The organism is Achromobacter sp. 1011811831, from assembly GCF_059760905.1.
Genome location: NZ_JCBANG010000052.1, coordinates 1 through 42,706 on the forward strand (window position 1 = coordinate 1; position 42,706 = coordinate 42,706).

35 protein-coding genes and 1 tRNA gene are annotated in these 42,706 nt (G+C 66.9%); 31 read left to right on the top strand and 5 right to left on the bottom strand.

The features are described from left to right. Nucleotides 1-52 precede the first annotated feature (52 nt). Nucleotides 53-370, bottom strand: a complete 318-nt coding sequence (sugE, locus tag AC6LJ9_RS18940; RefSeq protein WP_498148762.1) for a quaternary ammonium compound efflux SMR transporter SugE — start codon at nucleotides 368-370, stop codon at nucleotides 53-55. A 286-nt stretch (nucleotides 371-656) separates the two neighbouring features. Between sugE and panD the strand changes: the two genes are divergently transcribed. From panD to trmD, 10 genes are all read left to right on the top strand, one after another. Next, nucleotides 657-1,025, top strand: coding sequence for an aspartate 1-decarboxylase (gene panD / locus AC6LJ9_RS18945; protein WP_212312472.1), 369 nt, complete (start codon nucleotides 657-659; stop codon nucleotides 1,023-1,025). Between the two features lie 61 nt (nucleotides 1,026-1,086). Further along, nucleotides 1,087-2,133, top strand: a complete 1,047-nt coding sequence (locus AC6LJ9_RS18950; RefSeq protein ID WP_212312473.1) for a CDP-6-deoxy-delta-3,4-glucoseen reductase — start codon at nucleotides 1,087-1,089, stop codon at nucleotides 2,131-2,133. A gap of 202 nt (nucleotides 2,134-2,335) precedes the next feature. Next, nucleotides 2,336-3,592, top strand: a complete 1,257-nt coding sequence (locus AC6LJ9_RS18955; RefSeq protein WP_212312474.1) for a D-amino acid dehydrogenase — start codon at nucleotides 2,336-2,338, stop codon at nucleotides 3,590-3,592. A 4-nt stretch (nucleotides 3,593-3,596) separates the two neighbouring features. Next, complete coding sequence (locus tag AC6LJ9_RS18960; protein ID WP_498148763.1) at nucleotides 3,597-4,937, top strand: extracellular solute-binding protein; 1,341 nt, start codon at nucleotides 3,597-3,599, stop codon at nucleotides 4,935-4,937. A gap of 254 nt (nucleotides 4,938-5,191) precedes the next feature. Then, on the top strand, nucleotides 5,192-5,602 hold the full coding sequence (locus AC6LJ9_RS18965) for a TrbG/VirB9 family P-type conjugative transfer protein (protein ID WP_498148764.1): 411 nt from the start codon (nucleotides 5,192-5,194) through the stop codon (nucleotides 5,600-5,602). 33 nt (nucleotides 5,603-5,635) lie between these two features. Continuing rightward, complete coding sequence (gene alaS / locus AC6LJ9_RS18970) at nucleotides 5,636-8,257, top strand: alanine--tRNA ligase (protein ID WP_498148765.1); 2,622 nt, start codon at nucleotides 5,636-5,638, stop codon at nucleotides 8,255-8,257. After that, nucleotides 8,257-8,526 carry a sulfurtransferase TusA family protein gene (locus AC6LJ9_RS18975; RefSeq protein ID WP_498148766.1) on the top strand — a complete coding sequence of 90 codons (270 nt, stop codon included), beginning with the start codon at nucleotides 8,257-8,259 and terminating at the stop codon, nucleotides 8,524-8,526. The genes alaS and AC6LJ9_RS18975 overlap by 1 nt, the downstream gene beginning before the upstream one ends. A 171-nt stretch (nucleotides 8,527-8,697) precedes the next feature. Further along, nucleotides 8,698-8,958, top strand: coding sequence for a 30S ribosomal protein S16 (gene rpsP, locus AC6LJ9_RS18980; protein WP_103275338.1), 261 nt, complete (start codon nucleotides 8,698-8,700; stop codon nucleotides 8,956-8,958). Nucleotides 8,959-9,038: 80 nt separating this feature from the next. Further along, on the top strand, nucleotides 9,039-9,656 hold the full coding sequence (gene rimM / locus AC6LJ9_RS18985) for a ribosome maturation factor RimM (protein WP_498148767.1): 618 nt from the start codon (nucleotides 9,039-9,041) through the stop codon (nucleotides 9,654-9,656). Continuing rightward, nucleotides 9,656-10,480 carry a tRNA (guanosine(37)-N1)-methyltransferase TrmD gene (gene trmD, locus AC6LJ9_RS18990; protein WP_498148768.1) on the top strand — a complete coding sequence of 275 codons (825 nt, stop codon included), beginning with the start codon at nucleotides 9,656-9,658 and terminating at the stop codon, nucleotides 10,478-10,480. The genes rimM and trmD overlap by 1 nt, the downstream gene beginning before the upstream one ends. 186 nt (nucleotides 10,481-10,666) lie before the next feature. Here the strand turns inward: trmD and AC6LJ9_RS18995 are convergent, their stop codons facing one another. After that, the gene (locus AC6LJ9_RS18995; protein WP_498148769.1) at nucleotides 10,667-13,564 is read right to left on the bottom strand and encodes a valine--tRNA ligase; all 2,898 of its coding nucleotides are present in this window, start codon (nucleotides 13,562-13,564) and stop codon (nucleotides 10,667-10,669) included. Nucleotides 13,565-14,073: 509 nt separating this feature from the next. On the opposite strand from AC6LJ9_RS18995, the gene ndk reads away from it, so the two are divergent. The 15 genes from ndk to AC6LJ9_RS19070 all read left to right on the top strand — a co-directional run bounded on the left by ndk (nucleotide 14,074) and on the right by AC6LJ9_RS19070 (nucleotide 29,729). After that, nucleotides 14,074-14,499 (top strand): nucleoside-diphosphate kinase, encoded by a 426-nt coding sequence (ndk, locus tag AC6LJ9_RS19000; RefSeq protein ID WP_212312486.1) that lies wholly within the window; start codon nucleotides 14,074-14,076, stop codon nucleotides 14,497-14,499. Between the two features lie 43 nt (nucleotides 14,500-14,542). After that, nucleotides 14,543-15,697, top strand: a complete 1,155-nt coding sequence (gene rlmN, locus AC6LJ9_RS19005; RefSeq protein ID WP_498148770.1) for a dual-specificity RNA methyltransferase RlmN — start codon at nucleotides 14,543-14,545, stop codon at nucleotides 15,695-15,697. Continuing rightward, on the top strand, nucleotides 15,694-16,191 hold the full coding sequence (locus AC6LJ9_RS19010; protein ID WP_498148771.1) for a helix-turn-helix domain-containing protein: 498 nt from the start codon (nucleotides 15,694-15,696) through the stop codon (nucleotides 16,189-16,191). The genes rlmN and AC6LJ9_RS19010 overlap by 4 nt, the downstream gene beginning before the upstream one ends. Nucleotides 16,192-16,205: 14 nt before the next feature. Further along, a complete protein-coding gene (gene ispG, locus AC6LJ9_RS19015; RefSeq protein WP_212312490.1) occupies nucleotides 16,206-17,492 on the top strand; it encodes a flavodoxin-dependent (E)-4-hydroxy-3-methylbut-2-enyl-diphosphate synthase in 1,287 nt (428 codons plus the stop codon). A 56-nt stretch (nucleotides 17,493-17,548) separates the two neighbouring features. Beyond that, a complete protein-coding gene (gene hisS, locus AC6LJ9_RS19020) occupies nucleotides 17,549-18,835 on the top strand; it encodes a histidine--tRNA ligase (protein ID WP_498148772.1) in 1,287 nt (428 codons plus the stop codon). 3 nt (nucleotides 18,836-18,838) lie between these two features. Next, nucleotides 18,839-19,477, top strand: a complete 639-nt coding sequence (locus AC6LJ9_RS19025) for a YfgM family protein (RefSeq protein ID WP_212312492.1) — start codon at nucleotides 18,839-18,841, stop codon at nucleotides 19,475-19,477. Nucleotides 19,478-19,482: 5 nt separating this feature from the next. Beyond that, nucleotides 19,483-20,643 (top strand): outer membrane protein assembly factor BamB, encoded by a 1,161-nt coding sequence (bamB, locus tag AC6LJ9_RS19030; RefSeq protein WP_498148773.1) that lies wholly within the window; start codon nucleotides 19,483-19,485, stop codon nucleotides 20,641-20,643. A 25-nt stretch (nucleotides 20,644-20,668) separates the two neighbouring features. Further along, entirely contained in the window at nucleotides 20,669-22,018 is a 1,350-nt protein-coding gene (gene der / locus AC6LJ9_RS19035; RefSeq protein ID WP_212312494.1) for a ribosome biogenesis GTPase Der, read from the top strand. A gap of 4 nt (nucleotides 22,019-22,022) precedes the next feature. After that, a complete protein-coding gene (gene hisC / locus AC6LJ9_RS19040) occupies nucleotides 22,023-23,099 on the top strand; it encodes a histidinol-phosphate transaminase (protein ID WP_498148774.1) in 1,077 nt (358 codons plus the stop codon). 165 nt (nucleotides 23,100-23,264) lie between these two features. Beyond that, nucleotides 23,265-23,501 (top strand): RNA chaperone Hfq, encoded by a 237-nt coding sequence (gene hfq, locus AC6LJ9_RS19045; protein ID WP_006218585.1) that lies wholly within the window; start codon nucleotides 23,265-23,267, stop codon nucleotides 23,499-23,501. A gap of 150 nt (nucleotides 23,502-23,651) precedes the next feature. Then, nucleotides 23,652-24,758, top strand: coding sequence for a GTPase HflX (gene hflX, locus AC6LJ9_RS19050; protein ID WP_498148775.1), 1,107 nt, complete (start codon nucleotides 23,652-23,654; stop codon nucleotides 24,756-24,758). Then, nucleotides 24,724-26,025: an FtsH protease activity modulator HflK gene (hflK, locus tag AC6LJ9_RS19055; protein WP_498148776.1), complete on the top strand. Its 1,302-nt coding sequence runs from the start codon at nucleotides 24,724-24,726 to the stop codon at nucleotides 26,023-26,025. The genes hflX and hflK overlap by 35 nt, the downstream gene beginning before the upstream one ends. A gap of 18 nt (nucleotides 26,026-26,043) precedes the next feature. Further along, on the top strand, nucleotides 26,044-26,943 hold the full coding sequence (gene hflC, locus AC6LJ9_RS19060; protein ID WP_498148777.1) for a protease modulator HflC: 900 nt from the start codon (nucleotides 26,044-26,046) through the stop codon (nucleotides 26,941-26,943). Nucleotides 26,944-27,199: 256 nt separating this feature from the next. After that, complete coding sequence (locus AC6LJ9_RS19065) at nucleotides 27,200-28,357, top strand: ATP phosphoribosyltransferase regulatory subunit (protein ID WP_498148778.1); 1,158 nt, start codon at nucleotides 27,200-27,202, stop codon at nucleotides 28,355-28,357. 76 nt (nucleotides 28,358-28,433) lie between these two features. After that, nucleotides 28,434-29,729, top strand: coding sequence for an adenylosuccinate synthase (locus AC6LJ9_RS19070; protein WP_199770891.1), 1,296 nt, complete (start codon nucleotides 28,434-28,436; stop codon nucleotides 29,727-29,729). A gap of 133 nt (nucleotides 29,730-29,862) precedes the next feature. Here AC6LJ9_RS19070 and AC6LJ9_RS19075 read toward each other — a convergent pair whose 3' ends face one another. Genes AC6LJ9_RS19075 through ptsP form a run of 3 tightly spaced genes read right to left on the bottom strand, consistent with a single transcriptional unit; the run spans nucleotide 29,863 to nucleotide 35,038 of the window. Then, complete coding sequence (locus AC6LJ9_RS19075; protein ID WP_498148779.1) at nucleotides 29,863-31,578, bottom strand: PTS fructose transporter subunit IIC; 1,716 nt, start codon at nucleotides 31,576-31,578, stop codon at nucleotides 29,863-29,865. Beyond that, nucleotides 31,575-32,528 carry a 1-phosphofructokinase gene (pfkB, locus tag AC6LJ9_RS19080; protein WP_498148780.1) on the bottom strand — a complete coding sequence of 318 codons (954 nt, stop codon included), beginning with the start codon at nucleotides 32,526-32,528 and terminating at the stop codon, nucleotides 31,575-31,577. Before pfkB ends, AC6LJ9_RS19075 begins: the two co-directional genes overlap by 4 nt. After that, the gene (gene ptsP / locus AC6LJ9_RS19085; protein WP_498148781.1) at nucleotides 32,525-35,038 is read right to left on the bottom strand and encodes a phosphoenolpyruvate--protein phosphotransferase; all 2,514 of its coding nucleotides are present in this window, start codon (nucleotides 35,036-35,038) and stop codon (nucleotides 32,525-32,527) included. The genes pfkB and ptsP overlap by 4 nt, the downstream gene beginning before the upstream one ends. A gap of 140 nt (nucleotides 35,039-35,178) precedes the next feature. Between ptsP and AC6LJ9_RS19090 the strand changes: the two genes are divergently transcribed. The 6 genes from AC6LJ9_RS19090 (at nucleotide 35,179) to AC6LJ9_RS19115 (ending at nucleotide 42,685) form a co-directional block, all read left to right on the top strand. After that, entirely contained in the window at nucleotides 35,179-36,168 is a 990-nt protein-coding gene (locus AC6LJ9_RS19090; protein ID WP_498148782.1) for a LacI family DNA-binding transcriptional regulator, read from the top strand. A 102-nt stretch (nucleotides 36,169-36,270) separates the two neighbouring features. After that, nucleotides 36,271-36,813 carry a phosphoribosyltransferase gene (locus AC6LJ9_RS19095; protein WP_103275317.1) on the top strand — a complete coding sequence of 181 codons (543 nt, stop codon included), beginning with the start codon at nucleotides 36,271-36,273 and terminating at the stop codon, nucleotides 36,811-36,813. A gap of 398 nt (nucleotides 36,814-37,211) precedes the next feature. Beyond that, on the top strand, nucleotides 37,212-37,424 hold the full coding sequence (gene rpsU / locus AC6LJ9_RS19100; RefSeq protein ID WP_006218592.1) for a 30S ribosomal protein S21: 213 nt from the start codon (nucleotides 37,212-37,214) through the stop codon (nucleotides 37,422-37,424). Between the two features lie 19 nt (nucleotides 37,425-37,443). Next, on the top strand, nucleotides 37,444-39,489 hold the full coding sequence (dnaG, locus tag AC6LJ9_RS19105; RefSeq protein ID WP_498148783.1) for a DNA primase: 2,046 nt from the start codon (nucleotides 37,444-37,446) through the stop codon (nucleotides 39,487-39,489). Between the two features lie 845 nt (nucleotides 39,490-40,334). Beyond that, nucleotides 40,335-42,599 carry an RNA polymerase sigma factor RpoD gene (gene rpoD, locus AC6LJ9_RS19110; RefSeq protein WP_212312510.1) on the top strand — a complete coding sequence of 755 codons (2,265 nt, stop codon included), beginning with the start codon at nucleotides 40,335-40,337 and terminating at the stop codon, nucleotides 42,597-42,599. Between the two features lie 7 nt (nucleotides 42,600-42,606). Then, nucleotides 42,607-42,685, top strand: a tRNA-Ile gene (locus tag AC6LJ9_RS19115). The last annotated feature ends 21 nt before the right edge of the window (nucleotides 42,686-42,706 follow it).

Sequence of the window (42,706 nt, forward strand, 5' to 3'; positions counted from 1 at the left end):
GCCCGGCGGACATGGCCGCCGGGCGCGCCCCGGGATCAGGGCCGGATGGGCATCAGGCCGACGACAGCTTCAGGCCGACCAGCCCCAGCACGATCAGTCCCACGCTGACGATGCGCATCCAGCTGGTGGATTCCCCGAACAGGACGATGCCGGCGATGAAGGCGCCGATGGTGCCGATGCCTACCCAGATGGCGTAGGCGGTGCCCAGCGGCAGCGTCTTCATGGCCAGGGCCAGCAGCCAGAAGCTGATGGCCATGCCGGCCACGGTGACGAGCGAGGGGACGAGGCGGGTGAATCCGTGCGTGTATTTCAGGCCCACGGCCCAGACGATTTCAAACAGGCCCGCGAGTACCAGGATGATCCAAGTCATGACGACTCCTACAAAAGCCGCGCCGGCATGACCGATGCGCCGATTGCCGGCGCGCCGCCGGCGCGATGGGGTCGTCCCCGGGACAGGATGCGCGGCGTGTTTGATCGCGCGCAGCCGCGGGCCGTCCCGCAGCGGCAAAAATTATAGAATACCGGCTTTCGACGGCAAAACCGGGCGCCGTCGTCCTTCCGTCCCGTTCCGGGCGTCGCTGGCCGAGGCTGGCCGCCAGGACGGGATCCTTGCATCACTTCGCGCTCCGGGCCGCGAAACCAGGATATTTTCTACCATGCAACGCATCATGCTGCGGGCCAAGCTGCACCGCGTCACCGTCACCGAAGCCGACCTGCATTACGAGGGGTCTTGCGGCATCGACGAGGACCTGCTGGACGCTGCCGGCATGCGCGAGTTCGAGCGCATCGAGCTCTACAACGTCAACAACGGCGAGCGCTTCGACACCTACATCATCAAGGCCGCCCGCGGCAGCGGCGCGATCTCGCTGAACGGCGCCGCCGCCCGCCGCGCCCAGGTGGGCGACCTGATGATCATCTGCACCTACGGCCCCATGTCCGAGGAAGACTCCGCGACGCACAAGCCGAAGGTCGTGCTGGTGGACGACGCCAACCGCGTCAAGGAAATCCGCAAGTTCCCGGCCTGAGGCCGGGCCGGGCGGGACGCGCGCGATGGCGCGCCCCGTCAACCCCATACTGTTTCATGCCATGAGCTTCCAGGTCATCATCCAACCCAGCAAGCACCAGTTCCCGGTCGAGCCCGGCCAGACCGTGCTCGACGCGGCCCTGGCCGCGGGCATCGTGCTGCCTTACAGCTGCCGCAACGGCGCCTGCTCCACCTGCAAGGGCAAGGTGGTGTCCGGGGAGTTCGACGCCGGCCAGTACCCCGCGCAGATCCTGTCGCCCGAAGAACTGGCCGACGGCTATACGCTGTTCTGCCAGGCGCGGCCCGAGTCTGACCTGGTGGTGGAATCCACCGAGGTTCGCCTCGCCAGCGACATCCAGATCCGCAAGCTGCCATCGCGCGTGCAGACGATGGAACGCGCCGCGCCCGACGTCACCGTGCTCAAGCTGCAACTGCCGGCCTCCGAGCAGTTCCGCTACTACGCGGGCCAGTACGTCGAGGTCATCCTGAAGGACGGCCGCCGCCGCAGCTATTCCATGGCCGGCGCGCCGCACACCGGCAGCCCGCTGGAGCTGCACATCCGCCACATGCCCGGCGGCCTGTTCACCGACCATGTGTTCGGCGCCGGCGCCACGCAGATGAAAGAGCGCGAGATCCTGCGCCTGGAAGGGCCGTTCGGCTCCTTCTTCCTGCGCGAGGACAGCGACAAGCCGGTGGTGCTGCTGGCCAGCGGCACCGGCTTCGCGCCGGTCAAGGCCATCGTCGAGCACATGATCCACAAGAACATCCAGCGTCCGGTGTCGCTGTACTGGGGTGGCCGTCGTCCGCAGGATCTGTACATGGACGCGCTGGCGCAGTCGTGGACCGAGGCGCTGCCCGGATTCCGCTACGTGCCCGTGGTTTCCAACGCGCTGCAGGAAGACGGCTGGACGGGCCGCACCGGCTTCGTGCACGAGGCCGTGATGCAGGACATCGCCGATATGTCGGGCCACCAGGTCTATGCCTGCGGCACGCCCTTGATGGTGGACGCGGCGCGGCGCGAATTCAGCGTCCAGTGCGGCCTGCCGGCGGAAGAGTTCTACGCCGACGCCTTCACCTCGGAAGCCGATCTGGCCAAGGCCGCCGGCTGAGCCGGGCCTGGCCGGCCGGGTGCAAGGGGCGGATCAGGCAGGCCGGAGCCGGGCTGTCGGATTCCGCCCCAATTTTTGCCTGCGGGCATCGTAGGCGGCGGCAAGCCGCCGGAGTAAACTGCAGTGTCATTTCGGCGGCGGCCTGGAGCGGCGCGCGGACATCGGGTCCGACGCCAGACTCCGCGCATGGAGCAATGCGGGCATGAAAGTAGCGGTATTGGGTAGCGGCATCATCGGAATTTCCAGCGCCTGGTGGCTGAGCCAGGCGGGCCACGACGTCGTGGTGATCGACCGCTGCACCGGCCCCGCCCAGGAAACCAGCCTGGCCAACGGCGCGCAGATCTCGGTGTCCTACGCCGAACCCTGGGCCAATCCCCAGGCGCCGTTCAAGCTGTTGAAGTGGATGTTCCAGGAAGACGCGCCGCTGCTGTTCCGCCCGCAGCTTGACTGGCGTCAATGGATGTGGGGCCTGGCGTTCCTGCGCGAGTGCCTGCCCGGCAGACTGGCGCCCAACATCCGCGCCATGGTCCGCATGGCCGAATACAGCCGCGCCACGCTGCGCGCCATGCGCGCCGACCTGGGCATCCAGTACGACCATCTGGAGCGCGGCATCCTGAACTTCTATCGCGATCCGCAGGAATTCGAAAACTCCCAGCGCGCCGCCGGACTGATGCGCGACTTCGGCGTCGAGCGCCGCGTGGTGTCGGCCGACGAGGTCGTCGCCATCGAGCCCGCGCTGGCGCCGCACCGCAACACCATCGTCGGCGGCGACTACACCCCGGAAGACGAAAGCGGCGACGTGCACCTGTTCACGGTCGCGCTGGCCGAGCATTGCGCGCGGGCCGGCGTCGAGTTCCGCTACAACACCCAGGCTACCCGGCTGCTCACCGCCGGCGGCAACGTGCAGGGCGTCGAGCTGATCGATCCGGATGGCCGCTACGGCACGCTGTCGGCCGACGCCTACGTGGTGGCGATGGGCAGCTTCAGCCCCGCCATGCTGCGTCCGCTGGGCATCCCCTGCAACGTCTATCCGGCCAAGGGTTATTCGGCGACTTTCCCGATCGTCAGGCCCGATGCCGCGCCCGTGGTCAGCCTGACGGACAGCAGCCACAAGATCGTCTTCTCGCGGCTGGGCGACCGGCTGCGTATGGCCGGCACGGCCGAGCTGTCGGGCTATTCCCGTGGCCTGAACACCGCGCGTTGCGAGGCGCTTACCCGCCTCGCCCGTGAACTTTTTCCCGACGCGCTCGATTTCGAGCGCGTCGGCTATTGGTCGGGCCTGCGCCCGTCCACGCCTTCCAACGTGCCCATCATCGGCCGCAGCCGTATCCCCAATTTGTATGTCAACACGGGACACGGTACGCTCGGCTGGACGATGGGTGTTGGCTCGGGCCGGGCCCTGGCTGACGTGGTCAGCGGGCGCCAGCCTGAACCGGAATTTCCTTTCCTTGGTCTGTGAACCTATGAAGAAACTGCAATTGGCGGGTGTTGCCCGCGCGATGTTCGCCAGCCGGCGGGCATGGGTCTTTGGCGCCGCCATGGCGGCCGCGGGCGTGGCGCATGCCGCCCCCGTGGAAATCCAGGTCTGGCATACGCTGACCGACGCGAACAAGGCCGAGTTCGAAAAGCTGGCCAAGCAATACAACAAGGAGCAGGACCAGGTCAGCGTCACGCTGCGCGCGTTCGCCTCGCAGGCGCAGCTGCAGCAAGAGACGACCGCCGCGGTCAAGGCCAAGAAAGCCCCCAACCTGCTGCAACTGGCCGACAACCGTTCGCCCGAAGTCGTGGCCGAGCACAAGGCCGTGATGCCGATGTACGAGCTGCTGGCCAAGTATCCGATCAAGGACCTGAACTGGTACGTGCCCGCCACCAGCAGCTTCGTGCGCGACGGCAAGGGTCGTCTGCTGGCCTTCCCCTGGATGGCCGAGATACCGGTGATGTTCTACAACACCGCCGCCTACAAGAAGGCCGGCCTGGATCCGCAGAAGCCCGCCCGCACCTGGTCCACCCTGCAGGGCGAGCTGCTCAAGCTGCGCGACGTGGCCGACATCGACTGTCCCTATGCCTCCAGCGATCAGGTCGCGGTGCACCTTGAGAACCTGGCGCCCGTGAATGGCCAGCTGTTCACCAGCAACAACAATGGCCTGGACGCCGTCACCAAGAAGACGCCGGCGCCGGCCATGCAGTTCGACACGCTCTACATGCGCCACATCTCGCTGATGGTGAGCTGGAAGCGTTCGCTGCTGTTCATGGCGCATACGGCCGACAACGGCGCCGACAAGCTGTTCGCCAAGGGCGAGTGCGCGGTGCTGACGTCCAATTCCGGTTCGTTCGGCCAGTTCCTGGCGACCAAGTCGCTGTCCTTCGGCGTCGCGCCGCTGCCGTACTATGACCAGGCCACCAGCAATGGCGGCCAGCCCTTCGTCAGCGGCTCGGCCCTGTGGGCGATGGAAGGCCATCCGAAGGACCAGGAAAAGGCCACGGCCCAGTTCCTGGCCTGGCTGTCCAAGCCCGTGGTTGCCGCCGAATGGCACCAGCGCACCGGCTACCTGCCGCTGACCGAGGCCGCGTTCCGCGCCTCCGACGTGTCGTTCTACAAGAGCATTCCCGGCGCGCAAGCCGTGATCGCTTCCATGAGCGCCCGTCCGGCCGCCAACAGCCGCGGCTTCCGCATGGCGAACTACACGCGTATCGAACCGGTGCTGAACCAGCAGCTGACCGACGCGTTCGAAGGCAAGACCCCGCCGATGGCTGCGCTGAACAACGCCGCCAACCAGGCGCGCACCATCGCCACGCAACGCTGAGCGCGACGCTGTCCGGCGGTCGCTTCAGGCAAGGCCCGGTCCCCGGACCGGGCTTTTTTACGCCTTGCCGGCGTGCCGGGTGCGGCGGCCAGCCATTGCCGGGCCGTGTCTTTCCGGCTTGTGTCGTCGCCCGGCGCGACGGCACGGGGATCAATCCGTCCCTCCGTACATGCCAGTCTGGCGCCGGGTTTCGCCGCCCGCGATCATGCCCGCAAGCGTGCGCCGTCCGGCGCGCCGGTGACGGAGGGGTGGGCATGTTTCGGTGGATCATCATCGTGGCCGGCTTGGGCGGGCTTGGGGCTTGCGCAAGCCCGCCGGGCATGGACGGGGCGGCCTGGCCGGTGCCGGCGCCGTCGGCGCGCCCGTTCGATTTCGGCTGGCGCCTGTCCGGCGACCAGGCCGTCGCGCCGATGCAGGTATTCGACGACGGCCGTGAAACCTGGCTGCATTTCGCTCCAGATGTCCGGCTGCCGGCCATCCTGGGCGTGGACGATGAGGGCGAGCGCCCGTTGCCGCACACGCGCCGGGCGCCCTACGTGGTGCTGCCCGGGGTCTGGCCCGAACTGCGCTTCCAGGGCGGCGGCCTGAGGGCCACGGCGCTGCGCAGTCAGGAGCCGGACGGCAGCGACCGGGAGGGACTCCATTGCCGCCAACCCTCTATATAATCAAAGATTCGCCTAAATTCCGCGTCATCCACGATGAAATCCTCCGAGATTCGCCAGCAGTTCCTGCAATTCTTCAAGTCCAAGGGACACACCATCGTTCCTTCGTCGTCGCTCGTGCCGGGCAACGACCCGACCCTGCTCTTCACCAACTCGGGCATGGTCCAGTTCAAGGACGTGTTCACGGGCAAGGAGACGCGCGCGTATTCGCGCGCGACATCGTCGCAGCGCAGCGTGCGGGCCGGCGGCAAGCACAATGACCTGGAAAACGTGGGCTACACCGCGCGCCACCACACGTTCTTCGAGATGCTGGGCAACTTCAGCTTCGGCGACTACTTCAAGCGCGACGCCATCTCGTACGCCTGGGAGCTGCTGACCCAGGTCTACAAGCTGCCCGCCGAGAAGCTGTGGGTCACGGTGTACCAGGAAGACGACGAGGCCTACGACATCTGGGCCAAGGAAGTCGGCGTGCCGGCCGAGCGGATCATCCGCATCGGCGACAACAAGGGTGCGCGCTACGCCTCCGACAACTTCTGGCAGATGGCCGACACCGGCCCCTGCGGTCCGTGCTCGGAAATCTTCTACGACCACGGCCCGGACGTGTGGGGCGGCCCCCCGGGATCGCCCGAGGAAGACGGCGACCGCTACATCGAGATCTGGAACCTGGTGTTCATGCAGTTCGAACGCGACGCCGCCGGCAACATGCCGCGCCTGCCGCGTCCCTGTGTCGATACCGGCATGGGCCTGGAACGCATCGCCGCCGTGCTGCAGGGCGTGCATTCGAATTATGAAATCGACCTGTTCCAGCGCCTGATCGCCGCCGCCGCGCGCGAGACCGGCGTCAAGAACCTGGAAGACAACTCCCTCAAGGTCATCGCCGACCATATCCGCGCCTGCTCGTTCCTCATCGTCGACGGCGTGATCCCCAGCAACGAAGGCCGCGGCTACGTGCTGCGCCGCATCGTGCGCCGCGCGCTGCGCCACGGCTACAAGCTGGGCCAGACCAAGCCCTTCTTCCACCGCCTGGTGCCGGACCTGGTCGCCGAGATGGGCGAAGCCTACCCCGAGCTGGCCGCCATCGCCGAGCGCGTGGCCCAGGTGCTCAAGCAGGAAGAAGAGCGCTTCGGCGAGACGCTGGAACACGGCATGCGCATCCTGGATGGCGCGTTGGCCGGCGTGGCCAAGGGCGGCCAGCTGGACGGCACCACGCTGTTCACGCTATACGACACCTACGGCTTCCCGGTGGACCTGACCGCCGACATCTGCCGCGAGCGCGATGTCGACGTGGATATGGCCGGCTTCGAGGCCGCCATGGAGCGCCAGCGCGACCAGGCCCGCGCCGCGGGCAAGTTCAAGATGGCCGAGGGCCTGAGCTACGAAGGCGCCGACACGCGCTTCGAAGGCTACGAGCAGCTCGAGCTGAGTGGCGCCAAGGTCACCGCCCTGTACGTGGACGGCACCCAGGTGCAGCAGGTGCAGGCCGGCCAGAGCGCGGTCGTGGTGCTCGATGCCACGCCGTTCTATGCCGAATCGGGTGGCCAGGTTGGCGACACCGGCCTGCTGGAAGCCGACGGCCTGCGCTTCGCCGTGGCCGATACGCTCAAGATCCAGGCCGGTGTGTTCGGCCATCATGGCGTGCTGGAATCGGGCACGCTGTCGGTGGGCGACAGCCTGCTGGCCCGCGTCGACGCCGTGCGCCGCGCGCGCACCGTGCGCAACCACTCCGCCACCCACCTGATGCACAAGGCGCTGCGCCAGGTGCTGGGCGCCCACGTCCAGCAGCGCGGCTCGCTGGTCGATCCCGACAAGACCCGTTTCGACTTCGCGCAGGACGCGCCGCTGACCGCCGAGCAGATCGCCCGCGTGGAAGCCATCGTCAATGCCGAGATCCTGGCCAACCAGCCCACCGTGGCGCAGGTCATGCCCTATGACGACGCGGTCAAGGGCGGCGCCATGGCGCTGTTCGGCGAGAAGTACGGCGACACCGTGCGTGTGCTGGATATCGGCTTCTCGCGCGAACTCTGCGGCGGCACCCACGTGTCCCGCACCGGCGACATCGGCCTGTTCAAGATCGTGTCCGAAGGCGGCGTGGCCGCGGGCGTGCGTCGCGTCGAAGCCATCACCGGCGACAACGCGCTGGCCTGGGTGCAGAACCAGAACGCGCTGCTGACGCAGGTCGCGGGCATGCTGCGCAGCACGCCGGCCGACCTGCCCGCGCGCATCGCGCAGGTGCAGGATCAGGTCAAGGCCCTGGAAAAGGACCTGGAGCAGTCGCGCAGCAAGCTGGCCGCCAGCGCCGGCAACGACCTGGCGTCCAGCGCCGCGGTCGAGGTCAAGGGCATCAAGGTCCTGGCCGCCAGCATCGCCGACGTCGATCCCAAGGCCCTGCGCGGCATGGTCGACAACCTCAAGGACCGCCTGAAGCCCGCGGTCGTGCTGCTGGCGACCGGCGCCGAAGGCAAGATCAGCGTGGTGGGCGGCGTCACGGCCGACCTGACCGGCCGCGTCAAGGCCGGCGACCTGGTGGGCTTCGTGGCCGGCCAGGTGGGCGGCAAGGGGGGCGGACGTCCGGACATGGCCATGGGCGGCGGCACCGACGCCGCAGCCCTGCCGGCGGCGATCGCCAGCGTGCAGAAGTGGGTGGAAGAGCGTCTCTGATGGATTCGTCGGACGCACAGGCAGGGCAGGGCGGCGAGGCGCCGGCTTTCGATGCGGAAGTCGACGCCAGCGGCCTGACCTGCCCCTTGCCCATCCTGCGCGCCAAGAAGGCCCTGGCGCAGATGGAAAGCGGGCAGGTGTTGCGGGTGGTCACGACCGACCGCAATGCCGTCCGTGATTTCCAGGCGTTCTCGCGCCAGACCGGCAACGCGCTGCTCGCGCAGCAGGAGTCGGACGGCGGCTGCACGCATTTCCTGCGCAGGCGCTAGGCGGCGAGCGGGTTCCGGCCCGGATTTGTACAATGCAGGGATGTGGCGTTTTGACGTACTGTTTGTCGTATAAAACGCGCTTCCCGACGAAATTCGGCGCCTGGATTTGCCAGCCGGCTTCTTTAGGTGCTAGAATTTCCCGTTTTTCACAACTAATTCAAGGGATTACCTATGGTGGTGATTCGCCTGGCCCGCGGTGGGTCCAAGAAGCGTCCGTTCTACAACCTGGTGGCTGCTGATTCGCGCAACCGTCGCGATGGCCGTTTCATTGAACGCGTGGGTTTCTACAACCCGGTGGGCAATGACGGTGCCGAGAACCTGCGCATTGCGCTGGATCGCGTGCAACACTGGACCAGCAACGGCGCCCAACTGTCGCCCGCTGTCGAGCGTCTGGTCAAGGACTACTCGGCCAAGGTTTCCGCCGCGGCCTAAGTGCCTGCGCGGTAGCCCTGCCGGTTTTTCCTGCCTGCTACAGCTTCAATAGCTGCCATTACGCAACCCATACTCACGACATGTCTGCTGCCGCAACCTCCAACGCGGCGCCTGCGGATCTGATCGAGCTGGGCCGCATCACTGCGGCCTACGGCATCAAAGGCTGGGTCAAGGTGCAGCCACACTCGGCGCAAGCCGAAGTGCTGCTCACGGCTTCTGAATGGTGGTTGACTCGCCCTGTGCCCGAATCGGCGCGGGGCGTTGTCGCGTCTGGGCCGGTCGCATACAAGGTCCTGCAATCCCGTTCCCAGGGCGCCACGGTCGTGGCACAGCTGGCGGGCATTGCCGATCGCGATCTGGCCGAAGCCTTGCGCGGATTTTCCGTGCAGGCCTCGCGCGGGTCTTTCCCTGCGCCCGAGGAAGACGAATACTACTGGGTCGACCTGATCGGCTGCGCGTTGTATACCAACGCCAATGGCGAACCCGCGCTGATCGGCGTGGTGGACGAGGTCTTCGACAACGGCGCCCACGCCGTGCTGAAGGTCCTGTGCCAGAGGGAAGGGGCCGACGGTCCCGAAGCCATCCTCAATGCCAAGGGCAAGCCTGCCGATATGCTCGTTCCGTTCGTGCGCGCGCACATCCTTTCCGTGGACCTCGCCGCCCGCCGCATCGACAGCGACTGGCCGCTGGACCTCTGATGCGCATCGACGTCGTTACGCTCTTTCCCGAAATGTTCGGGGTAGTGCGCGACCTCGGCGTCACCGGCCGGGCGCACGCCCAGGGCCGGTGGTCCCTGCATGCCTGGAATCCTCGCGACTTCACGCATGATGTCCATCGCACCGTGGACGACCGTCCCTATGGGGGCGGTCCGGGCATGGTGATGATGGCCGCTCCGCTGGAGGCTGCCGTCGGCGCCGCCCAGCAGGCGCGGGCTGCCCAGGGCCTTGGGCCTGCGCCGGTCGCCTTGCTGGCGCCGGTGGGCCGCCGCTATGACCAGGCCGGAGCCGAGGCCCTGGCCGCGAGCGACGGGCTGATCCTGATCTGCGGCCGCTACGAGGGCGTGGACCAGCGTTTCATCGAGCGTTGCGTCACCCAGGAAATCTCGCTGGGCGACTTCGTCCTGTCCGGCGGCGAGATCGCCGCGCTGGCGGTTATCGATGCTGCCGTGCGCCTGCTGCCCGGCGTGCTCAACGACGGCGACTCCGCTTTGCAGGATTCGTTCAATGATGCGCTGTCGGGCTTGCTCGACAGCCCGCATTACACGCGCCCGGAAGTCTATGAGGGCGCGCCCGTGCCCGCGCCGCTGCTCAGCGGCCATCACGCGCAGATCGCCGCCTGGCGGCGCGAGCGCTCGCTGGAACTGACGGCTTCCCGGCGGCCCGAGCTGGTCGAGGCGGCCCGCACGCGCGGCCTGCTCGGCAAGGCCGATGAGCGTCATCTGGCGGCATTGGCCGGACTGCCCGATCCCTATCCTCCCAAGCCGGCGCGCCGCCGCAAGTCCAAGCCGTCCCAGGCCAGCTGATCCGACGGCTTGATTCCGGCTTCTGGAATTGGCCGTGTCGCATTTTTGCCTGTCGGTTCGAGCGATGCGCGCATCGCGGGGCGGGCGCCAGTTAAAAAAACAGCCAAAAAGCGGCCAGCGAAGAATGGTCAAAAAAAACCCCGGACCTGCGTCCGGGGTTTTTGCCATCAGGGCCTGGCGGGACGATCAGGCGCCCAGCTTGGCGCGCTGTTCCTGCACCTTGCGCAGCGTTTCGCCGAATTGCGCGACGCGGGCCTTTTCCTGCTCGACGACCGCGGCGGGCGCGCGTTCGACAAAGCTGGCGTTGGACAGCTTGCCGTTGGCCTTGGTGATCTCGCCTTCGAGGCGGGCGATTTCCTTGTCCAGGCGCACGCGCTCGGCGGCGACGTCGATCTCCACGTGCAGCATCAGGCGGCTTGTGCCGACCACTTGCACCGGCGCGCCAGCGTCGGGCAGGGCGTCCAGCACGTCGACCTGGCTCAGCTTGGCCAGCGCGGCCAGGTAGGGCGCGTTGCGCTTGAGCATGTTCCTGTCTTCGCCCTGGGCGCACAGCGGCACCTTCTGGGCCGGCGACAGGCTCATCTCGCCGCGCAGCGCGCGCACGGCCTCGACCTGGGCCTTGAGTTCGGCCACGTCGGCTTCCGCCGCCGCGTCCTGGGCGGCAGGGTTGGCGACCGGGAAAGGTTGCACGCTGACGCTGCCGGGCTCGCCGGCCTGGCGCTTGCCCGCCACCACCGAGACGGTCTGCCAAAGTTCTTCGGTGATGAAGGGGATGATGGGGTGTGCCAGGCGCAGCACCGCCTCCAGCACGCGGATCAGCGTACGGCGCGTGCCCAGTTGCTGGGCGGGCGTGCCGGTCTGGATCTGGACCTTGGCCAGCTCCAGGTACCAGTCGCAGTATTCGTCCCACACGTAGCGGTACAGCGCGTTGGCGACGTTGTCGAAGCGGTAGTCGGCGAAGCCGCGCGCCACGTCGGCTTCCAGCGTTTGCAGCTGGCTGATGATCCAGCGGTCGACGAACGAGGTCTCGCCGGCGTCCGAACCCGTCAGATCATGCCCCTCGGTGTTCATCAGCACGAAGCGGGTGGCGTTCCAGAGCTTGTTGCAGAAGTTGCGGTAGCCCTCGCAGCGCTTCAGGTCGAAGTTGATGTTGCGGCCCAGCGTGGCATAGGCGGCCATGGTGAAACGCAGCGCATCGGTGCCGAAGGCGGGGATGCCATCGGGGTACTGGCGGCGCGTGGCCTTCTCGATGGAGCCGGCCTGCTTGGGGTTCATCAGGCCGTAGGTACGCTTGGTCACCAGCCCATCCAGGTCGATGCCGTCGATCAGGTCCACCGGATCCAGCGTGTTGCCCTTGGACTTGCTCATCTTCTGGCCGTCCGCGTCGCGGATCAGGCCGTGCACATAGACGTGCTTGAACGGGATCTGGCCGGTCATGTGCGTGGTCAGCATGACCATGCGCGCGACCCAGAAGAAGATGATGTCGAAGCCCGTGACCAGCACGCTGGACGGCAGGTAGCGCTGCAGGTCCGGCGTGTTCTCGGGCCAGCCCAGCGTGGTGAAGGGCACCAGGCCGGACGAGAACCAGGTGTCGAGCACGTCGGGGTCGCGCGTCAGCGCGCCGGTCACGCCGGCGGCGCGGGCCTGCTCGATGGCCTGGGCCTCGTCGTGGGCGACGAACACCTGGCCGTCTTCCGAGTACCAGGCGGGAATCTGGTGGCCCCACCACAGTTGGCGCGAGATGCACCAGTCCTGGATGTTGTTGAGCCACTGGTTGTAGATGGTGGTCCAGTTGTCGGGGTAGAACTGGATGCGGCCGTCGGCCACGACTTCCAGCGCCACCTGGGTGATGCTCTTGCCCGGATTCAGCGTGCCTTCGGGCGCCGGCTTGCTCATGGCGACGAACCACTGGTCGGTCAGCATGGGTTCCAGCACCACGCCGGTGCGGTCGCCCTTGGGCTGCATCATCTTGTGCGGCTCGACCTTGACCAGGTAGCCCTCGGTCTCCAGCTGGGCGACCACGGCCTTGCGGGCCTCGTAGCGCTCCATGCCCTGGAATTGGCTGGGGCCGTTCTCGTTGATGTGGGCGTCCAACGTGAAGATCACGATCATGGGCAGATCGTGGCGCAGCGCGCAGGCGTAGTCGTTGAAGTCGTGCGCGCCGGTGATCTTGACGCAGCCGGTGCCGAATTCGGGGTCGACGAAATCGTCGGCGATGATGGGGATGTTGCGGTCGCACAGCGGCAGCTCGACCAGCTTGCCGACCAGGTGCTTGTAGCGCGGGTCTTCCGGATGCACGCAGAGCGCGCCGTCGGCCAGCATGGTCTCGGGGCGCGTGGTGGCGATGGTCAGGCCGCGCAGCGTGACGCTCTGGCCGTCCTTGTCGGTGATGGTCTGCGGGCCGTCGACGAAGGGGTAGAGGATGTGCCACATGTGGCCGTCGGTTTCCTCGGACACCACTTCCAGGTCGGACACGGCCGTCAGCAGCTTGGGATCCCAGTTGACCAGGCGCTTGCCGCGGTAGATCAGGCCCTGTTTATGCAGGCGCACGAAGGTCTCGACCACGCCGCGCGACATGCGCTCGTCCATGGTGAAGTACTCGCGCGGCCAGTCGGCGGACGCGCCCAGGCGGCGGACCTGTCCGGTGATCGTGCTGCCGGACTTTTCCTTCCATTCCCAGACTTTTTCGACGAACTTCTCGCGGCCCAGGTCGTGGCGCGAAACCTTTTGGGCGTCTAGCTGTCTTTCAACGACGATCTGCGTGGCGATGCCGGCGTGGTCGGTGCCGGGAATGAACACGGTGTCGTTGCCCGACATGCGGTGGTAGCGGACCAGGCCGTCCATGATGGTCTGGTTGAAGGCATGGCCCATGTGCAGCGTGCCCGTCACGTTGGGCGGCGGGAACTGGATCACATAGGGCGTGGCTTCCGGCCCCGTTTTTACGTGCTGGCCGGCCGTGAAATATCCGCGCTTCTCCCATTCCGCGTACCAGCGGGATTCGAGTTCGGCGGGTTCGAAGCTCTTGGAAAGCTCCGGGGATTCGGTGGCGCCAGCGGCGGCGTTCGGGGTTGCGGCTTGGGTCATTGCAGGGTTCCGGCAGACAGGTGGCCCGGTCGATGGGGGCGGGCAGCAAACCGATCATTTTAAGATGTAATGCGGTCTTCTCGCCGTGTTAGAATACCGGGTTACTGTAAACCTTTTGGAAGTCCCTGAATTCATTGAGGATTCATTGAAAAAGTTCATATTGAAACTTCAATGAAAACGCGGTGAGATTTCAGAACATGCCGTCCAGCGCGTCCGTTGGGCATTGCCGGACCATTACTTCGGCAGGGCCGCGGGCCGGCGGATTCCCTCAGACGGAATGTCGGCGGCCTGGCGGGATATCGGCGCAGGCCGGCATGGGATGGAACATAGGTGGGCAGTGTCGAATCCTGCCTCGGCCGTGTGGTTCGGGCCGGCCCGGAACGGTGATGCGTTCCGGACCGCTTGCGCGCAGGCAGCGCGACGGCGCCTGAAGGGTGAAACCGACAGGCGCGGAACCACGCCGGGCAATTAATCAGAAACCAGTCAGAAACCAGTTTTCGGAGTTCTCCATGTCCATCCAACGCACCCTCTCGATCATCAAGCCCGACGCCGTCGCCAAGAACGTCATCGGCCAGATCGTCGCCCGCTTCGAGCAAGCCGGCCTGAAGGTCATCGCCGCCCGCCTGCAACAGCTGTCGCGCGCCGACGCCGAGCGTTTCTACGCCGTGCACAAAGAGCGCCCCTTCTTCAAGGACCTGGTCGACTTCATGGTCTCGGGCCCCGTGTTCGTGCAAGTGCTGGAAGGCGAGGAAGCCATCCAGAAGAACCGTGACCTGATGGGCGCCACCGACCCCAAGAAGGCTGCCGCCGGCACCATCCGCGCCGACTTCGCCGACAGCATCGACGCCAACGCCGTGCACGGCTCCGACGCTCCGGAAACGGCCGCTGTCGAAGTCGCTTTCTTCTTCCCCGAAATCAACATCCACAGCCGTTGATTCTCGCGGAAACGCCGTAATCGTTTTTTAGCTTTGCCAAGTCATGGAATCCGTCGAACGAATCAATCTGCTGGGGCTTGATGGCGCCGCCCTGTCCGAGCTAGTCGGGCAATGGGGGGGGAAACCGTTTCGCGCCCGCCAGCTGCAGCGCTGGATGCACCAGCGCGGCGCCGATTCGTTCGACGCCATGACCGACCTGGCCCGCGAGTTCCGGGGCCAGCTGGCCGAGCGCTGCCGCATCGAGGCCCTGCCGGTCAATACCGAGCAGCGTTCGTCCGACGGCACGCGCAAGTGGCTGTTCGACGTGGGGCAGGGCAACGCCATCGAGACCGTCTTCATCCCCGAAGACGACCGCGGCACGCTGTGCATCTCCAGCCAGGCCGGCTGCGTGGTGAACTGCCGTTTCTGCTCGACCGGGCACCAGGGTTTCAACCGCAACCTGAAGACCAGCGAGATCATCGGCCAGCTGTGGTGGGCCAAGCGCGTGCTCGAGGCCGATATCGGCACGGCGCGCCTGGAAAGCGCCAAGGCATCCGAAGACACCCGCGTGGTCAGCAACGTCGTCATGATGGGCATGGGCGAGCCCCTGCTCAACTACGATCAGGTTCTGCCGGCGCTGCGCCTCATGCTGGACGACAACGCCTATGGCCTGTCGCGCCGCCGAGTCACCGTGTCGACCTCGGGCGTGGTTCCCATGATGGACCGCCTGTCGCAGGACTGTCCGGTGGCGCTGGCCGTGTCGCTGCACGCGCCCAACGACGCGCTGCGCGACGAACTCGTGCCGCTGAACAAGAAGTACCCGCTGAAGGAGCTGCTGGCCGCTTGCGAGCGCTATCTGGCGCACGCGCCGCGCGACTTCATCACTTTTGAATATTGCATGCTGGACGGCATCAACGATACCGACCAGCACGCCAGGGAATTGATCCAGCTTGCGCGCCTGGTGCGCTGCAAGCTCAACCTGATCCCGTTCAACCCTTTCCCCGAGTCGGGCCTGAAGCGCTCGCCTTCGGCGCGCGTGAAAGTCTTCGCGCAGCGCCTGATGGACGCGGGCATCGTCACGACGGTGCGCAAGACCCGGGGCGACGATATTGATGCCGCTTGCGGCCAGCTGGCCGGGGAAGTGCGCGACCGCACCCGGATCACCGAGCGCAACGCCGCACAGCGCCAGACCATACCAATTAAACAGGTGCATGCATGACGCAGGAATTGGCTTCCGCAGCGGTGTCCGAGACGTCCGCGGCCGGTACTGGAAAGATCGGCTCGGCGCTGCGCGCGCTGCGCGAATCCAAGGGCTGGTCGGTGGACGAAGTGTCCAGCCGGATCAAGTTCTCCGCCCGTCAGATCGAAGCCCTGGAAAACGAGCAATGGGCCGACCTGCCCTCGGGCGTGTCGCTGCGCGGCCTGATCCGCAACTATGCGCGCCTGCTTGGCGCGGACTCGAAGGCCATCGTCGAGTCGCTCGATCCCAAGGAACGCGTCACCGGGCCGGTCAAACTCAGCCCGGGCGCGTTGCATTCCGCGCATTCCATTCCCCAGTCCGGGGCCGACGACGAGCGTTCCTCGTCGGCGTCCTGGGGCTGGCTGATCGCCATCGTGGTGGTGCTGGCCGCCGGCGTGGCCTACGCGTTCTGGCAGGGCTGGCTGCCCCAGCATTGGCTGGCGTTCGACTGGCTCTCCAAGCTGTCCAAGTAAACCCGGTTTCCCCGATGCAAGAATCCTCTCTGCCTTGCCAGGACGCGCCGCCTCCCGATGTGGGAGCCGCGCCGCGCCGCGCCACGCGTTCGGTGGACGTGAAGTGGGGCGAGCGCGTGGTGACGATCGGCGGCAGCGCGCCGGTGGTGGTCCAGTCCATGACCAACACCGACACCGCCGACGCCATCGCCACGGCGATCCAGGTCAAGGAACTGGCGCTGGCCGGTTCCGAAATGGTCCGGATCACGGTCAACACGCCGGAAGCCGCCCGTGAAGTCGCGGCCATCCGAGAGCAGCTCGACCGCATGGGCGTGGACGTGCCGCTGGTGGGTGACTTCCACTACAACGGCCACAAGCTGCTGACGCAATTCCCGGAATGCGCGCAGGCCCTGTCCAAGTACCGGATCAATCCGGGCAACATGGGCGGAGGCAAGCGCCGCGACGACAATTTCGCGCAGATGATCGAGGTCGCCTGCCGCTACGACAAGCCGGTGCGCATCGGCGTGAACTGGGGCAGCCTGGATCACGAGCTGATGGCCCGCAAGATGGACGAGAACAACCAGCGCGCGGTGCCCTGGGAAGCCCAGGCGGTGATGCGCGACGCGCTGGTCGTGTCCGCCATCAGCAATGCGCAGCGCGCGGAAGAGCTGGGCCTGCGCCGCGATGCCATCATCCTGTCTTGCAAGGTCAGCCATGTGCAGGACCTGATCGCCGTCTACCGCGACCTGTCCGCCCGTTGCGACTATCCGTTGCACCTGGGCCTGACAGAGGCCGGCATGGGCAGCAAGGGCATCGTGGCCTCGACGGCGGCGCTGGCCGTGCTGTTGCAGCAGGGCATCGGCGACACCATCCGCATTTCGCTGACGCCCGAGCCGGGCGGCGACCGCTGCCGCGAGGCCGTGGTGGCGCAGGAAATCCTGCAGACCATGGGCCTGCGCGCGTTCACGCCGCTGGTGGTGGCCTGCCCGGGTTGCGGCCGCACCAGCAGCACGTTCTTCCAGGAACTGGCCGACAGCATCCAGTCCTATCTGCGGCGGCAGATGCCGCTGTGGCGCACGCAGTATCCGGGCGTCGAGAACATGAACGTCGCGGTCATGGGCTGTGTGGTCAACGGGCCGGGCGAAAGCCGCCACGCGGACATCGGCATCAGCCTGCCGGGCACGGGTGAAGTGCCCGCGGCGCCGGTGTTCGTGGATGGCGAGCGCACGGTCACGCTCAAGGGCGATCGCATCGCCGAAGAGTTCCAGGCCATTGTCGAAGACTACGTCGCGCGCCGTTACGGCGCGCACGCCTCTCACTAAAAGTAAGGGTAGGGTCGTCGCGTGCGCCGGCAAGCGCGCGGGACGACATGATCAAGATGACTCAAGCTTTCCAGAAAGTGGCCGCGATACGCGGCATGAATGACCTGTTGCCGGGGGCAAGCGCCCGCTGGGAACAATTCGAGGAAATCGTGCGCGGCTGGCTGCGCGGCTACGGCTATCGCAACGTGCGCACGCCGGTGCTTGAGCATACGCGCCTGTTCGCGCGCGGCATCGGCGAGGTCACCGACATCGTCGAGAAGGAGATGTACACCTTCACCGACGCGCTCAACGGCGAGTCGCTGACCATGCGTCCGGAAATGACGGCCGGCATCGTGCGCGCGTCCATCGAGCACAACCTGCTCTACGATCGCCCGCAGCGCGTCTATTCCATCGGTCCCGTGTTCCGTCACGAGCGCCCGCAGCGCGGCCGTTATCGCCAGTTCCACCAGATCGACGTCGAGGCGCTGGGCTTCGCCGGTCCCGACGTGGACGCTGAACTCATCGTCATGCTGGGCCGCCTGTGGAAGCTGCTGGGCCTGACCGACGTGCGGCTCGAACTGAACTCGCTGGGCCAGCCGGCCGAGCGCGCCGCGCACCGCGCCGCGCTGATCGAGCACCTGGAAAAGCACCGCGACATCCTCGACGAGGATGGCCAGCGCCGCATGTACACCAATCCGCTGCGCGTGCTGGACACCAAGAATCCCGCCATGCAGGAAATGGCCGACAGCGCGCCGCGCCTGTTCGACTTCCTGGGCGAGGAATCGCGCGCGCACTTCGACGGCGTGTGCCAGCGCCTGGCCGATGCCGGCATCGAATACCGCCTGAACCCGCGCCTGGTGCGCGGGCTGGACTACTACAACCTGACCGTGTTCGAGTGGGTGACCGATCGCCTGGGCTCTCAGGGCACGGTGTGCGGCGGTGGCCGCTACGACGGCCTGATCGAGCTGCTGGGCGGCAAGCCGGCGCCTGCCGTGGGTTTCGCCATCGGCATGGAACGCCTGCTGGACCTGTGGGAGCAGAGCGTCGAAGTCCAGGCCGAACCCGAGTGCGAGGTCTACGTGGTGCACCAGGGCGAAGAGGCCCAGCGCCTGGCCGCCCAGGTCGGCGAGGACCTGCGCGACGCCGGTCTGTCGGTGATCGTGCACGCTGGCGCGGCCAGCTTCAAATCCCAATTCAAGCGCGCCGACGGCAGCGGCGCGCGGGTTGCGGTTATTCTTGGCGCCGACGAAGTGGCCGCGCGGACCGCCAGCGTCAAGTTCCTGCGGGCCGACGCGCAAGGCGAGGCCGAGCAGCGGCAGGTTGCCCTGGCGGAGTTGGCCAGCGTACTGAAGAACAAGGGTTAAGGCATGGCATACGATCTCGAAGAACAGGAACAACTCGACGCAATCAAGGCCTGGTGGGCCCGCTACGGCACGGTGATCGTCTCGCTGGTGGTCGCCGTGGCCCTGGCCTGGGGTGGCTGGTGGAGCTGGAAGGCCTATGAATCGCATCGCGCGAGCCAGGCCATGAGCTACTTCGAGGCGCTCGAGGACGCGGCCAGCCTGGGCACCGCCGAATCGGTCGTGCGCATCAAGACCGCCGCCGCCACGCTGCGCGAGCAGTACGGCGCCACCGGCTATGCCGCCCGCGGCGCGCTGGTGGCCGCCCAGGCCCTGCTGGTCCAGAAGGACACGGATGGCGCGCGCGAGCAGCTTGAATGGCTGGCCGCCCAGAACAAGAACCCGTCCATGCAGTCCGTCGCGCGCCTGCGCCTGGCGGGCCTGCTGCTTGACCAGAAGCAATACGATGCCGCGCTGGCGCAGCTGACCAGCCCGCCGCCTGCGTTCGCGGCCTTGTTCGCCGACCGCCGTGGCGATATCCTCGCTGCCCAGGGCAAGCGCGACGAGGCGCGGGCCGCATGGCAAAGCGCCATCGACGGCCTGGGAACCGCGAATCCGCTGACCCAAGTCGTGCAATTGAAACTGGATGCCCTGAGCGGAGCCTGACTGTAATGCGTAAATTTGCCACTGGCCGTGCCCTGCGCGGCGCCGTATGCCTGACGGGCCTGCTGGTCCTGGGCGGTTGCGGCATGTTTTCCCGGGACGACGGCCGTTACGACCCGGCGCCCCTGACCGAATACAAGGCCGGCATGTCGGTGCGCCAGGTCTGGTCCGTTTCGGTGGGCAGCGGCTCCGGCCTGGGCTTCGTGCCCGCCGTGGTCAACGGCGCCATCTATGCCGCCACGCCCGACGGCTCGGTCGGCAAGTTCGACCTGCAAAGCGGCCGCCCGATCTGGAAGGTCCGCGCCGAGACCAAGCAGCTGTCCGCCGGCGTCGGCAGCGACGGCACGACCACGGCCGTGGCTTCGCCCGACGGCGACGTGATTGCCTTCGACGATACCGGCAAGGTCAAGTGGAAGGCCCGCGCCACCAGCGACGTGACGATTCCGCCCGTGGTGGGCTACGGCATCGTCGTGGTGCGCAGCGGCGACTATCGCATCCAGGCCTTCGACGCTAACAGCGGCGATCGCCTCTGGAGCGTGCAGCGGCCCGGACCGGCCCTGGCCCTGCGCAGCGCCGCCCAGATGGTGCTGGCCGAAGGGTTGGTCATCACCGGCCTGCCCGGCGGCAAGCTCATGGCCATCGCCTCCGACAGCGGCAACGTCCAGTGGGAAGGCACCGTGGCCACGCCGCGCGGCGCCAGCGACCTGGAACGCCTGACCGACGTGGTGGGCTCGCCCCGCATCGCCGGCAACCTGCTTTGCGCGGTCGCCTACCAAGGGCGTATCGTATGCTTTGACGTGACGGCCGGCGGCCGCCCGATCTGGGCCAAGGACTTCTCCAGCGTCAGCGGCATGAGCCTGGATGAGCGCTTCGCCTACGCGTCCGACCAGAACAGCGTGGTCAGCGCCTTCGCGCTGGACAATGGCGGCAACGTCTGGAAGCAGGCCGCGCTGAAGAACCGCCAGCTGACCGCGCCGGCCCTGCTCGGCGGCGCGCTCGCCGTCGGCGACCTGGACGGCTACGTGCACTTCCTGTCGCGCAGCGACGGCAGCCTGATGGCGCGCCTGTCGGTGGGCGGCGGAGCGATCGTCTCGCCGCCGCAGACCACGTCGCAAGGCGTGCTGATCCAGACGGGCAATGGCAACCTTGCCCTGATCGGCTCCAACTGAAACCCATAGAACAAAAGCCCTTACCGTGTCTTTCAAGCCTGTCGTCGCCCTGGTCGGCCGCCCCAATGTGGGGAAGTCGACCCTTTTCAACCGCCTGACGCGATCGCGCGCCGCGCTGGTGGCCGATTATTCCGGCCTGACCCGCGATCGCCACTATGGCGAGGGCAGGGTGGGCGAGATCCCGTTCATCGCGATCGACACGGGCGGCTTCGAGCCGGTGGCCAAGGACGGCATCCTGCTGGAAATGGCGCGCCAGACCCGGCAGGCCATCGCCGAGGCCGACGTGGTGGTGTTCCTGGTGGACGCGCGCGCCGGCCTCAACGCCCATGACCACGAGATCGCCCAGCTGCTGCGCAAGTCCGGCCAGCAGCGCGTGCTGCTGGCGGTCAACAAGGCCGAAGGCATGGGTTCCGGCGCCGCCGTGGCCGAATTCCACGAACTTGGCCTGGGCCAGCCGTATGCGATTTCGGCCGCGCACGGCGACGGCATCGTCGACCTGATCGAGCTGGCGTTGAAGGACCTGGCGCCGCCGGTCGAGGAAGAGCCCGCCGAGGAAGGCCCGCACGATCACCGCATCAAGCTGGCCATCGTCGGACGGCCCAACGTCGGCAAGTCCACGCTGATCAACACGCTGATGGGCGAAGAGCGCGTCATCGCGTTCGACATGCCGGGCACCACGCGCGACGCCATCGAGATCGACTTCGAGCGCGACGGCCGCCGTTACACGTTGATCGACACGGCCGGCCTGCGCAAGCGCGGCAAGGTGTTCGAGGCGGTCGAGAAGTTCTCGGTCATCAAGACCCTGCAGGCCATCGAGGCCAGCAACGTGGTCCTGCTGATGCTGGACGCGCAGACCGAGATCTCCGAGCAGGACGCCCACATCGCCGGCTTCGTGCTGGAGACCGGCCGCGCGGTGGTGGTCGCCATCAACAAATGGGATGGCCTGGACGCCGACCAGAAGGAACGCATCGAGCGCGAGTTCCAGCGCAAGCTGCGCTTCCTGTCCTTCGCCCGCATGCACACGATTTCGGCGCTGCGCGCGCAAGGCATGCGCCCGCTGCTCAAGTCCATCAACGCCGCGCACGGCGCCGCCTTCGCCAAGCTGTCCACGCCCAAGCTCACCCGCGAGCTGCAGGCCGCGGTCGAGCAGCAGCCGCCGCCTCGCAAGGGCATCTTCCGCCCCAAGATGCGCTACGCGCACCAGGGCGGCCAGAACCCGCCGCTGGTCATCGTCCATGGCAACGCGCTGGATGCGGTGCCGGATTCCTACCGGCGCTACCTGGAAACGCGTTTCCGCAACGCCTTCGATCTGGCCGGCACGCCGCTGCGGATCGAATTCAAGTCATCGCACAATCCCTACGCGCAGGAAGATTGACCCCATGAGCAGATTCTGGAGCCCCGTGGTGGGGACCTTGAGCCCCTATGTGCCGGGCGAGCAGCCCAAGCTTCGGAATCTGGTCAAGCTCAATACCAACGAGCATCCCTATGGGCCGTCGCCCAGGGTGCTCGAGGCCATACGCGGCGCCTGCGACGATACGCTCAAGCTCTATCCGGATCCGTCTTCCGACGGCCTGCGCCAGGCCATCGCCGACAACTGCGGCGTGCGCCCGGACCAGGTCTTCGTGGGCAACGGCTCCGACGAGGTGCTGGCGCACGTGTTCCTGGCGCTGCTCAAGCATTCGCGCCCACTGCGCTTTCCCGACATCAGCTACAGCTTCTATCCGGTCTACTGCGGGCTGTACGGCATCGACCATGTAACGGTGCCGCTGACCGACGATTTCCGCATCGATCCAGAAGACTACCTGCCGGGCCGCAACGGACCGGCGGGCGCCATCATCTTCCCCAATCCGAACGCGCCCACGGGCCGGGCGCTGGCCGTGGGCGACATCGAACGCATCGCGGCCGGCAATCCCGACGCGGTCGTGGTGGTGGACGAGGCCTATGTCGATTTCGGCGGTGAATCGGCCATTCCGCTGATTGCTCGGCATGACAATGTGCTGGTGGTCCAGACCCTGTCCAAGTCGCGCTCCCTGGCGGGGCTGCGGGTGGGCTTCGCCGTCGGCAGCCGCGAGCTGATCGACGGGCTGGAGCGGGTCAAGAATAGTTTCAATTCCTACCCCATCGACCGGCTCGCCTCGGCCGGCGCGATCGCCGCGCTGCAGGACCGTGACTACTTCGAGCGCACGCGCCAGGCGGTGATCAAGACGCGCCAGGACATGGCGCAGGGGCTGGGCGAGCTGGGATTCGAGGTGCTGCCTTCGGCGGCGAACTTCGTCTTCGCCCGCCACCCCGGCCAGGACGCGGCGGCGCTGGCCGCCGCGCTGCGCGAGCGCGGCATCATCGTGCGCCATTTCCGGCAGCCGCGCATCGAACAGTTCCTGCGCATCACCGTCGGCACGGACGAGCAGACGGGGCTGTTGCTGGCCGCGCTGGCCGACATCCTGAACGTCCGTTGATAGCGTCGCCCAGGGTGTTTTTCAGGCCGGAAATCTCTTGTGCCACTTTGTGCGTGGCGCAAGTAGCACGGGCCGGGAAAACCCTGTAGAGTACGTATTTCGGTGCGCGCCACCAACATTTTCAGCGCGCCGCCACTTAAATAACAAACAAATGGAGCCTGGCCAATGAGCAATAAAGGGCAAACTCTGCAAGATCCGTTCCTGAACACGCTGCGCAAGGACCATGTGCCCGTGTCGATCTACCTAGTGAACGGCATCAAGCTTCAAGGGCAAATCGAATCCTTCGACCAGTATGTGGTGCTGCTGCGCAATACGGTCACCCAAATGGTTTACAAGCACGCCATTTCCACCGTAGTCCCGGCCCGTGCCGTGAATTTCCAGGTGGAAGTCCCCGCTGAATAAACCCGCTCCGGCCGCTTTACCTTTTATTGCCCGCCTGACGGTCCACGTCGGCGGGCATTTTCGTCGCCAGGACGAAATTCCCGTTTCAGGGGAATACAGGCGCCCGCTGTCGCGCCCTGGTTTGGTTTCGGGCTTCAAAATGGTGCATGTATGCGCGCACTGATCATCAGCGTCGACCTCGGGGATCCGGATTTCCTTGCCCATGCCGAGGAATTCGCCATGCTGGCCAAGGGGGCCGGTGCCGAAATCGTCGGCACGCTGACGGCTCGGCGCGACCGCCCCGACGCCAAGTTTTTCATCGGCTCGGGCAAGGCGGACGAGGGCGTGGGCATGGCCCAGGCCCTGCTGGCCGACATCGTGCTGTTCGACCAGCCCCTGTCGCCGGCCCAGCAGCGCAACCTGGAACGGCTGTTCAACCTGCGCGTGGTCGACCGGGTCGCCCTGATCCTGGACATCTTCGCGCTGCGCGCCAAGAGCCACGAAGGCAAGCTGCAGGTCGAGCTGGCCCAGTTGCAGCATCTGGCCACGCGGCTGACCCGCATGTGGAGCCACCTGGAGCGTCAGCGCGGCGGCATCGGCATGCGCGGCCCCGGCGAATCGCAGCTGGAAATGGACCGCCGCATGATCGGCGCCAAGGTCAAGGTGCTGCGCGAGCGCCTGGACAAGGTCGAGCGCCAGCGCGTCACGCAGCGCCGGGCCCGGGCCCGGGGCGGCGCGCTGTCGGTGTCGCTGGTGGGCTATACCAACGCCGGCAAGTCCACGCTGTTCAACGCGCTGACCCGCGCCGACAGCTACGCGGCCGACCAGTTGTTCGCGACGCTGGATACCACCACGCGGCGGATCTGGATCGAATGCGCCGGCTCGGTCGTGGTGTCCGACACGGTGGGCTTCATCCGCGACCTGCCGCACGGCCTGATCGCCGCGTTCCGCGCCACGCTCGAGGAAACCGTGCACGCGGACCTGCTGCTGCACGTGGTGGACGCGGCCAGCCCCCAGCGCGATGAGCAGATATTCGAAGTGAATAAGGTGCTGGCAGAAATCGGCGCCGCCGCCATCCCGACCATTCTTATATATAACAAGATCGACAGGGCCGGACTGGAGCCGCGAGTGGAGCGCGACGCCCATGGTACGATTGCGCGAGTATTTGTAAGCGCCACCGAGCGCGCCGGTCTGGATGCGTTGCGCGGGGCAATTGCAGAGATCGGACAGATTGTGGGAAACAATGCCTCGAATTTCCAAACTATTCAATCTGAATGACCCCGGCTGGGGTCGTGGCAACAACAACGGCTCCGAGCCGCCGCCCAAGCGGCCGCAAAACGGAGGCGATGGTCCGCCCGACCTGGACGAGGTTTGGCGCGATTTCAATAATCGCATCGGCTCGCTGTTCGGGCGCAAGGGCGGCGGGGGAAACAACCGTCCTGGCAACCGCGGCGGCATGCAGCCGCCTTCGCCGCGCGGCGCCCGCATCGGCCTGGGCGTCATCGCCCTGGTGGCGATCGGCGTCTGGGCGGCCAGCGGCTTCTACATCGTGCAGGAAGGCCAGGTCGCGGTAGTGACCCAGTTCGGCAAATACAAGAGCACATCGCAAGCCGGCTTCCAGTGGCGCCTGCCGTATCCCATCCAGAGCCATGAAACCGTCAACGTGTCGCAGCTGCGCACGTTCGAAGTCGGTTTCCGCGGCGGCGCGCGCAACAAGGTGCTGCCCGAGGAGCTGATGCTCACGACGGACGAGAACATCGTCGACATGCAGTTCGTCGTCCAGTACCGCCTGCGCGCCGACGGCGCGCCCGATTACCTGTTCATGACCCGCGACCCGGACGAGTCCGTGCGCCAGGCCTCCGAGACCGCGATGCGCGAGATCGTCGGCAAGCAGAGCATGGACTTCGTGCTGTACGAAGGCCGGACCACCGTGGCCAGCCAGGTGCAGGCGCTGATGCAGCAGATCCTGGACCGCTACCAGACCGGCATCCAGGTCAGCACCGTGGCCATCCAGAACGTGCAGCCGCCCGAGCAGGTGCAGGCCGCGTTCGACGACGCCGTCAAGGCCGGCCAGGACCGCGAGCGCCAGATCAACGAAGGCCAGGCCTACGCCAACCAGGTCGTGCCGCTGGCCAGCGGTCAGGCCTCGCGCATGCTGGAGCAGGCCGAGGGCTACAAGGCCAAGGTGGTCGGCGATGCGCAGGGTAATACCGCGCGCTTCACCAGCATCCTGGGTGAATACGAGAAGGCGCCGGTGGTGATGCGCCAGCGCATGTACCTGGAGAGCATGCAAGAGATATTCACGCGCGCCAGCAAGGTCATGGTCGACACCAAGAGCAACAACAACATGTTGTATCTGCCCCTGGACAAGATCATGCACCTGGCCGCCCAGGACGCCGCCAAGTCCGCCGCCGGCGGCTCGGCTTCGTCCTCGCTGGTCAATCCGCCGTCCCAGCCGCCGCTGCGCAGCGGCGCCGTGCCGGCCGCGCCATCTTCCGGCAGCAGCAATAGCAACACGCTGCCTCGCGACCGTGCGTCGCGCTAATCCGGAGGACCACTGATCATGCAACGTCTCATGCCTATCCTGGTCGGCCTGCTCATCGTGCTGGCCGCCCTTTCTTCCTGCGTCTTCGTGGTGCGCGAGCGCGACTACGCCCTGGTGTTCTCGCTGGGCGAAGTGCGCAAGGTCATCAGCGAGCCTGGCCTGTACTTCAAGGCGCCGCCGCCGTTCCAGAACGTGGTGACGCTGGACAAGCGCATCCTGACCATCGAAACCAACGACGCCGAGCGCATCCAGACTTCCGAAAAGAAGAACCTGCTGATCGACTCCTACGTCAAGTGGCGCATCGCGGATCCCCGCCTGTACTACGTGACCTTCGGCGGCAACGAGCGCGCCGCGCAGGAACGCCTGCAGGCACAGATCCGCGACGCGCTGAATGCGTCGGTCAACGTGCGCACCGTGCGCGACGTCGTCTCGTCCGAGCGCGACAAGGTCATGGCCGAAATCCTGACCAACGTCGCCAAGCGCGCCGAGCCGCTGGGCGTGCAGGTCGTCGACGTGCGCCTGCGCCGCATCGAGTTCGCGCCCGAGATTTCCGAGTCGGTGTACCGCCGCATGGAAGCCGAGCGTACCCGCGTGGCCAACGAGCTGCGCTCGATCGGCGCGGCCGAGGGCGAGAAGATCCGCGCCGAAGCCGACCGCCAGCGCGAAGTCGTGGTGGCGCAGGCCTACGCCAAGGCGCAGAGCGTCATGGGCGAGGGCGACGCCGCCGCGGCGGCGATCTACGCGCAGGCCTACGGCAAGAACCCGCAGTTCTACACGTACTACAAGAGCCTGGAAGCCTACCGCGCTTCGTTCTCGAAGCCGGGCGACGTGCTGGTGGTGGACCCCAGCTCCAGCTTCTTCCAGTTCATGAAGGATCCGGGCGCGGCCCTGGCGCCGGTGACCGTGCCGGCCAAGTAAGCTCGCACGGCCCCGGCCGGCAAAAGCCCCTTGGCGAGCCAAGGGGCTTTTGCTTGGTGGCCCCGCGCTGATCTCGGGTCGCGAATCGGGGACGGCTTGAGCCTGGATCCGGGCGGCTGGCGCGCGCCGCTGAACCATGTACAATACCGCGTAAGCTAGAAAACATTCCGCAGCGGCTGAGCGGGCTTACGCCCCTCAGCCGCTTTTCGTTTGGGCGACGCCCACGCATCATTAGGCGTTCTTCAGGTAAACACTCATGGGTAACTGGTTGCTGCCCGAGAGCCTCGCCGACGTACTTCCGGCCGAGGCCCGGCGCATCGAGGAACTGCGCCGCGAACTTCTCGATCTGTATCGCACTTACGGTTTCGAGCTGGTCGCGCCGCCCCTGGTCGAATACATCGATTCATTGCTGTCGGGCACCGGCAGCGATCTGGATCTGCGCACCTGCAAGCTGATCGACCAGCTTTCGGGCCGCACGCTGGGCGTGCGGGCGGACATGACCCCGCAAGTGACGCGCATCGACGCCCACCTGCTGAACCGCGCCGGCGTGACCCGCCTGTGCTATTGCGGCAACGTGCTGCATGCCCGCCCGGCGGACCTGCTGTCCAGCCGCGAGCTGCTGCAGATCGGCGCCGAGATCTACGGCCATGCCGGCTTCGAGGCCGACCTGGAAATCATCCAGCTGGTGCTGGAGACGGTCGCCATCGCCGGCGTGCGCAACCCGCGCCTGGACCTCTGTCATCCCGGCGTGCTGCGGGCCATCCTGGAATCGGATCCGGTGGCCGAGAGTCTGTCGGAAGCGCTGTTCCCGCTGCTGCGCGAGAAGGACGTGCCCGGCCTGGTCGAACTGGCCAGGCGCGCGCCCGGCCTGCGCGACGAGACGCTCAACGCGCTGCGCCTCCTGCCCAACCTGTACGGCGGGCCCGAGGTGCTGAAGCAGGCGCGCCGCGAACTGCCGCTGTTGCCCGGCGTGGCGGCGGCGCTGGACGCGCTGCAGGCGCTGACCGATGCGATGCCCGACACGGCATTCAGCGTCGACCTGGCCGACGTGGGCGGCTATGGCTATCACTCGGGCGTGAAGTTCGCGCTCTACGCTGAAGGCTGGCGCGACGCGCTGGTTTCCGGCGGCCGTTACGACGACGTCAGCCGGGCTTTCGGCCGCGCGCGTCCGGCCACTGGCTTCAGCCTCGATTTACGCAAGCTGGCGGCCGGTCTGCCGCCGGCGGAACGGGCGCGTGCAGTGCGCGCGCCCTGGGGCCAGGAGCCCGCCCTGACCGAGGCGGTGCGCCGCCTGCGCCGGTCGGGGGAAATCGTCGTTCAGGTATTGCCCGGTCACGAGCAGGATCAGGACGAATTCGTTTGCGATCGCGAGCTGGCGCTGCAGGATGGCGCCTGGACGGTCAGAACGCTGTGACTAACCCCCTCTTGGCGACAAGAGGGCCGCGGGGAGATTTCCGGATTTCCCGAGAAACTCGATATTGATTCGTAACATGAGCAAGAACGTAGTCGTGATCGGCACCCAGTGGGGTGACGAGGGCAAGGGCAAGATCGTCGATTGGCTGGCGGAGTCCGTCCAGGGCGTGGTCCGCTTCCAGGGCGGCCACAACGCCGGCCATACGCTGTGGATCAACGGCCAGAAGACGATTCTGCGCCTGATCCCGTCGGGCATCATGCATCCCGGCGTGACCTGCTTCATCGGCAATGGCGTGGTGCTGTCGCCCGAGGCCCTGCTCAAGGAAATCGAAGAGCTCGAGGCCGCCGGCCTGGACGTGCGTTCGCGCCTGCAGATCTCCGAGGTCTGCCCGCTGATCCTGCCGTACCACGTGGCCGTGGACAAGGCGCGCGAAGCGCGCAAGGGTGACGGCAAGATCGGCACCACCGGCCGCGGCATCGGCCCGGCCTACGAAGACAAGGTCGCCCGCCGCGCCATCCGCGTGCAGGACCTGTTCAATCCCTCGCTGTTCGACGAGAAGCTCGCCGAGGTGCTGGATTACCACAACTTCGTGCTGACCAAGTACCTGGGCGCCGAAGCCGTCTCGGCCAACGAAGTGCGCGACCAGGCCATGGCGCTGGCTCCGGCCATCGCCCCCATGGTCAAGGACGTGTCCAGCAACCTGTACGCCATGCAACAGGAAGGCAAGCGCCTGCTGTTCGAAGGCGCGCAGGGCGCGCTGCTGGACGTGGACCACGGCACCTACCCCTACGTCACCAGCAGCAACTGCCTGGCGGGCGCGGCCTCGGCCGGCGCCGGCGTCGGTCCGCAGTCGCTGGACTACGTGCTGGGCATCACCAAGGCCTACACGACCCGCGTGGGCTCGGGTCCGTTCCCGACCGAGCTGGTTGACGAGATCGGCACCCGCCTGGCCACCATCGGCAAGGAATTCGGTTCCGTCACGGGCCGTCCGCGTCGCTGCGGCTGGTTCGACGGCGCTGCGCTCAAGCGCTCGGTGCGCCTGAACGGCATCTCCGGCCTGTGCATCACCAAGCTGGACGTGCTGGACGGCCTGGAAACCATCCAGCTGGGCGTTGGCTACCGCGTCAACGGCGAATTCCGCGACGTGCTGCCCTACGGCGCGCATGCCGTGGCCCAGGCGCAGCCGGTGCTGGAAGAGCTGCCGGGCTGGAGCGAATCCACCGTCGGCATCACCGAGTACGACAAGCTGCCGGCCGCCGCCCGCCGCTATCTGGAACGCGTGGCCGAAGTCTGCGGCGTGCCCATCGACCTGGTGTCGACCGGTCCGGACCGCAACGAGACCATCGTCCTGCGTCACCCGCTGAAGGGCTGAACGCCAGGCGGACCTTGCGGCGGTCTGCCGTCGCGCTGGTCTTGATGTGACGAGGCCCCCGATCATCGGGGGCCTTTTCGTTGCTGCTTGCTTCCCGGAGGGGGGGGGCTGGCGGGGCGCAAGCGCGCGGCGCTTACGACTCTGGATTCTTCGTCTGCGCTGCCGCCAGCGGCCGCTTCAACAGTCCGATCGCCAGCGTGCTGACCAGCGTCCCGGCGACCAGCGCAGCCACATAACCCAGCAGATGCGTGACCGCGCCGGGAATGGGCAGCACGAAGATCCCGCCGTGCGGCACCTTCAATTCCGCCCCGATGGCCATCGAGATGGCGCCGGTGACGGCCGAGCCCGCCATCAGCGACGGGATCATGCGCAGCGGGTCGCGCGCCACGAAGGGAATCGCGCCTTCGGTGATGAAGGCCAGGCCCAGGATGCCGGTGGCGCCGCCGGCCTCGCGCTCTTCGGCGGTGTAGCGGTTGGCGAACAGCCGCGTGGCCAGCGCGATGGCCAGCGGCGGCGTCATGCCCGCGGCCATGGTCGCGGCCATGGGCGTATACACATGGCTGGCGATCAGCGAGGTGGAAAAGGCATAGGCCGCCTTGTTCACCGGGCCGCCCATGTCGAAGGCCATCATGCCGCCCAGCAGCATGCCCAGCAGGACGGCGCTGGCGCCCTGCATGCCGCGCAGCCAGTCGGTCAGGAAGGTCTGCGCCGCGGCCACCGGCGCGCCGACCACCTGGGTGATCAGCAATCCGGTCAGCAAGGTACCCAGCAGCGGCAGGATCAGCACCGGCTTGAGCCCCTGCAACTGCTTGGGCAGCGGGATGCGCCGGTTCATGAAGTCCGTGCCATACCCGGCGATGAAGCCGGCGACGATGCCGCCCAGGAAGCCTGTGCCCATGTTCGCCGCCAGCAGGCCGCCGATCATTCCGGGCGCGATGCCGGGCCGGTCCGCGATAGAGTAGGCGATGTAGCCGGCCAGCGCCGGCACGATCAGCGCGAATCCGCCTTGCGCGCCGATCTGGAACAGCGCGTGGGCCAGCGTGCCGGCCTGGGATTCGTCGCTGGCGTAGATGCCACCCAGCGCGAAGGCCAGCGCGATCAGCAGGCCGCCGGCCACGACGAAGGGCAGCATGAAGGACACGCCGGTCATCAGGTGCTTGTACGGCCCCGCGCGGCGCGGCTGGGCCTGGGCCGTGCTGGCGGCGTCGCTGCTCGCGGCCTGCAGGCTGGCCTGCTCGAAGGCGCGCGCGATCAAGGCCTGGCCGTCGCTGATGGCGGGCTTGGTGTTGGATGCATGGACGCGCTTGCCGCCGAAGCGCGAGCGATCCACCTCGCGGTCGGCGGCGATGATGACGAGATCGGCCGCCGCGATTTCCTCGGTCGTCAGCGGCGTGCCTGATCCCACCGATCCCTGCGTCTCGACGCGGATGTGATGACCGAGGGCCTGCGCGGCCTGCGTCAGGCCCTCGGCCGCCATGAAGGTGTGGGCGATGCCGGTGGGGCAGGAGGTGACCGCCACGATGCGCTTGGCGCCGGCGTCCGGCGCTTTCGCTTGGGCGATCGCCGCCGCGATGACGCGGTCGGGCGCCGCCAGCGCTTCATCCAGGCCCGCTGCGCTGCGGGCCAGTCCGGCTTGCGGCGAGGCCGGCTGCGCGCCGCCGATCAGAAGCAGTACATCGCCGGGCTTGGGCGCGGCGCCGGCATAGGCTTGCTGCATGCCGGCGGCGTTGCGGATTTCGATATCGCAGTCCCAGCCCCGTTCCGTGGCTGCCTTGCGCAGGGCAGCGCTCGCAAGTGCGCCGGCGATCGCGCTGCCGCCGGCCTCGATGGCTATCCAGATCTTGTTCATGCTTGGCTTCCCGGAGTCGAGATCGGCCGCAGCGACACGCGCTCGGCCAGGTCGGCGACGATGGTCGCCGAGGGCAGGTTGGGGCCGGCCAGCCCGAGTTTCGCGACGGCGAAGGCGACCGCCAGGCGCGCCACGCGCTCGGCATCCGCCCCTTCGGCCAGGGCCGCGGCGATGCCGGCGACCATGGCGTCGCCCGCGCCGACGGTGCTGGCCACGGCGGTGGCTGGCAACTGCGCATGCAGCACGCCATGTTCCGTGGCGAACAAGGCGCCTTGCTCGCCCATCGATACCGCCACCAGTCCCAGCCCCTGTTCGCGCAGCCGTTGCGCTTGCGCGGCGATGTGCCTGACCGTGCTCAGGGGCTGGCCGGCCCATTCGGCCAGTTCGTCGCGGTTGGGTTTGATGGCCCAGGGCAGGGCGGGGCCGGCGAGCGCATCGGCCAGCGCGTCGCCGCTGGTGTCCAGCAGTACGCGCGCGCCCAGGGGTTGCAGTCGGGCGATCAGCCGGCCGTAATGGTCCGCCGGGCAGCCTTGCGGCAGGCTACCGGCCAGCACCACGAGCGAGCCAGGCTCCGCCAGGTTCAGCAGGGTGGCTTCGGCTTCGTCCAGCAGTTCCCCGGTCGCGGTCAGACCGGGCAGGTTGATGTCGGTGGTGGCGCCGCTGTCGACCAGCTTGATGTTGGTGCGGGTCGCGCCGTCGGCCCGCACGAAGCGGTCCTCGATGCGCTTGGCGCGGAACAGGGCCTCGAAGACGCCGGCGTTCTCGCGGCCCAGCAGGCCCGTGGCGGCGACGTCCAGCCCCCAGTCCGCCAGGCAGGAAGCGACGTTGACGCCCTTGCCGCCGGCATCGTGCCGCATCGACTTGGCGCGATGCACGTGTCCGCGTTCAAGCCGGTCCAGCGTGACGGTGGCGTCGAGCGCGGGGTTCAGGGTGACGGTGATCAGTTTCATGCCATGTCTCCGTCCAGCGCGCGCACGGCCTGTGCGCTGGCCAGTGTCTGCGCTTGCGCGGCCAGGGCCCGCAGTTCGGGCAGTGCCGAGCGGCGCAGGCGCGCCTTGACCGTGGCGATCGCGCGCGGCGCCATCGACAGCTCCGTCACGCCCAGGCCCGTCAGCAGCGCGGCGCCAAACGGGTCGCCGGCCAGGTCGCCGCACACGCCCACCCAGCGCCCATGCGCCCGTGCGCCTTGCACGGTCAGCGCGATCAGGCGCAGCACCGCCGGGTGCAGGCTGTCGGCTTCGCTTGCGAGCGCCGGATTCTGGCGATCGATCGCCAGCGTGTACTGCGTCAGATCGTTGGTGCCGATGGAGAAGAAGTCCGCGTGCTCGGCAAACGCATACGCCAGCAGGGCAGCGGCCGGGACCTCGATCATGACGCCCAGCGCGACCTTGGGCGCGGCCAGTTCGGCGCGCACGCGCTCGCAGGCCTCCTTCAGCTGGAGCAGTTCGGTCAGCGACGTGACCATGGGGAACATGATGGACAGGTCGCCGCCTTGCGCCGCGGCGCGGTAGAGCGCGCGCAACTGCGGTTCGAGCAGGTCGGGGCGGCGCAGCAGCAAGCGCGCGCCGCGCACGCCCAGGAAGGGGTTGTCCTCCACGGGCAGGGCCAGGTGCGGCACCTGCTTGTCGCCGCCAATGTCCAGTGCCCTGACGATCAGGGGTCGGCCGGCAAGCGCGTCCAGCATGCTTCGATAGGCGTGGAACTGCTCGTCCTCGCCGGGCGTGTCATGGCGTTCAAGGAACAGGAATTCGGTGCGCATCAGGCCCACGCCTTCGGCGCCCTGTTCGAGCGCGGACGCGACCTGTTCGGCCCGGATGATGTTGGCGCCGATGGTGACAACATGGCCGTCCCGCGAGCTGGCCGGCAGTTGGCGCTCGGCGGCGGCGGCCTGGCGCGCGGCCTCGGCTTGCGCGATCCAGGCGCGTGCGCTGTCCAGGTCGGCCTCGGTTGGCGACAGGTGGACGCGTCCTGCATCGCCGTCGATGATCACCTGCGCGCCGTCGACGAGGTCCAGCAATTCCGCGCCCGCCGCCACGATCGCGGGCAGTCCCAGAGTGCGCGCCAGGATGGCCGTGTGCGAGGTGGGGCCGCCCAGTGTTGTCGCCAGGCCGGCCACGCGACGGATATCCAGCGCGGCGGTATCGGAAGGCGCGAGATCGGCGGCGACCAGCACGACCGGGTCGCCGTGCGGGGCCGCCTGCTCGGAGGTGTCGGCGAGCGACGGGTCCATGTGCCGCAGCGCGCGCAGGCCGACGTCGCGCAGGTCGGCCGCGCGGGCGGCCAGCAGAGGATTGCCCAGCCCGGAAAGACGTTCGGCCTGGGCCCGCACGGCTTCATTCCAGGCCCAGGCCGCGCCGTGGCCCGCCGCCATCAGCTGGCAGGTGTCGGTGATCAGGCCGACGTCGTCGAGCAGGCCGGCTTGGGCCTGGAAGATCGCGGCATCGGCCGCACCCAGGCGATTGGCGGTGGCGTCGGCCAGGGCCTGCGTTTCCTGGCGGGCAGCGGCCAGCGCAGTTTCCAGCAGCGCCTTGCCGTTGAGTAGCGGCGCGGGGCGATCGGGCACCTGCGCGTCGGCGCGGGCAAGCCGGCGGACGCGGCCGATCGCCAGGCCCGCGCTGGCTGCGACACCAGCGACGGCGGCCAGCGCGGTGACGGGCTGCCAGGTCCTGCCTGGCACGGCGGCGGGCGCCTGCGCCTGGGCGGCGCTGCGTTCCTGGGCGGTCAGGCCATTGACCACGGCGAGGAACTTCGCCAGCGCCGCGGGCGCTTCGCTGCCCGACGCGGAGAACACCACGCGTGCCTTGGCCGTCAGGCCCAGCTGCAACAGGTCGACCAGACTGCGCGCGTCGGCGCTGTCCGCGCCGTGCCGCACGCGTATCGGCAGGCCGCTGGCCTTGGCGGCTTGCGCCCAGGCCGAGGCCGGCCGGGCGTGCAGGCCGGACGGATAGGAGACGACCCATTCCAGGCTGTGCTCCAGATCGGTGGCGGGCTCCGCGGCTGCCGCGGCCTGCGGCGCAGCCGAGGTCAGCGCCGCGATGATGTCCTGCGGGTCGCGGGTTGCGGCCAGTTGGTGCAGACGGGCCTCGTCCTGGATCAGGCCGGTGAGCCGCTTGAGGATGGCGATATGCCCATCCGAGCGGGCCGCGATGCCGACCACGAGCCGGACGCGCTGGCCGGGGTTCCATTCGATGCCGCCTGGAATCTGCAGCACCGCCAGTCCGTCGCGTCGCACCAGATGGCGGTCTTCGACCCGGCCGTGAGGAATGGCCACGCCTGCGCCCAGGAAGGTGTCCGCCAGCGTCTCGCGTTGCGCCATGCTGTGCCCGTACCCTTCGTCCGTGCAGCCGCCAGCGGTCAGGAGCTGTCCGAGCAGTGCGATGGCCTGCTGCTTGTCGGTCACGGCCGCATCCAGGCGCACGCAATCCGGGCGCAGCAGGGATTCAACCTGCGTGGTTGTCATGATCTGTCTCCTGGAGCCCATATTTGGGAAAACGTTTTCTATATTTTAGAAGAAAAAGTGCCTGGATCTCAAAGGGTATTGAAAATACAATCGAGGTTCCTCAGGGCGCTTGTTTTTTCTATTTCAGGAAACGTTTTCCAATGAAGGTGGGCATCAAGGATGTGGCCAAGGCGGCCGGCGTGTCGCCGGCCACGGTATCGCGGGCGCTGGCGGGCAAGGCCATCGATCCGGAGATGCGCAGCCGCGTCGAAGAGGCCGTCCGGCGCACCGGCTACCTGCCCAACCTGGCGGCCCGGCGTCTGCGCTCGCGCCATAGCAACACCATAGGCCTGATAGTCGCCGACATCCGCAATCCGTTCTTCACGGCCATCAGCCGCAGCGTCGAGGATCTGGCCTATGCGCGTGGCCTGCGGGTGATTCTCTGCAATACCGACGAGAATCCCGAAAAGGAAGAGATGTACTTGCGGCTGATGGAAGAAGAGCGCGTGCTCGGCGCCATCTGCGCGCCGACGCGGCGCACGGCCGGGCAGGTCGGGCGCGTGCGGCGCGGTTTCCCGATAGTGATGGTCGACCGGGCGGAGCCGGGCCAGCTGCACGATTGCGTGGTGTTGGACAATGCCGGCGCGTCGGCGGCGCTGGTCGAGCATCTGCATCGCCAGGGATATCGGCGGATCGCCGGCCTGTTCGGCGCCGCGTCCGCCACCGGCGCGGAGCGGCGTCAGGGCTACGAGTCGGCGATGCAGCGTCTGGGACTGCCCGCGCGCGCCGCCTATGTCGAGCACGGTGCGGGCGATGTCGACACCCGGTTGGCGGAGCTGCTGGCCGCGCCGGGCCGGCCCGATGCGCTGATCGCCAGCAACGGACTCATGTTGCTGGACGTCATCCGCGCATTGCAGCGCGCCGGCCTGGTCGTGCCGCAGGATATCGCCCTGGCGGGATTCGACAACGAGCCGTGGACGGAAATGGTCGGGGGTGGCATCACGCTGATCGAGCAGCCGGTGGAGGAAATCGGCCGCAGCGCCATGATGCTGTTGCTGGACCGCAGTGAAAACGAAGCCGCGCCGCCGCGCCGCATCGTGCTGGATGGACGCTGCCTGGAACGCGGCTCGACGCCCGCGCGGCGGTCCTGATATCCGCGGCGCCGGCCGCCGGGTTATGATTTCGCCACAACGCCGCCGCAGCTCACGCCAGCAGGCGGCCTTTTCGTATTTTCATGCAGGAGAATTCCGCCTATGAGCGCGCCGACCAATGATGACAGCCATCTGTGGGTGACGTGGGACGACTACAACCGCCTGATCGAGCGTCTTGCCTTGCAGGTGCATCAGTCCGGTTGGCAGTTCGACAAGATCCTTTGCCTGGCGCGCGGCGGCGTGCGTGTCGGCGACGTGATGTCGCGGATCTTCGATGTGCCCCTGGGCATCCTGGCCACCAGCAGCTACCGCGAGGCAGCCGGCACCAAGCAGGGCGACATGGACATCGCCCAGTTCATCACCATCACGCGCGGCACCCTGTCCGGGCGGGTGTTGCTGGTGGACGACATGGTGGACACCGGCATGACCTTCAACAAGGTCTTCGACCACCTGAAGAACCAGTTCGCCGAGATCACCGAATTGCGCAGCGCCGTGTTGTGGTGGAAGGGCCACTCGCAGGCCACGCCGGACTACTACGTCGACAAGCTGCCCACCAATCCCTGGATTCACCAGCCTTTCGAGGACTATGACAGCCTGCGGCCGCACCAGCTCGAAGCCTGGATCCGCAAGGGCTCCAAGAGCTGAGCCGCCGGGTGGCGGGGCGGCAGGGCGGGACTGGGCGCCGATTGTGCCCGGTCTATGGTCAAAATCCGGCCGCCCGTGCTAGAATCGCTGGTTATCGCTAAACCGAACTTGGCTTTCCGCCCTTCCTTTGGGCCGCGTCTGGGGCATTCGAACGTGAATGCCTGAATTGGCGGGGCCGGACTGCAAGGTGAACTGTGTCTCACGGGTAACGGGAACAGCCAGCTGAAATAGCGTTAAGAGAGATTGTCAGGAGATCCCAGCCGGGGTTGTACTGGCGCCAGCGCCGGGCGTTTCAATGCCAGGGCGGGCGCCGGCAGGCTGGACCTGTGCAGCGTCGCTGGTAAGCAAGCCAGGTTTATCATCAACTTTTGTTACCCCTTAAGCAGGCCCAATACTTTATGCCTATCGTTCGACTGAAGGAAAACGAACCGTTTGAAGCCGCTCTGCGTCGCTTCAAGCGCACCATCGAAAAGACCGGTTTGCTCACCGAACTGCGTTCGCGCGAGTTCTACGAGAAGCCCACGGCCGAGCGCAAGCGCAAGCACGCCGCCGCGGTGAAGCGCCACTACAAGCGGATTCGTAGCCAGCAACTGCCCCCGCGCCTGTATTGATCTTTGATTCCCGAATCTATTGATTCCAGAATCATTCATCCAGGATTTGCTCGCCCGGGTCGACGTCGTCGATGTCGTCGGGCGATACGTGCAGTTGCGAAAGGGTGGGGCCAACTTGCTTGGCCTGTGCCCCTTTCATAACGAAAAAAGCCCGTCGTTCACTGTCAGCCCCACCAAGCAGTTCTATCACTGCTTCGGTTGCGGAGCGCATGGCAGCGCCATCACCTTCCTGATGGAGCACACGGGCGCCAGTTTCCCCGAAGCCGTGCGCACGCTCGCGGCTTCGGCGGGAATGACGGTACCCGAAGAAAACCGCAGCCCCCGACAGCAAGCCGAAACCGCGCGCCGCAAGGCCGAGGAATCCCGGCACACGCAGGTGCTGGACGCCGCTCAGGCGCAGTACCTGAAGTTGCTGAAGACTTCGCCCGCCGCGATCCGCTATCTGAAGCAACGCGGCCTGACCGGCGAGATCGCCGCGCATTTCGGGTTGGGCTGGTCGGGCACCGACCGCCATGGCCTGTCCCAGGTCTTTCCCAATTACGATGATCCGGCGCTGGTCGAGGCCGGGCTGGTGATCGAGTCGGAAGACGGACGCCGCTACGACCGCTTTCGCGAGCGGGTCATGTTCCCCATCCGCAATGCGCGCGGCAGCCTGATCGGCTTTGGCGGCCGCATCATCGGCAAGGGCGAGCCCAAGTACCTGAATTCGCCCGAGACGCCGTTGTTCTCCAAGGGACAGGAGCTGTACGGCCTGTGGGAGGCCCGCCAGGCCATCCGGCAGGAAGGCCAGGTCATCGTGGTCGAAGGCTACATGGACGTGGTCGGCCTGGCGCAGCAAGGCATCGCCAACGCGGTGGCCACGCTGGGCACGGCGACGACGCCCGATCACGTGAAGAAGCTGCTGCGCGCCAGCGACAAGGTCATCTTCAGCTTCGACGGCGACGGCGCGGGCCGCCGCGCGGCGTGGCGCGCCTTGCAGGCTTGCCTGCCGGTGCTGCGCGACGACATCGCGATCCGCTTCCTTTTCCTGCCGGCCGAGCACGATCCGGATTCCTATGTGCGCGAACTCGGCGCCGAGGCGTTCCGGGCTTGCCTGGGCGAAGCCGTCGCCTTGTCGCGATTCCTGCTGGACGAGCTGGCCTCGCGCCACAACATGGATGAGGCCGAAGGGCGGGCGAGCTGTCTGCACGAGGCCAAGCCGCTGCTGGCCGCGATCCCGGAATGCGCGCTGCGCGTGCAGATCGAGCGCGAGATGGCCAAGCTGGTCCAGCTCACGCCGGAAGAAATGGCCCAAGTGCTGGCGCAGCAGCCGGCCAAGCCGTTTGGCGCGCCGGCGGGCGCCAAGCCGCAGCCGGCAGGCGACGCCCAGGCCGGATCCCCGGGGTCGGATACGGGTTTCATGGACGCGGGCTATGACTTCGCCGGTCATGACTTTCATGACATTCCGGCGGAAGAGTCCGATTACATCGATCATGGGCATTTCCCTGCCTCCCAGGGCGAGCCCGCCGGCGGGCAGGGCGGCCAGCGTCGCCAGGAATGGAAGCCCAAGGGCGACTGGAAAGGCAAGAGCGACTGGAAGGGCAAGGGCAATTGGAAAGGCCGGCGCGAGGACGGTGTCGGCGGTTTCGAAGGCCGCCGCACCATGCCGTCGCTGGCCAAGCGCCTGCTTGGCTTGTTGCTGGCGCATCCCGAGCTGGTGGATTCCATGGGAGACCAGCAGCTTGAAGTGATCGACCACGGCCCCCATCTAGGTCTTGTGCGGGACTTGATCATGCTGGCGCAATCCAGCGGCGCGCGCCATGTGGGCGCCTTGCTGGAGGCGGCCGAGCCGGATTCGGATCTGGCCACCGTGCTCAAGGGCCTGCGCGCGGACGTGCTGTCGCAGGAGGATCTGCCCGATCCCCAGACCGAATGGGACGACGCCTTGCGCCGCATCGAATTCGACTCGGCCAAGCTCGAAATGGCCAAGCTGGCCGCGGGCGGGCTGGCGACGGAAGAGGCGCGCAAGCGTTACATGGAGCTGAATCAGCGCATGATGGTGCTGAAAGGTGCCGGCATACGCTAAATGCGTTAAAATCAAGGGTTTTCCGCACTGGCTGCGGATAAGCCCTTGGTTGGGACGGGGCCTGATCGGCCAGAAGTGCCGGGAACCGGGCGGCAGGATCTAATTTCGCCGCTCGTGATCTAAGCATCATGGCGGTTCGCATGGCTTCAGAACGGATGGATCCGAGAGTTCCGGGCGGGGCCGCAGTGCAGGGCGAGAGGTATTCGGCAGGAAAGCAGGGCAAGACAGCGTCGCGGGATTGCGGGGCCGGATTGTCGGATAGTTTGCCACCCCGGCGCCGAGTTTGCCGGATGCGCCGGTTTCGCAGGCCTTGTGTAAAGCCGGAAAAGATTAAGCAGAATTGAAGTGCAGTTTGGCGAGTCTGGTGTTTGGCACGTGTTTTCGCGGCTGAGCGGCAACGGCTAGTCCGGATGCCCCGCCTGAAAAAAAGCGGGTGCTTACGTCAGGGGCGCCAAATTTGTTACACAGTTAATTACTATACAGAGGTGAATCGAGCAGTTCGGCGGATGATGCTTCCGCGTAGCGTTCGAGGTTTGGGTGCTGTGTCTACTCAGCTGCTAAGGGCAACGACCCGATAAGCAAGCGTCGCCTATTTATAGGCAGGCAGCCCCCCCGACGCCCGGGCATCCCCGCGGGATGAGTCCATGTACGCCAAGCGCCCCAACGGTTTCGCACCGGCATGGCGCAAGGCGGGCCCGCAAGGGCAGGCGCTGCGACCAACGCAGCCGCATGGAGTCGGCCGGTTCATCAGTTTTACCCGCAACGCCGCCGCGGCAGGCCCAGCCTCCCGCGGCTCCGCGCGGTGCAACATGCCCGAACGGGTTGCGACGACCACGGAAGCGACTATGACCAAATCCACTGGCAAATCCTCCTCTGCAATTGATGCGGCTGAAACCAAGGTCACGACGGCCAAGCGCGCCGTCAGCATGGCGGCGGAAAAAGCGCCCGCCAAGACTGCGGTGAAGGTCGCCAAGCCCGCTGCGAAGACGGCCGTCAAGAAGGCCGCCAAGACCGCCGCGGCGGATAAGCCCGAGAAGGCCACCAAGACCCGCGCCAAGAAGGCCGAGGACAAGCTGGCCGACCTGGTGGGCAGCGCGCGCCCGGCCCCGAGCGGCCGTCGTCCTGGTCGTCCGGCCAAGAACGCCAACAATGATTCCGACGGCTTCGACGATGCGATGGACGGCGAAGGCGAAGTCCTGCCCGACCTGAAGCCGCCCAAGCGCGGCGGCAAGCGCGGCAAGGCCGATCCCAAGGACCTGATCGCCCGCGGCCCGGTGTCGGCCGAGGAATACGAGGCTCGCCGCAACCGCCTCAAGCAGCTGATCAAGCTGGGCAAGGACCGCGGCTACCTGACCTACGGCGAAATCAACGATCATCTGCCTGACGATCTGGTCGACGCCGAAGCCATCGATGGCATCATCAGCACCTTCAGCGACATGGGCATCGCGGTCTACGACCAGGCTCCCGACGCCGAAACGCTGCTGATGAGCGAGAACGCGCCGGTCGCCTCCAACGACGACGACGTCGAGGACGAAGCCGAAGCCGCGCTGACCACCGTGGATTCCGACTTCGGCCGCACCACCGATCCCGTGCGCATGTACATGCGTGAAATGGGCTCGGTCGAGCTGCTGACCCGCGAAGGCGAAATCGAAATCGCCAAGCGCATCGAAGACGGCCTGAAGCACATGGTCATGGCCATCTCGGCCTGCCCGACCACCATCAACGAAATCCTGGCCCACGTCGTGCGCGTGCGCGAAGGCCAGGCCCAGATCGACGAAGTCGTCGACGGCCTGGTGGATCCGGAAGACGGCGAGGAATACGCCGGCGCCGGCGTCAGCGCCGATGAAGACGAGAGCGATGACGGCCCGGCCGGCGGCATGTCCAGCAAGCAGCTGGAAGACCTGCGCGTCAAGGCCCTGGCCAAGTTCGACGAAGTCGGCAAGCAGTTCGACAAGATGCGCCTGTCGTACGAGAAGGACGGCTACAAGTCGGACATCTACGTGCGCGCCCAGGAATCCATCCAGAACGAACTGATGGGCATCCGCTTCACCGCCAAGATGGTCGAGAAGCTGGCCGACACGCTGCGCAACCAGGTCGAGGAAGTGCGCCAGCTCGAGCGCGCCGTCCTGCACACGTGTGTGGACCGTGCCGGCATGCCGCGCACGCACTTCATCAAGGTCTTCCCCGGCAACGAAACCAACCTGCAGTGGGTGGTGGACGAAGTCGCCGCCGGCCATCCCTACGCCGAGACGCTGGAGCGCCAGATCCCGGCCGTCCAGGAACTGCAGCAGAAGCTGATCGACCTGCAAACGCGCGTCGTGCTGCCGCTCAAGGACCTGAAGGACGTCAACAAGCGCATGGCCACCGGCGAAGCCAAGGCCCGCAAGGCCAAGCGCGAAATGACCGAGGCCAACCTGCGCCTGGTGATCTCGATCGCCAAGAAGTACACGAACCGCGGCCTGCAGTTCCTGGACCTGATCCAGGAAGGCAACATCGGCCTGATGAAGGCCGTGGACAAGTTCGAGTACCGTCGCGGCTACAAGTTCTCGACCTACGCCACGTGGTGGATCCGTCAGGCCATCACGCGCTCCATCGCCGACCAGGCGCGCACCATCCGTATTCCGGTCCACATGATCGAAACGATCAACAAGATGAACCGGATCAGCCGCCAGATCCTGCAGGAAACCGGCGCCGAGCCGGATCCCGCGACCCTGGCGCAGAAGATGGACATGCCGGAAGACAAGATCCGCAAGATCCTGAAGATCGCCAAGGAACCGATCTCCATGGAAACGCCGATCGGCGACGACGACGACTCGCACCTGGGCGACTTCATCGAGGACACCTCGACGCTGGCGCCTTCGGACGCGGCGTTGCACGGCTCCATGCGCGACGTGGTCAAGGAAGTGCTAGACTCTCTCACCCCGCGTGAAGCCAAGGTCCTGCGCATGCGTTTCGGCATCGAAATGAGCACCGACCAGACCCTGGAAGAAGTGGGCAAGCAATTCGACGTGACCCGCGAGCGCATCCGCCAAATAGAAGCCAAGGCACTGCGCAAGCTGCGTCACCCCAGCCGGGCCGACAAGCTGAAGAGCTTCCTGGAAGGGCAGTAAGTTTCCTGGGCCTCTAGCTCATGCCTGGTTAGAGCAGCGGACTCATAATCCGTTGGTGCCGAGTTCGACTCTCGGGGGGCCTACCAAGTATTGACGCGGGTTTGCGT

Bases quoted from the DNA above. Each gene is read 5' to 3' on its own strand.
- AC6LJ9_RS18965 (WP_498148764.1), top strand. From the start codon at position 5,192: ATGTTTCGGTGGATCATCATCGTGGCCGGCTTGGGCGGGCTTGGGGCT.
- AC6LJ9_RS19065 (WP_498148778.1), top strand. From the start codon at position 27,200: ATGGGTAACTGGTTGCTGCCCGAGAGCCTCGCCGACGTACTTCCGGCC.
- AC6LJ9_RS19090 (WP_498148782.1), top strand. From the start codon at position 35,179: ATGAAGGTGGGCATCAAGGATGTGGCCAAGGCGGCCGGCGTGTCGCCG.
- sugE (WP_498148762.1), bottom strand. From the start codon at position 370: ATGACTTGGATCATCCTGGTACTCGCGGGCCTGTTTGAAATCGTCTGG.
- AC6LJ9_RS18995 (WP_498148769.1), bottom strand. From the start codon at position 13,564: ATGACCCAAGCCGCAACCCCGAACGCCGCCGCTGGCGCCACCGAATCC.
- AC6LJ9_RS19070 (WP_199770891.1), top strand. From the start codon at position 28,434: ATGAGCAAGAACGTAGTCGTGATCGGCACCCAGTGGGGTGACGAGGGC.
- AC6LJ9_RS18955 (WP_212312474.1), top strand. From the start codon at position 2,336: ATGAAAGTAGCGGTATTGGGTAGCGGCATCATCGGAATTTCCAGCGCC.
- ptsP (WP_498148781.1), bottom strand. From the start codon at position 35,038: ATGACAACCACGCAGGTTGAATCCCTGCTGCGCCCGGATTGCGTGCGC.
- rpsU (WP_006218592.1), top strand. From the start codon at position 37,212: ATGCCTATCGTTCGACTGAAGGAAAACGAACCGTTTGAAGCCGCTCTG.
- AC6LJ9_RS18950 (WP_212312473.1), top strand. From the start codon at position 1,087: ATGAGCTTCCAGGTCATCATCCAACCCAGCAAGCACCAGTTCCCGGTC.
- hflK (WP_498148776.1), top strand. From the start codon at position 24,724: ATGCCTCGAATTTCCAAACTATTCAATCTGAATGACCCCGGCTGGGGT.
- AC6LJ9_RS18975 (WP_498148766.1), top strand. From the start codon at position 8,257: ATGGATTCGTCGGACGCACAGGCAGGGCAGGGCGGCGAGGCGCCGGCT.
- panD (WP_212312472.1), top strand. From the start codon at position 657: ATGCAACGCATCATGCTGCGGGCCAAGCTGCACCGCGTCACCGTCACC.
- rpoD (WP_212312510.1), top strand. From the start codon at position 40,335: ATGACCAAATCCACTGGCAAATCCTCCTCTGCAATTGATGCGGCTGAA.
- pfkB (WP_498148780.1), bottom strand. From the start codon at position 32,528: ATGAAACTGATCACCGTCACCCTGAACCCCGCGCTCGACGCCACCGTC.
- ispG (WP_212312490.1), top strand. From the start codon at position 16,206: ATGCAAGAATCCTCTCTGCCTTGCCAGGACGCGCCGCCTCCCGATGTG.
- AC6LJ9_RS19010 (WP_498148771.1), top strand. From the start codon at position 15,694: ATGACGCAGGAATTGGCTTCCGCAGCGGTGTCCGAGACGTCCGCGGCC.
- bamB (WP_498148773.1), top strand. From the start codon at position 19,483: ATGCGTAAATTTGCCACTGGCCGTGCCCTGCGCGGCGCCGTATGCCTG.
- hfq (WP_006218585.1), top strand. From the start codon at position 23,265: ATGAGCAATAAAGGGCAAACTCTGCAAGATCCGTTCCTGAACACGCTG.
- hflX (WP_498148775.1), top strand. From the start codon at position 23,652: ATGCGCGCACTGATCATCAGCGTCGACCTCGGGGATCCGGATTTCCTT.
- rpsP (WP_103275338.1), top strand. From the start codon at position 8,698: ATGGTGGTGATTCGCCTGGCCCGCGGTGGGTCCAAGAAGCGTCCGTTC.
- ndk (WP_212312486.1), top strand. From the start codon at position 14,074: ATGTCCATCCAACGCACCCTCTCGATCATCAAGCCCGACGCCGTCGCC.
- AC6LJ9_RS18960 (WP_498148763.1), top strand. From the start codon at position 3,597: ATGAAGAAACTGCAATTGGCGGGTGTTGCCCGCGCGATGTTCGCCAGC.
- rlmN (WP_498148770.1), top strand. From the start codon at position 14,543: ATGGAATCCGTCGAACGAATCAATCTGCTGGGGCTTGATGGCGCCGCC.
- hisC (WP_498148774.1), top strand. From the start codon at position 22,023: ATGAGCAGATTCTGGAGCCCCGTGGTGGGGACCTTGAGCCCCTATGTG.
- AC6LJ9_RS19095 (WP_103275317.1), top strand. From the start codon at position 36,271: ATGAGCGCGCCGACCAATGATGACAGCCATCTGTGGGTGACGTGGGAC.
- rimM (WP_498148767.1), top strand. From the start codon at position 9,039: ATGTCTGCTGCCGCAACCTCCAACGCGGCGCCTGCGGATCTGATCGAG.
- alaS (WP_498148765.1), top strand. From the start codon at position 5,636: ATGAAATCCTCCGAGATTCGCCAGCAGTTCCTGCAATTCTTCAAGTCC.
- hisS (WP_498148772.1), top strand. From the start codon at position 17,549: ATGACTCAAGCTTTCCAGAAAGTGGCCGCGATACGCGGCATGAATGAC.
- trmD (WP_498148768.1), top strand. From the start codon at position 9,656: ATGCGCATCGACGTCGTTACGCTCTTTCCCGAAATGTTCGGGGTAGTG.
- AC6LJ9_RS19025 (WP_212312492.1), top strand. From the start codon at position 18,839: ATGGCATACGATCTCGAAGAACAGGAACAACTCGACGCAATCAAGGCC.
- hflC (WP_498148777.1), top strand. From the start codon at position 26,044: ATGCAACGTCTCATGCCTATCCTGGTCGGCCTGCTCATCGTGCTGGCC.
- AC6LJ9_RS19075 (WP_498148779.1), bottom strand. From the start codon at position 31,578: ATGAACAAGATCTGGATAGCCATCGAGGCCGGCGGCAGCGCGATCGCC.